The following is a 56,717-nucleotide window of genomic DNA, read 5'->3' as shown; positions in this document are numbered from 1 at the left end:
AGACGGCCCGACATAACCAGTACTTCGGTGTTAAGGCTGCTCAGGAGCGTATTGCTCGTCGCGAGGGTGGCATTATTTGGCACACTCAGGGGTCAGGCAAGAGCTTGACGATGGTGTGGCTGGCGAAGTGGATCCGGGAGAACCAGCGCGAAGCGCGTGTCTTGGTGATCACCGACCGGACTGAGCTCGATGAGCAGATCGAGAAGGTCTTTGCCGGTGTTGACGAGACCATCGAGCGATCGACGTCTGGCGCCGGCATGATCGGCATGCTGGGCCGGAACCAGCCATGGCTGATGTGCTCACTGGTGCACAAGTTCCGGGGCGATGACGAGAAGGATCAGGGCGACACCGAGGATTTCGTGCGTCAGCTCAAGAAACCTCTCCTTGAAGGGTTCAGCCCCAAGGGCAATCTCTTCGTCTTTGTCGATGAAGCTCACCGCACCCAGAGTGGCAAACTCCATAAGGCGATGAAGGAGCTGTTGCCGAACGCGATGTTCATCGGCTTTACCGGCACTCCGCTTCTCAAGAAGGACAAGGCCAAAAGTATCGAGACCTTCGGGTCGTACATCCACACCTACAAGTTCGATGAGGCCGTTGATGACGGCGTGGTGCTGGATCTGCGTTATGAGGCTCGGGATATTGACCAGCGGCTTATGAGCCCGGAGCGGGTCGATGAGTGGTTCAAGATCCACACCCAGGGCATGACCGACCTAACGAAGCACCAGCTGAAGAAGCGCTGGGCGACGATCAAGGAAGTTGAGTCGGCTGAGCCGCGAGCTCGGCAGATCGCCGCTGACATCCTGATGGATATGGCTAGAATGCCTCGCCTGATGGATGGTCGAGGTAATGCCATGTTGGTGTGTTCGAGTGTCTACCAGGCCTGCAAGTTCTATGACATCTTCAGCCGTAGTGAATTGGCCGGTAAGGTCGCGATCATCACGAGCTATGAGCCGAACGCATCCCAGATCTCGAAGGAAGACTCTGGGGCTGGCAAGAACGAGGAGATCGTCAAGTACGACGTCTACCGTCGGATGCTCGCTGACTACTTCCAGACCAATGCTGATGATGCCGTTAAGCGGATTGACGAGTTCGAGAAGGACGTCAAGGAGAAGTTCATCAATCATCCGGGTCAGATGAGGCTGATGATCGTGGTCGACAAACTGCTGACCGGCTTTGATGCTCCGAGTGCGACTTATCTTTACATCGATAAGAACATGCAAGATCATGGTCTTTTCCAGGCTATTTGTCGCGTGAACCGGCTTGACGGTGATGACAAGAAATACGGCTACATCGTCGACTACCGCGACCTGTTCAAATCTCTGGAGGATGCGGTTTCTGACTACACCTCCGAAGCTTTCGCCGACTACGACGAGGAAGATGTGGAAGGCCTACTCAAGGATCGTATTGAGCAGGAGCGTCAAGACCTGGACGAGGCTCTTGAAATGGTGCGTGCTCTGTGTGAGCCGGTGGCTCCCCCTAAGGGCACGTTGCAGTACCAGCACTATTTCTGCGCGATGGAAAGCGGCAGCGCAGAGCAACTCAAGGCTAACGAACCTAAGAGAGGGGATCTGTACAAGGGCGTGACAAGTCTGGTACACGCCTATGCCAACTTGGCCAACCGTATGAGTGAGGCTGGATACTCGGAAAGTGAAGCTGCATCAATCAAGTCTCAAGTGAAACACTTTGTTGATGTGCGCGACGAGGTGAAGCTTGGAGCCGGTGAGAATGTTGACCTCAAGCAGTTTGAGGCCGGCATGCGTTCTCTACTGGATACTTATATCCAGGCAGACGCATCGCGAAACCTTGCGACTTTTGACCAAGGGCTCGTGCAGCTCATTGTCGAACATGGAGTTGGGGCTTTAGAGAAACTTCCGGAGAACATCCGAAAGACCCCGGAGGCTGCGGCTGAAACCATCGTCAATAACGTCCGTAAGACAATCGTTGACGAGCAGGCCATGAACCCGAAGTATTACGAATCTATGTCTACTTTGCTCGATGCACTGATTGAGCAGCGTCGTGAGGCTGTGATCGACTACGAGGAGTATCTGCTTAAGCTGGTTGAGTTAACCCAGCGTCTCGCCAAGGGCGAATCTGATAGGAAATTCCCTGACTGGGCCAAGACGCCTGCTCGACGGGCCCTGATCGACTTCGCGTGGCCGAAGAATATCGAGGTCGACGTCGAGCGGATTTACGCCACGATTCAGCGCAACAAGGAGCATGGCTGGTCTGGAGACAAGAAAAAGCAGAAGTCTTTGATGCGTACTCTTGCACTCAACTTCCCTGGGCTCTTAGATAAAACGCAGATGGAAAGTCTGCTCGATCAACTGAAAAAGCATGATGAATTCCGCTAGTTCTTACCTCACTGTTTCCGGCTTTGATGTTGAGCTGGTCTACAAAGACATCAAGAACATGCATTTGTCGGTGTATCCGCCGATGGGTCGTGTTCGGGTAGCTGCGCCCGCTCGGTTAGATGAGGACACCATTCGTCGGGCTATCATACAACGCCTGCCATGGATTCGGCGGGAACGAAATCGTCTCCAGAACGCTAACCGGCAATCCAAGCGACAGATGGTCTCCGGGGAGAGCCACTATGTCTGGGGTAAGCGATATCGTCTGGATGTTTCGAGGCACAGCGGGAACCCAAAGGTTGTTCTCTCAGGAGATATTCTCTGGCTCTATTCCCCGGAAGGGTCGACGCCAGAGGATAGGTTTGGCATTCTTGATCGCTGGTACCGCCGGGAACTTAAGGCAGTACTGCCGGCTCTGGTCGAGAAGTGGGAGTCTGTCATGGGTGTGAAAGCTAATCGGGTCACAGTTAAGCGGATGAAGACTAAGTGGGGTTCATGTAACCCTGATAGCCGGAACATCTGGATCAACCCGGAGCTAGCAAAAAAAAATCCTCGGAGTCTGGAGTACTTAGTGGTTCATGAGCTGGCGCACCTGGTAGAGCGGAGTCACAACTCGAGATTTGTGGGGGTGATGGATCGACACCTCCCGGACTGGCCTACGCGGCGAGACGAACTCAATGGGGCACCCCTAGCCGCAGAAGAATGGTCGGAATGAACCCTCGTCAATTTCGACAAATCAAGAGAGGAGAAAGCAAATGAGGGGCGATGCCATCTTGAATGTTATAGGTCCAACATTAAAACAGAACACTAGGTTTTCCGACCTCTTTTATGATTCGGTCGACATCGATATCAACCCTAGAACTGAATGCAAACTATCCGTTTTACGGATAGAAAGTGGCGAATTTATCCTAGACGAAATGTTCGACTATCTGTCGAAGGCTAGCATTGGCTACGTCCTATCAAGGAGAGAATACGAAAGGTATCTTGCTGATTTGGCCATCGATCCGAATAACGCCATGGCCTGGGCGGAGGATATTAAAGCAAAGTTTCAAGAGCCGAACGCTACAAATGGCGAAGGCGGCGAAATGATCCTGTATGCACTACTTGAAGAGGTTGTCGGTGCTCCAAAGATTCTAAGTAAAATGGAAATCAAAACCAATAACAAAATGCCAGTATTTGGCGCGGATGGATTACACCTACTCAGAGTGAGAGATGATGAATACCAACTAGTGTTTGGCGAGTCAAAAATGCATGGAGATCTTGGTGGTGCAATTTCGAAAGCCTTTGAATCAATGAGTAGTGTGAAGGATACTTCATTTAGAGACGATACGTCACTGGTATCCAGTCAACTAATGAAAGAGGCTGTTAATGATGAACAGCTCAAAGCGCTAGAAGCTATTCTTATTCCAGAACCGGGTGCGACTCAGCGTATTAAGCTCGTCAATTCTTTTGGTGTTCTAGTGACCTTTGATCTTGACGTCGACGACTTCGATCTTTCTCTACATGACGATGACCAAATCGAGACCGAATTTAGAATCCGGGCGCAAAATGCGGTACAGGCAAAAACCAATGATATTCAGAAGCAGATTCGGAAGTATCAGCTTGGTGCAACAAATTTCCATATATTTGCTATGCCCTTCTTGAAAAGAACAGTCGGAGCAGAGACGCACGGTGTCGACAAGGTGCGTAAAGATCTTCAGCAACGACTTCGGTGGGGGAAGGGATGATGTCGAAAGATACTGAAACTGTCGCTACGAGACTTGGTAGAATCATTCTTGCGAGGCCCGACTACGTTGACTTGGTTCAACGAGCAGAAGCCATCGTTGCGGAGTATTTTCTTACTCATAAAATCACTGATGAGCCTTTGCATCGCCTCATTGCACCTGGTCTACGGTTCGCGGATATCCTCTCGCATTCAGACAAGGCCGAGCATCGTGAACGTGCATACGCCTTAATTGCAATGTTTCAAGAACTTAAAGAACAGCAACAACTAGATGCTGAATCACTCCAACGGCTAGAAGCATTTTCCATTGCTGTGTTCTCGGTTCTGGGAAATTTTCCAGGACTTCGCAAGCTAGAGGAGTCTGATGAGAGCGACGGTTACCAAGTTCCAGCTGAGCGGCTATTTGCTCGAGGCTTCAAAGAATTTCACCAAAGAACTTCTGACAGGTCGAGCGTACTAACGGATGCTCAATACGAAATTGCAACCGCTATGGAGTGTGTGGATTTCTACAGTTTCTCTGGGCCAACGTCGCTTGGAAAATCATTTGTAATCAAGAATTTCTTGAAAGCAGAGGTGCAAAAACCACAGCTCGCAGATGCTTGTGTGATCTTCTTGGTCCCCACAAATGCGCTTGTCGCCCAAACGGCAAACGACTTGAGAAAACTACTGGAGGCTCTTCCTACGGTAAACGTAGCCATATATCCAGATCAGCCAGAGATAATGAAAAGGCTTTTTGCGACCACCGTATTTGTGTTTACTCCAGAACGGCTGATTCGCTTCCTCAATGCGCCGAATCGCTCCATCAAGCTACTTATTGTTGACGAGGCCCATAAAATCGTAGCGGAGAATGACTCGCGCAGCCCCCTCTTCTACTATGCAATCGATGAAACCGTTCGAAGCTTTGCGACTAAACTAATCTTCTCTTCGCCGAGCTTGAGCAACCCAGAGCTCTTTCTTGAGCTTTTCGGAAAATCTACTGGCGGAAGCATGGTTGTGCGAGAGCGGACAGTCACCCAGCAAAGATTCTATGTAGATTTCATTGATAGAGAGGCGTCGTATTTCTCGTCGGACTTAGAATCTGAACGGATACTCGTTGAGTCAGTAGATCAAATGTCTTGGGCTCCTGACGAGGCAGTAAAGTTTTGGGCGAATGGGGCTAAGTCACTCGTTTACGCAAATACTCCCTCTAAAGTGGTCAATCATGCCCTCTCATTCGCTGGGGAAGAGAATGTAGAAATCTCTCAACAGGTCCATCGACTTATTGAACGGATTGGTAGAGAGATTCATCCACAATACTACCTCATTGATGTACTTAAGCGAGGCGTTGCTTTTCATCATGGGAAAATGCCGGTTGCGATCCGAGAGGACATTGAAAGCGTATTTAAGAGTGAAACATCTGGGATCGACTTTCTATTCTGCACGTCGACGCTCCTTGAAGGAGTGAACCTTCCTGCAAAGAACATATTTATCCTCACTGATAAATACGGGGGAGGTCGTAGTTCTTTCGGAAAGCTAGACTTCGAGAACTTGGCAGGCCGTGCAGGTAGGTTAACTGAAGACTTTCAAGGCAATGTCATTTGCATCAGGGCAGATGACGCGACATGGAAGGATCCCGACCTGCAGATTCCGATAACATCCCCGATCGAGGTAACGAGCTTTATGGTACCTCCCCCGGAGTCGAAGGGAAGAAAAAATTATACCGATATCGCTAAAGTCCTTCAGGGGAGATCGGTCAGTGGGACCAGGAGCGATCGGCAATCCGCCGAGAAATATGCAACGATTTTACTGGCTCAAACTCAAAAGAGTCATGCCTCGCTTCTTTCGCAGAACTTCAATGAAAAGGTGAAAGATGGGTCTAAACTTCTCAAAGAGGTCAACGATTCACTTGAAGTGAGTGTAGATACTGTACGACGTTCTCCCGAAATTGAACCTCTAACTCAGGACCGCGTATATCGACTTTTAAAGAATTCTGGGGATCCGTACGTTATAAGTTCTGTTGAGGAAATATCTTTTGATAGCATCTTAAGGATGCTTGACACTCTGAATAGAGTGTACGACTGGAAAGACAAAGAGTCTTCAGGTAGTCGCGACCTATTTCGGAAGAATGCAGATGACGCAGAACGTGTCAGGCGGCTTAAGTACTGGGCAAGCTTAACTCACCATTGGATAAAAGGTCTTCCGGTAAGCGCATTGATTTCTCGGTCAATTGCTTACGCAGAGAAGTCAGGCGTAATTTATGGCGCGGGAGGTGGGAATCCCTACCAAAGATCTGTTTTTGATCCGAATTCTAAAATTCATATCAATCACATTATTGACGAAACCCTCAGCAATCTTGAGTATGGTGTAGGATTTCGAATTCCTATATATTTGAAGAATTACTACGACATTTGTGTCAGTCTATTGGGCGAGGAGAATGCCGGACTTGATCTTTCTGTCTTGATTGAGTTTGGCACCACTAGCCCGGTAGGGATAGAGCTTCAGCAAATCGGATACACGAGAGACTCTGCATCTGAACTTTGGAGGAAAGGACCTCAACACCTTCAGTTGTCTGTAGAGGGAAAAATTGCGCATCTAAATGTGGAGGCGATCACTCTCGATCAGAATCTAAGTGACGAGCTCCGAGAGGAGACGATTCACTTACTGGGGACAAGGGTGTCTTAGGACTGGTCTCTTCCGGATTGATAGCGATTCTGTCGAACTATAGTGATCGGGTCCGGAGCCTCTCCCTCGCTTGTTCCAGCACGCGACTCGATCGACCAACTGCTAAAGTCCCATCTGAGACCTGTGCGACCCGTCTCGTCGTGTAAATAGCGCCCGCTTTGCTCGCTTCACGATGGAGCTGTCTCCAAAGTGGAGTAATCTCCCCTCGGACACCGCCTGGATTTTCGACTTAGATTTTATCTCATTAACCCTGGTAGATTAGTAGTTTTGAAGTGTTCGACGGCGCTTGGCAGTACCTCGTATATGTTGCGTGATGATTGGTGTCATATGCGAGTTTTGGTACCGGTGTTCTGGGAACTCGGTACTGTCGTGTTCCGGGTAGTTGGACCTGCTGTCAAACCCCACATCGCTCACGCAGAGGTCTTCGTGTCCACTAATGATGTCCTGGTGGACCCTTCCCTCACGCAGCAGCTTGCCGACGCCCTCTCGGCCGCGCCCATCACCATCCACGGCGCTGGACATTTCCTTGAGAGTGACGGCTATACCGAGTTTCCACAGCTGGGGGATCGCATAGCGCAATGGCTGCGCAGCCTATAGGCCCTCAGTCATGGCTTTGAGCGCCTTCACGTGCTGCACGTAAGCTTGTGCGCCTGCCTCAGTAAGCGTGACCCACACGGTGTCCTTGGCGCGGGTAGAACCGTACTCTCGGGCGCGGCTAATATAGCCGCAGCCTTCGAGGTGCTTTAGCTGCTTGGAAAGCGTATCGGCGGGGAGCTCGGTCAACTCGGCGAGCGTACTGTACTTCATTTGCCGGTCTCCGGTGGCGCCAGCGGAGTAGAGTGTAGCGCAGATCTTGAGTCGTTTAATCGGGTGGATAACTGGATCCAGCTCAGGGGATTGGTTGGGTGCGTCCTTAGGCATTTGATCCCTTTATGGCCGCGTTGCGGTTCTCGTAGAGCATCCAAGCCATCGCTGCGGAAACGACGACCCCGCTGGTGATCATCCATGGCCATGTATCAGGTGTCGGCGTGGTGGAGAAAATCATTGCGGCGGGAAGCAGTACGCGTGACCACGTGGCGCGATCGTTCCTTGGCCCCATGTTGGGATTGGGGCGAACAAAAGGGTTCGCGAGTTTGTCCTTGAGGAGGTAGCCGAGAATGAAGGTCGGTAGGAGGATTGCGAGGGTGTACCACCACGACAGCTTAGAGAATGCGAGGCTACTGCCGATGCCGAGCGCTACAAGTGCTACCGCCCACCCGCTCTGCTTCCAAGCTGTGCGCTGTTGAACCTCTCCAATGACTTTAAGGTCGCTGTTCATGATGTGCCTCCTTTACTTGCATCTAGTGCAAGTGTAACGCTTGCACTAGATGCAAGTAAAGGGGCGTGGCTTCTCGTGACATCTGAGTGGTCTGGTTTTACCCCATACCGGTGTGCATCTTCGGCGAGGTGGACGGGAGGGGCGGTGGAGTACCAGGGGGTGGACCAGTGGCCAATTGGTCTAAGTCCTACCGGTATGCCTTTTCTGGCCATACACTGCAGGTACGACGCATTCCCGACAGAAAGGAGAGCGGATGGCGGAAGTTGAAAATCATCACTATCGCCGACGCGACTCTAGCAGATAATACAAGGCGGCATCGCCATAATCCACAACTTCTTAAAGCCAACACTCGAGCGAAGTAGGAGCCTTGCATCGCATGCTGTTAGCGCACGTGTCCTCCCGAACCTCCAGCGATGACTAACTAGTGCTCCGGCCCCAGCAGCCAACGGCACGCCAGCGGAATAACCACTGATTCGATCCGCACCTAGGCCTTGAGAGTCGAAGTTTACATCGCAGCCATAAGTGGCAACGAGGTTCGGGATTTTATCTGTGTAAAAAGGGTCCGTTACCTGCCGATTTGTGCAATCTTTCGGGGATCCTATAGTGTTTAGCAAGTCCGAAACGGACAGCTAAGCGAGCCCCGTTCGTCTAGCGGCCTAGGACGCCGGCCTCTCACGCCGGTAACACGGGTTCAAATCCCGTACGGGGTACAAATAAAGAGGGCGACAAGCTATATAGCTGTCGCCCTCTTTCCTGATCGGGTTATGGGTTAGCGGTCTGGAGTCTAGACAATGAGGACTTCAGCGCTATTACCGCCCGTGCAGCGAATCACCTCGTGCTCATCAATGTTGCACGTCAATGAGTAGTTCTGCTGTGTGACCGAGCTGTTGACGGTTACCTGTGCGGGGATATAGGCGCGGAGGTCATCCTGGGAGCTTGGGGCTAAGGTCATCAAGCGGCCGGCTGTGGAGCGCGCAAAATCGCAACTAGTGTTTGCGCCGGCCATGACGAAGGCGATGTTATAGCCATCGCCCATCTGGCACACCGTGGCGGGTGTGCCGTGAACGTTGACTGCTGCGCCGTTGGCTTCGCCTTGGGGAAGCTGTCCGGAGAGGCTATTGTAGGTGGACATCTTTGCAGCCTGAGCGGTCTGGTGCTGGCCTGCGCCTGGTTGGGCCCCTTGCACACTCTGCGCTTGAGTATCCGGCTGTTGAGGCTGGCCCCCAGGCTGATCGGCTGCGGTGCCGGGCAATGTCGGTTCGGGGCCGGATGGGGCTCCTTCGTCGGCGGAGTTGGGAACGTGAAGTTCAGCGTCATCATTGAGCGGCTGAAAGGCTGGGTATGTGTTCTCGAAAGTTGGCTCACCCGATACTTCGCCCGGGCCTGACGATGCTGCCATGTCGGATGACGTGGAGCATCCAACCGTTAAAACACCGGCGGTGGCTATGGCTGCAAAAGCTGCGACGGGTCGGAGGGTGCGCGTGGAAGTCATAAGTTCCACCCTAACGGGATGCGCCGAGATGCGCTGGAGAAAACGGGGAGAGCTGCCCAAGCCCGGCATCGTGGGCGCGGGCTAGGCAGCTCAGAAAAACGGAATCCGGAGTGCTCTTAGTGGCAATCCCAGTGGCCATCATGCGCTGCGTGGCGGTGGCCATCGTGCAGGTAGTCCACGTGATCGCCGTGCGGGACGGCTACGTGGCCGCAGCCTTCGCCGTGCTCGTGGTCGTGGCCCTCGTGAACGGTGTGCTCGGATGTCTCGCACTCGTCCCAGTGGCCTTCATGCTCGCGGTGGATGTGGCCATCGTGGACGTAGTCAGTGTGATCGCCGTGCGGGAATGCGACGTGGCCACAGCCTTCGCCGTGGGTGTGCGTGTGCTCGTCGTGAATGGTGTGGGTCATGACTCCTCCTTGAAAGGCTGGGGATTTTCAATCAGTTTTCAGTAGCTGCCACTGTCAGTAAAGCGTGTTTTCAACTCAGTTTCATTAGTGGGGGGTGCTAGGGGGTGTTAGTAGAGTGACGTGCGGGGCGTGAGGTGTATGTGGGGTGAAACAGGCTAGAGTGAAAGTATGATGAATAAGTCTCCTCAGCGTCGCCTTTCGCTTTTTGCTTCCGGCCTTGGTTCTGTGGTTGGTGCATGCTCGCTAGCCATTGCTCTTGCTACCCCCGCAACGGCTGCCGAGGGTGTGCCGGTGAGGCAGGGGCAAAAGGTTGCTGCTGCTGATGGCACCTTGTGTAGTGTCGGTTATGTTGAGGCTAGCCGGGCGTGGACCTCGGCCCACTGCGGTCTCAACGGGGAGCAGATGTATAACGAAGCGGGCCAGCACGTAGGAACCTTGCGTTGGTTCAAGCCTTCTGGGGCGGCAGGGCATGACTTGGCCTATATTCAGTTCGCCGGCGGAACGTACTCGGCCGGAAACCCCCTGACAGGGGATGGCATGGCACCGGTCCCAGGCGAAGGAGCAGCTGTGTGCTTCGACGGGCAGGCCACGTCGCGTCAATGCGGTACTGCGGTGCGGGGGCCAGGCCTCTTTCCTGGAATGAACTATGCGGTCGACGTGTCGCTGGCACCAGGGGATAGCGGTGGAGCAGTCTCCGTTCCAGGGCAGCCAGGTGTGGTGGGTATTTACCAGGGGATTACCCAGACCAATCGAGAAGGCCGGACGGTAATTTTCTCAAACTATGCACGGATGCCACACGCGGATGAACTGGCGCGCTTGCCGCACCAAGGTTGGGTACCGCGACGTCCCAACCGGGAACCAGGAAATCCAATCCGGGTGGCGCAGGAAAAGGGTGAGGCGTTGTCCTCGACAAGCAGCGCGGGCCCAGAAGGACTGCGTGGCCTCGCAATGTATTTTGGTTTGAGTATTTAGAGGTATCTGGGGGCGGAGTTTGCAGGCCTAGCCGTCGGCGGTCTTAGCGGTTGCCATTGTTCGGTGCGCTGTTGGAAAGGGCGGCGCTCAGCCGGTTGGAAGCGCTGACCAGTACATCCGCAAATTTCTCCGCTGGGGAGGGACGGAAGCGCTCGGCCGAACCAGAAATGGAGAGCGCGGCGATGAAGTTTCCGGCGCCGTCGAAAACTGGTGCGGAGATGGAGGCGAGGTTGGACTCGCGTTCCTCGATGGATTCGGAATAACCGTTGGTGCGTGCGAGCTCGACATCGTGCTCGCTGAAAATGGCATCTTCAACGTGTACATCGGCAAAAGCTGCGAAGATTCTAGCGGCGGAGCCAGAGGTGAGCGGGAGCTGGCGGCCTACAGGGACCACGTTGTGTAGTCCAATTTCTGGCTCGCGCGTGGCAATGCAGGTGCGGGTGGTTCCCGAGAGTTCGTATAGCTGGACGGATTCGCCAGTGGCGTCGAGAAGCTCCTCCATGATGGGGCCGGCGGTCTCGATGATTCGATCCCGGTTGCCGGGAAGGGCGGGACCCGCACCCCACTTACCGTCGGGCGTGCGGGTAAGGATGCGGTGTGCCTCGAGCGCTGTGGCGAGACGGTGTGCGGTTGCCCGGGGTAGGCCGGTGGTCTCACACAGCTCATTGAGTGTGGAGGGGCGGTTGGTCGCGGCCATCATGATGGCTACTGCGCGATCCAATACCTTAATTCCTGATACTGCGCTATACTCTCCCATATAATGAAATCTACGTCCCATTAATTGAGATTTCAAGTGGAGAGATACATGACTGAGAAACTGACACTCGCAGAGAAGGTATGGCGCGACCACGTTGTGCGCAAGGGCGAGGGCGGCGAGCCCGATCTTATCTATATTGACTTTCAGCTCCTGCACGAAGTTACCAGCCCCCAGGCTTTCGATGGTCTTCGCCTGGCCGGTCGCAGGATGCGTCATCCAGAGCTGCACTTGGCCACTGAAGACCATAACGTGCCCACCGTCGGAATTAAGACCGGCAACCTTTTAGAAATTAAAGATGAGGTCTCCCGCACGCAGGTATCTACCCTGCGCAAGAACTGTGAAGAGTTCGGTGTGCGCTTGCATTCGATGGGTGATGCTCAGCAAGGCATCGTTCACACCGTAGGCCCGCAGCTAGGAATTACCCAGCCTGGCATGACCATTGTGTGTGGTGACTCGCACACCTCGACGCATGGCGCCTTCGGCTCCATCGCCATGGGCATCGGTACCTCCGAGGTTGAGCACGTCATGGCCACCCAGACGCTTTCGCTCAAGCCTTTCAAGACCATGGCTATCGAGGTTAGCGGAGAGCTGGCGGAAGGTGTTTCGGCCAAGGACTTGATTCTGGCTATCATCGCCAAGATTGGCACTGGCGGCGGCCAGGGCCACATTATCGAGTACCGCGGCGAGGCCATTCGCAAAATGTCGATGGAAGCGCGCATGACGATCTGTAACATGTCCATCGAGGCTGGTGCCCGCGCGGGTATGGTGGCTCCGGATGAAACCACCTTTGAGTACGTCAAGGGCCGCGAGTTCGCCCCGCAGGGCGAAGACTGGGACGCAGCGGTTGACTACTGGAAGACGCTGCCGACTGACGAAGGCGCCGAGTTCGATACCGTCGTGGAGATCGACGGCTCCGCCCTCACCCCGTTTGTCACTTGGGGCACGAACCCGGGACAGGGCCTGCCGCTGAGCGCTGTGGTGCCCGACCCGGAGGAGTGCGGTGACGACGGTGAGAAGGCTGCAGTCGAGAAGGCCTTGGCGTACATGGACCTGGAGCCTGGCACGCCGCTTCGCGATATCCAGATCGACACTGTCTTCCTGGGATCCTGCACGAACGCTCGCATCGAAGACCTGCGCGCAGCCGCTGAGGTAGTCAAAGGGCGCAGTATCGCGGCTGATACCCGCATGATGGTGGTTCCCTCTTCCGCCGTGGTGAAGGCGCAGGCCGAAGAAGAAGGCCTGGATAAGATTTTCACTGATTTTGGCGCTGAATGGCGCACCGCTGGTTGCTCGATGTGCCTGGGTATGAACCCAGACCAGCTGAAGCCGGGGGAGCGCTCGGCGTCGACAAGCAACCGCAACTTTGAGGGCCGCCAGGGCCCCGGTGGCCGTACCCACCTAGTGTCCCCGGCCGTTGCCGCGGCGACAGCAGTCTTGGGTCACCTGGCCGCACCAGCAGATATCGACGATGCCGCCGTGGCCGGCGCTTAAGGAAAGGGAGAAGACAATGGAGAAATTCGTTACTCATACTGGCATCGGCGTTCCGCTGCGAGTATCCAATGTGGACACTGACCAGATTATTCCGGCGCGCTACCTGAAGTCCGTTAAACGCACCGGCTTTGCCGACGGTCTGTTTTCTAACTGGCGCAGCGACGAGCACTTCATTCTCAACGAGGAACCGTTCAGGGAAGGCTCTGTGCTTTTCGCGGGGCCGGACTTTGGTACCGGGTCCTCCCGTGAGCACGCAGTATGGGCGCTTGCCGAGTATGGATTCAAGGCGGTGTTTTCTTCACGCTTCGCCGATATTTTCCGCGGCAATTCCGGAAAGGCTGGCCTGCTGACGGGGCTCATGGAACAAGAAGACATCGAGCTCATCTGGAAACAGTTGGAGGCCGGCGAGACCGAGACCACCGTGGATCTGGAAGCGCGCACGGTTAGCGTCGGCGGCAACAGCTACACCTTTGAGATCGATGATTACACTCGCTGGCGCCTTATGGAGGGGCTCGATGATATTGGCCTGACCCTGCGCAATGAGGCCGATATCGAGGCTTTCGAATCCGCGCGCCCCGCGTTCAAGCCCCGCGTCGTAGCATCTTAACGTGAGCAATGGAGGCGTGGGAGCATTCCCCGCCTCCTGTGGCGCCGGACACATATCGGCGTTAACATCCTCGGCATGAGCAATCCTTATCAAAGCTCTAGCGGGGACAGCGGCAATCAGTTCGGCGGCGCCGGCGGGTATGGCAGCTATGACAATCACGACACCGCGGGGTATGGCTATCAGGGGTATGGCTATCAACAGCCAGGGAACTACGGTTACCAGCAGTCCGGCAGCTACGGGGCGCGCCAGCCTGGTGCCTGGGCTGGAAATCCACCAGGCGGGGCTCCCGCCCAACCCATCGACGCCATGGATATTGTGGGCCAATCATTCAAGGGCTACCTGAAGCAGCCTGTGCCAGGGATGTTGGCCATGCTGGTGCATTTGATCATCACTTTTGCTCTTCTTCTTGTTCCGAGTACCGCTGTAGGCGGTATCTTCGCAGCAATGGAAGAAAGCGGCACGGACATTGAGCCTTTGGTACCTACCGTGGGGATCCCGCTCATGGTTGTCATGGGGCTAGTGGCCTTCGCTTATCTTTTCTGGCTGATGGCGAACCTCTTTAATGGTTCCCGGAAGATCGCAGATGGGGAGAAGGTCACCTTCCGCGACTACTTCAGGTTTGCCCAGCTGAGTGGTTGCGCCGGCGTCTATGCCTGCTTCTTTATTTTGGTAATGCTCGGATCTATTGCGGGCGGCTTCCCTGGTCTGATTCTCTTTGCGCTTCTGTGGCCTGCGCCCGTGATTAAGGCGGATAACCCTGATAAGCCTCTCATGGACTGCTTCCGAGAGGCCCTCAACCTGGTCATGGAGAATCTAGGGCAGTCGCTGCTCTTTATCTTGGTCTGCTCCCTCATCGCGAGCTTGCTTGTCTTTATTCCCATAGTCGGCTTCCTTGCCGCCTATCCGATCTGGGCGCTCGGGATGGTCCTTTTCACTCGCGCTATGCAGCGCCGCCCTGCAGCGCGGTGGGAATAAGACAGCAGGGCAGCACTGAAGTTCCTGAGAGACGGCGGCGATGCCGTACTTAGCGCACAGGAAGCGGGCTAGCCAAGTAGTCCGCCCCGGTAAGCTCACCGTCGTTGAAGGAAAGAACCCATACCGAAGCCTTCTTGAACTTGAGCTCATCGATCGACTTTTTAAGGAACTTCGGCGCGTAGGACTCGATGATGCCGGGGATGGTCAGCCCTTGGCTGACGATAACCGGAACACCGCCGCCGTCGACCACGCGCTGGAAGGCGGCGCGTGCGTCGTCGGGCGATTCAGCAAAGACATCATCGCCGAATGCTTTATTCACGGCGATGTCCATGCCGAGTTCATCGGCCAGCCGGGCAGCGGTGTGCTGGCAACGCTGCGGCGGAGCGCTATAAATGGCGGTCGGATGAAATGGCGTGAGCATCGGCACGAGCATCTCCGCTTGGCGGCGCCCCTTTTTATCCAGCGGGCGCAGGTCATCATCGCCTTCCCACGAGCGGCGCTGGTGTGCGCGTGCATGGCGCACATAAAGAACGCGGGTCGTAGGCGCAAGGCGCAGACGCTTGTGTGCCTTGCCTAGCACCTGGGCATCAACGTCGTAGGAGAGTAATGAGCTGGCCTCGGCGATCTTCATCCAACGCAGCTCATCGGTCTCTTCATTCGGGGTGTACTCACCGTCGAGTACACGGGCCAGCCAGTAGTAGACCACCTTCGTGCGGCCTTGCACCGGGTAGGCCACCTTGCCGATGAGCTTGCCTAGGCGCACGGAGTAACCGGTTTCCTCGAAGATCTCGCGCGCGGCGGTCGCGGGGAGCGATTCGCCCGGATCGACCTTGCCCTTGGGCAGCGACCAATCGTCATAGTGGGGGCGGTGGATAAGTGCAACCTCCGGATCGTGCGGGTCGCCACGCCAGAGAACCGCGCCGGCGGCAAGCGTCGTGCGCTTGAATTCTTCTGCCGGATCGACGGGGATCTCCTGGTGGCGTCCGGAAATGAAGACTTCCGAGCGAATGTCTTTGTCCGTCTCGTGCATGTTCTTTGCCTTGGGCATGCTGCTCCTTTTGCGCCGGTAGCTTTCAACCTTCTCTATCTTCCTCCACTCGCCGTCGCGATGCAGCCTTACGCGCCGAGCGTGCAGGAATGCCAGGCGTGCTTTAATGGGAAAAGCCAATGCAGAGGAATCTAGAGTGAGGTGGCACATGGCAAACGTGGCAGTAATGGGGGCAGGCTCGTGGGGAACCACGCTGGCAAAAGTCTTTGCTGACGCCGGCAACGACGTCCGCTTGTGGGCGCGCCGCGAGGAATTGGCGAATGCCATCAACACGCGCCACGAGAATCCGGATTACCTCCCAGAACTCCCGCTTCCTGAGTCGATTAAGGCCTCCACAGAGCCGGCAACAACGCTGCAGGCCGCGGATATTGTGATCTTCGGCGTTCCCTCCCAGACGCTGCGCGGAAACCTGGAAAAGTGGGCGCCACTCTTGCCTGAGGACGCGACCTTGGTGTCGATCTCTAAAGGCGTGGAGAAGGCCACACTCAACCTAATGAGCGAAGTTATCGCAGACGCCGCCGGTGTCTCCTCCGACCGTATCGCGGTCCTCTCTGGGCCCAACCTAGCCAAGGAGGTGGCCCAGGAGCAACCAGCAGCCACGGTGATTGCCTGCAGCGATGCTGCCCGTGCCGAGGCCGTGCAACATGCCGCCGCAGCACCGTATTTTCGGCCCTATACCAACACCGATGTCATCGGCGCGGAGATCGGCGGCGCCTGCAAAAACGTGATTGCACTTGCCTGCGGCATGGCGGCGGGTAAGGGGTTAGGCAACAACACCATGGCCACCATCATCACGCGCGGGCTCGCGGAGATTACTCGCCTAGGAGTGAAGCTGGGAGCGGACCCGTTCACCTTCTCTGGTCTAGCAGGCATGGGAGACCTCGTGGCGACGTGCAGTTCGACACTGTCGCGTAACCGCACCTTTGGGTATCGCCTCGGCCAGGGTGGCACGCTGGAGGAAGCAACTGCCGCCACCAACGGGCAGGTTGCGGAAGGCGTTATCTCATCTGATTCCATCTTTCGGTTGGCGCAGCGCGCAGACGTAGAGATGCCGATTACCCAAGCGGTCTACGGTGTGTGCCACCGCGGGGTGACTGTCGACGACATGATTGTTGCTCTGATGGGTCGCACCAAGAAAGCTGAGTAAAGCCGAGTAAAGTTGCTCGGTATGACTGAAGCGAAACCTGTGCGCGTTGCCGTTGTGTACGGCGGTCGCAGCTCCGAGCATTCGGTGTCGTGCATTTCCGCCGGCGCAATCATGGAGCACCTTGATCCGGAAAAGTATGAAGTCGTGCCCATTGGCATCACGCGGGAAGGCACCTGGACGCAGGGCAACCGCGCGGGACTCGACATTGTTGACGGGCGGCTGCCCGAAGTAGAACTGCACGATGAGCTGGCGTTATCCCTCAACCCTGCCACGCGTGGGCGCATCCACAATGTCACCCGCCACGAGCACTACACAGAGGTCGATGTCATCGTCCCAGTTCTGCACGGCCCCTATGGGGAAGACGGCACAGTGCAGGGCCTCTTTGAACTTTCCGGGATTCCCTACGTCGGCGCAGGCGTATTGGCTTCGGCTGTGGGAATGGACAAGGAGTTCACCAAGAAGCTTCTGGTCGCGGAAGGCCTTCCGGTAGCGCCGCAAGAAGTACTCACAGGGGAAGCCACGCTTAATGACGCCCAAAAGGAACGCCTTGGCCTGCCCGTCTTTGTGAAGCCGGCGCGGGGCGGATCCTCCATCGGTGTGTCCAAGGTCTCCGCATGGGAAGACCTTGAAGCAGCACTAACCCTGGCCTATGAATCCGATGACAAGGTCCTCATCGAACCAGAAATCAGCGGCGCCGAGGTGGAGGTGGGAGTTCTTGAACGCCCCGACGGCAGCCTCCAGGCCTCTGTCCCCGCCAAGCTCTTGGGCACCACGGAGTCTGAGGAAGGCTTTTATGATTTCGATGCCAAGTACATCGACGAGGGCGTCTCGGCAGCAATTCCTGCTCCGTTGAGTGAGGAGCTGACCGCCGAACTTCGACAGCGCGCTATTGAGGCTTTCCGGGCGCTGGGTGCCTCGGGCCTATCGCGCGTGGATTTCTTCGTCAGTGATGATTCCTACTGCATCAACGAAGTGAATACCTTCCCCGGCTTCACCCCGATTTCTATGTACCCGCAGGTCTTTGCTGCGGAAGGGGTAGGTTATGCCGAGCTGCTCGACACCCTTATTCAGACGGCCCTCGCGCGTTCCTAGGGTGACGATGTAGGCCGCGCCTCTCACACCTACTGGGAGGGAGTGGCTGCCACGAGGGCGTCGCTAAGCCGCACCAGCGCGGAATTCGCAGCATCCTGTGGGGCAGACAACGCGAGGTCCTCCGCCCGGCCGAGCGCGAACCATGTGCCGGCCGTGGTGCCCTCCGCCAGCGTGGTGTCTTCGAACCACGGGACGTCGTTGACCTGCTGGAGCTGAACACCTGCTCGGTAGTTCTCCGGAGAGGCCACGCCGCAGCGCACGACAATCTCTTCCTGACCCGGTGCGCTATAAACCCAGGTGTTCTTATCTCCCACATCCGCGCGGCGCGTATAGCCCTCTGCAAGTGTTTCCGGCAGGGCCTCTTCTAGAGCGGGACACATGGAATCCGGTCCAGCCTTGAGCTGCGATAGCGGCGCTGGGTTGGCCTTCTGTGCCTTCTTTTCTAGTTGCTGGAAGGCTGCTTCTAGCCCCTCTGGAGCGTCATCATGGGCCTCCTCCGAGGAGGTTGTCACCGCGATGGCGGGGGTGTGCTTGGTGCTGTACCACGTCGAGAGGGTGGAGCCGGGGGTGGCGTCGAGGACCTGTAGCCACGATTCGCCGTCGGACTCGACGGTGTGGGAGTAGTCGGTAAACTGCTGCGGCAGGTCAACACCACAGCGCAGCGTTACTTTGTCCTCCGAGTTCTTTGCCCACGCGGCGGCGCCCGCCGGGGCAGGATCGACCAAGTCGACGCGCGGGTAACCCATGAGCTTGTCCGGCAGCGCATCGACGACAGCGGCACACTCGGGGGAGTCCGCTGCCTCAGAGGGAGTGGGAGGCAGCGCCACTGGCTGTTGCGCGGCGCTGGTGAATACGTATTTGGCACCAAAAATCACCGCGAAGACCATCGCGATGGAGATCCCGAGTGAGATGTAAATAGCGGTGCGGTTAAATTGGGTATCCATAGGGGCTTATCCTATCGCTGATAGCCCGAGAAGAACGAACGCGGACGGCGCGCACGAGTGGCGTGTAGCCCGCGCAAGGAAAAGGAGTCCGTGACGGTGGGTTTGTCCCATACCCTCGATCAAGCCGGTGAACGGCACGTTATCCATGAGATTGTCACTGCAGCCCCGAGCGCGCTCAACGGCGACGATGCGGCAGTGCTGTACCCGGCGGCACCCAATTCGCGCACGGTGGCCGCGACAGACATGATGGTGGAAGGTCGGCACTTCCGGCGGGACTGGTCCACCGCCGCGGAGATCGGACAGAAAGCCATTGTGCGCAACTTCGCGGATATTGAGGCAATGGGCGCGCGCCCTACAGCGGCATTGCTGGCGATTGCCGCCCCGGGAGATACCTCGGTGGACTTCGTGCGGGGGATTGCGCAGGGTATCGCTGAGCGCTGCGCGGTATATAACGCGGAGCTCGTAGGCGGAGATCTGACCCGCAGTGAGAGCTTGGTCATCAACGTCACGGCGTTAGGCTCCCTGGGTGGAAGTGGTGCAGCGCTGACTCTGGATGGTGCCCGGGCGGGCCAGAAGTTGGTAGCACACGGCAAGATTGGGTATTCCGGGGCGGGCCTGGCACTGTTGCAACGCTATGGCCGCGCATTGCCGCCGGAGTTAGAAGAATTCTGGCCTTTGGTCGACGCCCACTGCGCTCCCTCCCTCACCCCGGGGCGTGGTGTCATCGCGCGGGCAACCGGTTCGACCTCGATGACGGATAACTCGGATGGCCTCGTGCGCGATATAGGACACTTAGCTGGGCGTTCCGGGGTGCACATCGACCTTGACCGTGGAGCGATTGCCCCTGACCCGCTGCTGGCTGCCGCCGGCGCGGTGCTCGATATCGATCCTTGGGAATGGGTCTTAACCGGCGGCGAGGACCACACGCTGTTGGCTACCACGTACAAGGCCCCTCCCTCCGGTTTCCGGGAAATTGGTCGGGTGATGCGCGGTAGCGGCGTGACCATTGACGGAGAGGAGCCGCGCTATAGCGAGGGCTGGGAGGGATTCGCGTGAGCCACATTGATACCTCTCACATTCACTACTCGTGGATGCCTTACATCCGGCAGGCACTGGAGGAAAACCTTCCACGCATTGAGCGCGAGATTGGCGCAGAGTTCCTGCCGCCCGCCGAGAATGTATTCGCCGCCCTGTCTATGCCGCTCGAGGACGTGCGGGTGCTCATCGTGGGCCAGGACCCCTATCCCACGCCGGGGCATGCCATGGGTTTGTCCTTCTCCACGCGATCGGGCGTGCCGGCCCCGCGTTCGTTGAAGAATATCTACGCCGAGCTTGGCGACGACCTCGGCATCCCCGGCCGCGCTGATGGTGATCTACGGGCCTGGTTTGAGCAAGGAGTGCTGCTGCTCAACCGAGTGCTTACCGTGGCCCCGGGCCAGGCCGGTTCACACCGCAGGCTCGGGTGGGAAGCGATTACCGAGGCCGCCATCAGAGCACTGGCGGGGCGCGATATCGTGGCCATTCTATGGGGCCGCGATGCCCAAGCCTGCCAAGCTTTCCTGCCCGGTACAGAGTGCATTACCTCCCCGCATCCTTCGCCGCTGTCAGCGCGGCGTGGATTCTTCGGGTCGCGTCCCTTTTCCCGGGCCAATGCGGCTTTAGAGGCCCGTGGCGTCCCCGCGGTGGACTGGCGCTTGTAGACTAGCCAGCATGTCATATCCCGCTGAGTTGGATGCTCGTGGCCTCCACGAGTGGGCCGCCCGAACCGTGGAGGAGCTGCAGCGCCGCCGCGCCGAGATCAATGCCCTCAACGTTTTCCCAGTGCCCGATTCCGACACGGGATCCAACATGGCGCACACCATGGAGTCCGCATTGGCGGAGGCCAATAAGGGCGAGGTGGACGTGGCCGAAGCCCTGGCCATCGGCTCAGTGCGCGGCGCCCGCGGCAATTCGGGGATGGTGCTCTCCCAAGTGCTGCGGGGGGTTGCCGATGCCACGACGGATTCGCGCGTGGACGGTGCGGTACTCGCCGATGCTTTGACCTTGGCTGTCACTTTGGTGGACCGCGCGCTTGCCGCACCGGTGGAAGGAACGATTATTACCGTGTTGCGAGCCGCGGCCATCGCCGCCAATCAGGCTGCCGAGCAGCCTGGGGCCGAGCTTCACGGCATCTTGCTCGCAGCGGTCGAGGCCGCACGGAAGGCCCTTGCTGAGACCCCCTCGCAGCTATCGGCCCTGCGCGAAGCCGGCGTTGTGGATGCCGGTGGAACCGGCTTCGTAATTTTGCTCGAGTGCTTGCTCACTCAGGTCACAGGGCACGATCCCGCCAGCCAACCCCTGACGGAGTCGGTGCTACTTCACTCCGAGGAGCCTGCCGTGCGGGAGCCACAGGCAGGAGAAGAGCTCGCAGAGATCGAAACCATCTTCTTCTTTGAGGGAAACCTGGGCGACATCGAAGAGACCTTGGCTCCGCTGGGCAATAGTCTCGTCATTGCACGGGCGACGGAAACCTCCGCCAGCGTGCACATCCATAGCGCTGAGGCGGGGACCGTGATCGAAAAGGCCTATTCCCTGGGAAAGGTCAGCAACCTGCGGCTCGAAGCGCTACCGCAGACGGGTCAGGCGGCCAGCTGCCAAGATTCTGGTGGTGGTGGGGGAGCACAGCGGCGTATCTTTGCCGCGGTGCCTGAAGAGGCAGCGCGGGAGCTTTTTGAGAAGGCGGGGGCGGACGTCGTCAAGCCCGGCGAAGAACTGCAAAGCGCCGGGGAGGGAGATCTTTTCTTGCCCAATGGCTGCGGTGGTGACCCGGGCAAGGCTACTGTCATTCCGACCGATTCCCTGGTAGCCGGGCTGGCGGCGCTCTCGGTTTATGCGCCGAGTTCCGCGCACACCGACGACGTGCTCGCCGCGATGAAGGACGCTGCCCGTTCCATGCGGGTAGCCTACCCAGATAGAGAAAACGTGGCTGGGATTCTAGCGGCATGTCGTACTCAACTGGGCTATGGCGGCGAGCAGATCACGGTGCTGACTGGCCTTGAGCTAGAGGAAGACGAGTTAGCCCGAGAGTTGGGGGTTGATGTCGTGGTTCTGCACGTGCCTGGACTGCGCACTGAGATTGGGGTGGAGTAGACCATGCTGGGCTGGCAGGATGACCGCGCACTGACGGATATCTTGGCAAAGAAGGATGCCGCGGCTTTCAAGCGCGCCTTCGGATACACCACGTGCGGGGAGCTGCTCAGCCACTATCCGCGCGACTACATCCGCCACAATAAGGACGTGGGCCTCGGCGGTGCTGAGGATGGTGATCACGTCACCATCACTGGCGTTATCGAAGAACTCCGCGTTAAACACACATCTAAAGCCGTGGTGTTTATCCTCTACATGGATAGCGGAGTCCAGGCCTCCTTTTTCAATGCGCACTACGTGCAGCGCGTGCTGGGGCGCGGCATGCGCGTCATGCTCTCCGGCAAGCTGAAATACTTCCGGGGATACCCCAGCTTGCAGCACCCCGATTTTCTCATCCTCGACCCCGGCCGCTATCAGGAGTCCCTGCTGGATAGCACTACTGGGCAGGGGACAGGTTCGCTGAAGAAGCTCTCCCAGTTCGGCTCGCTGGAGACCTTCCTGCAGCGCGAATGGATTCCCGTGTACCCGGCTAGCGGAAAGGTGACGTCGTGGTACATCATGGGCGCTATCCATAAAGTGCTCGAGCACACCCCACCGATCCCGGAGCCGCTGGACTATCGGATGATGGTGACGCTGGATCAAGCCGTGCGCGAGATCCACGAACCGGGTGATAATGGCCCGGAGCGCGCTATCCAGCGCCTCAAGTACAACGAGGCCCTATCGGTGGGCCTAGTTATGGCCTTGCGTCAGCGCGATGTCAAGGCGCGCACGGCAACCCCGATGCCGGCAATTCTGGAAGGTTACCGCGATGAGCTGCTCAGCGAGCTACCCTTCGCGCTGACTGACGGTCAACGACGTGTCATCGGCGAGATCGACGCAGATCTGTGTGGCACCGCGCCCATGATGCGGCTGTTGCAAGGTGAGGTCGGTTCAGGCAAAACGCTCGTTGCCACCTGTGCCATGCTGCAGGCGGTTGATGCTGGAAAACAAGCTGCACTGCTTGCCCCGACGGAGGTACTGGCGGCGCAGCATGGGGCGTCGATTAGCGCCAGCGTTCCCGAAGGTGTCACCGTCACGGTCCTAACGGGTTCGATGAAGACGGCGGAGAAACGCAAAGCTTTGTTGGAGATTGTCTCTGGCGAGGCCGATATCGTGATTGGCACCCACGCCATCATCCAGGACAGCGTTGAATTCTTCGATTTGGGCCTCGTCATCGTGGATGAGCAGCACCGCTTTGGCGTCGAACAGCGCGATAGCCTGCGCACCAAAACTCGGAAGGGAACCAGCCCGCACCTGTTAGTGATGACTGCGACACCTATCCCGCGCACGATTGCCATGACGGTGTTCGGTGATCTAGCGGTATCGACGCTCAAGGAGCTGCCCGGTGGACGCAAACCTATCTTGTCCGCGGTGGTTCCCGAATGGAAGCCGGAGTGGGTACGCCGCGCCATCGAGCGCATCCGTGAAGAGGTAGGCAAGGGTCACCAGGCTTATATCGTCTGCCCGCGGATTGAAGGAGAGGGCGGTGTGGAAACCATGTCGGTCCAACTGCGCAACCTTCCCTTGCGCGGATTGCGAGTGGAGATGCTCCACGGCAAAATGCCCGATAAGGACCAAGTAATGGAGAGCTTCGCGCGCGGGGAGATTGATGTCCTCGTGGCCACCACGGTCATTGAAGTCGGCGTCGATGTTCCCAATGCCACCGTCATGCTGATCCGGGAATCGGAGAACTTTGGAGTCTCGCAGCTGCACCAGTTGCGCGGGCGCGTGGGACGCGGCGGCAATGAATCGGTGTGCCTGCTGCACACGACGGCTGAGCCTAATAGCAAGTCTTTCCGGCGTATCAAAGCTATCGCGGATACGCCATCTGGTTTTGACCTAGCTGAGCTCGACCTACAGCAACGCCACGAAGGCGATATCTTGGGAACACTGCAATCCGGTACGAAGCGCACGCTGAAGTTGCTGGACCTCATCAATGACCGGGACATCGTCGAGCGCACGCATGCTGATGCCGCCGCGTTGGTCGAGCGCAACCCTGAATTAGCGGAGGAACTGACGCACAACCTAAGTGCAGATGAACAGGGATTTTTGGAGAAGAACTAGGCTTGTCACCGCGGGAAACTGAGGGGAGATAGGGTAGAAGCCATGACCAGAATCATCGCCGGAGAAGCCCGCGGGCGCACCATCAAGGTGCCCGTAGCTGGGACGAGGCCCACGTCCGACCGTGCCCGCGAGGGCCTTTTCTCATCGTTGAATGTGCGCTGGGGGTTTATTGATTCCCGCGTGTTGGATCTCTTTGCTGGTTCCGGCGCCTTAGGCCTTGAGGCAGCTAGCCGTGGCGCTGAGGAAGTCGTCCTCGTGGAGAATAATGCCGCGGCCGTGAAAGTCATTCGCCACAATATTGGGGTGGTGAAGCACCCGCGCGTGGAAGTACGAGAAATGAAAGCCTCGTCATACCTTGCCACCGCACCGCGCGGCTACTTCGACATGGTGCTCGCGGATCCGCCCTATGAGTTCGATGATGTTGATGGTCTTCTCGCCGCCATCGAGCCGGTGCTGGATGATGCCGCGATAGTTGTCATCGAGCGCCACGTGGACTCGCCGCACACACAGTGGCCAGATGGCTTTGAGCCCACCGGTCAGAAGCTTAAGAAGCGGACCTTTGGCATCGCGCGTTTTGATATGGCGATCTATCACCGCAGTGCGGATAGCTCGAAGATCGATACCACCGGAACCCAGGAGGACTAGCCATGCCGACTCACGCCGTATGCCCCGGTTCTTTCGATCCCATCACGCTGGGGCACGTCGACGTTTTTAATCGTGCCAGCGAGCTTTTTGACAAGGTCACGGTGCTGGTGACGGGAAACCCCGACAAGCCTTCTGGGCTGTTTAGCGTGGAGGAGCGCGTGGACCTTATTCGCCGTACCGTTTCCCCGGAGATCGAGGTGGACTGGTGGGGCGGATTGTTGGTGGATTACACCAGCGCCCATGGCATAGACACGATTGTGAAGGGCTTGCGTTCCTCCTTGGATTATGAGTATGAGCTGCCGATGGCGCAGATGAACCGGCGCCTTTCCGGAATCGATACCGTCTTTTTGCTCACGGATGAGAAATACGGATATATCTCTTCTTCGCTGTGCAAGCAGGTGGCGCAGTACGGCGGTGATGTTACGGGTATGTTCCCGGATCATGTGGCTGCCGCAGTGATGGAACGCTACCGAGGCTAAAGGGATATGTCTGTACTGGCAATACCCCTCGTTGTCCTCCTTACCGTCATCGCTGGCTCGTGCTTGCAGCGAGTCTCCGGCATGGGCCTGGGCCTCATTGGTGGGCCCATCCTGACGCTTTTCCTCGGCCCCGTCGAAGGCATCATGGTCATCAACGTCTTGGCCTGCCTCAATGCCATCCTCACGACCTATTCGATGCGTGAGAATGTGGACTGGGGAAAGTGGCTGCGCATCGGTCCTTTCATGGTCCTCGGCTCAATTCCGGCGGCGCTGCTCATCGCCCGTATTGATACTGCGGCGTTGTTGGTTCTGGTTGGTGCCGCCTTATTGATTGCGCTGGCCGTGGTGGTCTTTGGGCGCAAGTTCGTCCCGGAGATGAGTGGCACGGGCCCGGCCATCTCCGCGGGTATTTTGGGCGGGTTCACCAATACCCTGGCCGGCGTGGCCGGCCCGGTCATCACGGTCTATGCCCAGGCCGCGCGGTGGCCCAAGGAGGTTCTCGCGCCGACCCTGCAGCCCTGCTTTGTCATCGGTGGATTGTCTTCGGTTCTCACGAAGTACTTCCTGGGCTCCGGCGGCTTTGACGGTTTGCACTGGCTGGTGTGGCCCTGCGGGGTGATTGGAATGTGCGTTGGCATTCTCTTAGGAAAGAAGATTGCTGGGCGCGTCTCTCGGGACAAGGCCCATAAGCTATCACTGTGGCTGGCCAGCCTAGGAGCGCTCAGCGCATTGCTGCGAGGCCTTTTTACCCTGGGTGCTTAAACAGCATCTCGGTATGGTGGAGTCCATGGCGAAATTCAAGATTGAGGACGCGCTCTCCCTGCGTGCTGGCAAAAATTTTCAGATTGACTCGGTTGATGCCTCGGCAACGCCAGGCTTTGACGGTGACAAAGACGAGCTTGATGCGCGCTTTTCCAAGTACGATGACGAGCTCTATGAGCTGCAAGAGCGGCTGTTTGCCAACGGTCGCAGCTATGGTGAGGACGCCCCAGCGGTTCTTATCGTCCTGCAGGGCATGGATACCTCGGGCAAGGGCGGTGCTATCCGCCACGTGTTGAGCACCTTCGACCCGCAAGGAACCACGACCGTCGGCTTCGGTAAACCCACCGAAGAGGAGCTAGAGCATGACTTCCTGTGGCGCATCCGCAAACATGACCCGCAGCCGGGACAAATCGTGGCCTTTGACCGCTCCCACTACGAGGATGTCCTCATTCAGCGCGTGCACGAGTGGGTGGATGAAGAAGAGGTGGATCGGCGCATCGAGGCCATCCGTGACTATGAGCTGGAATTAACGGCCAGGGGAGTCAAGGTCATTAAAATCTTCCTTCACTTGTCCAAGGAAGCCCAGAAGGAAAATCTGCTGGAGCGCACGGAGCGGGAAGATAAGTTCTGGAAATACGACCCGGCTGATGTGGAGGAGCGCGCCTATTGGGATGAGTACATGTCGGCCTACGAGGATGCTATTCAGCGCACGGATGAAAACTACGCGCCCTGGTACGTCATTCCTACCGATAACAAGAAGTATGCCCGGATGGCGCTGAAGTTTCTCATCGTGGATCTCCTGCGCCACCTAGATCTGGAATGGCCGGCGCCCGACTTTGATCCGGAAGTCGAGCGCCAGCGTATTAAGGACGCTGACTAGACGCTGACTAAGAGCTAGTCGCTCTCTGTGCCATCGACGTCGCTGGCCAGCTCGCGGGCGGCGGCGTTAAACGCATCCAGAACAGACAGCAGCGCTTCTTGCGCGTTGATGATACCGAGGTTGAGCGCGTGAAAGAGCTGGTCCTCGTTCAGACCAGCGGTGGTGACGAAGCACGCATCACCGCGCAGCTCAACCTCATCCTCAGCTAAACCAACGAGCGCGCGCCCATCGAAAGCACCGGAATTGAACTCGTTGCAGAGCACATGGAAGATGGGGAGCATCTCCGCATTGAGCTGTGTGGACAGCACGCTCTCGATGCGCACGAGGCCCTCTTCCACGGTGATGACCCAGTCAAGGTCGTTGAGGCGGGCAACTGCGGTTGTCGCATCTTCTGGGTGCGCGGTGGCTGCCATATCCAGCTCGGCGCCGTTGAGCACGCTCAACACGCGGTCCCGGCCGACGGCGGCCAGCGGTGACCCGGAGAGAATGTCGAAAGGATCGGAACTGCCGGATGCATTCTGGTTCTGATGTGGGTCCTGGCTCATGCTTGCTCCTCCTTATCCCAGGTGACAGCCTGCGGGAAGCGCTGTGCCACGACGTCGAAGATCTCAGCGAAGCTGGCCAGTGAACTCAGCAGGAAATGGCCGAGCTGAGCCAAGGAGAGGCCTTCGCCCACGCCCATGGCGCGGTTGGCGCCTAGGTGGATCTCCGCGTTACCCTTCGCATCCTCTTCTACGAGGAAGTTCAGGGTGGGCGCAACGCTGGCCCAGTTCAGCTCCGCCACCACGGCGGCTACCTCCGGTTCGAGGTGTGCTGGAAGAGTGCCCTCCCACGAGGCGAAGGCACTGAGTACCTCGCCTTCAGCGTCGAGCTCACAGTGCACTGCGATATGGGGGACACCGGTCTGCAGCACGCGGCGCGCGGAATCGGCACTGTCGGCGCCAGTGTCAGCGTCGTCTTCTGGCTCTGGGGTTGCCTCGATGAGTGCATAGTCGGCGGCGATAAGCTCGCACAACTGCGCCAACCGGTCGATGGTGACCGGCTCAACCACGTGGAGATCGGTCACTGCTGCTCACCCTGAGCACCCTCGGCCCCCTCGCCCGCCTGCGCGGCTGACTCGGAACCGAGCTTGGCCATTTCTTCGGCAGCGGAGACCATGGCGTTCTGGGCGTTGATGACGCCGTCCACAGAGGCGCGCAGTGCGGCCGCGAGTTGTTCATCGGTCATTCCGGCCGCGCAAGGAATGTCAGCCTCGGTGCGTACGAGCAGCATGCCATCGAAGTCAGCAATGACGGCGCGTGCCCCCATAGCCACGGAGTTGATCTGGTTAGCGGCCAAGAAAAGACCTGCGTCTGCCTTGGCATAGTTGACGTCCGTCGGAACATCGCAGCGCACGATAGCAACGCTCTCCAGGACGGCGAACATGCACGGCAGACCGTTGAGATTAGCGGTCGCGGCGTCGTCGCGACCGGTGACCGGCTCGAGTTCGATGTCGAAGGTCTTCATCGCCTCGATGATGCGGTCGAGGGTGACCTCCGGCAGTGCGTGCGGATCCTCGGCGGTAGGCGTTGTCGGATTAGTCATGGTTGTGCTCCTTCCAGGTGACAAGCTGCGGGTACTGCTGTTCCATCCACTCGAAGGATTGCAACACAGCATCCAGGGTGGACATGACGAACGCGCCGAGCTGGTTGCGGGATGCACCATGGGTCACGTCCAGATCGCGTGCACCGGAGACCGCCAAAGCGTTGTCTGGCGCTTCGAAGAAGCGGAACGTCGGCGTGAAGTGGTCCTGGTTCCATGCGTTGATGTGCATGAGCAACGCAGGGCCTTCGGAGGCGGGGACAGAGCCGCGCCATACGGAATCGACGATGAGGGAGGAACCCACGAGCTGGAAGGCGATGGCGGCGTTGGAGAAGCCGGTGCGCAAGAGGTTGACCGTTTGGCCGTCTTGAGTCTTCTGCTCTTCGATGCGGTATTCCAAGCCTTCTGACTCAAAGATTTCCGCTATGCGCTCGAGGCTGACTTCTTCGATGGGTGTGTCAGGCTGCAGCTGGCGCTGCTGCGCGTGGTCATGGTTAGTGGTGTCCGTCAATTCTTCTACTCACTTCGCTACATTTTTCTTAATCATTTCCGGCCCCGACACTACCGGAGCCGTCTTCCCCGGGTGCGCAGGTGGGGGCCTCGACGAGTTTTTCGCCACCGAGCTCGTGGGCGAGCGCTGGAGCGATGTCGGGGTAGCGGAAGGTGTGGCCCAGCGCTTCCGCGCGCGTGGGTAGGACCTTTTGGTTGGCCAGTGCCAGCTCCCGCGCACCTTCCTTACCCAGCAGTAGCGTCGGACCGAGGCTGGGAATGGGGATGACGGTCGGCCGGTGAAGGAGTGAGCCGAGGGCATCTACATAGTCGCGATTGAGCACCGGGGTGGGGGAGACTGCGTTGATGGCACCGCTCCAGGCAGGGTCGAGGGCGGCGCGGACAAACATATCTGAGAGATCATCCTGCGCAACCCAGCTATTCCACATGCTGCCCTTGCCAAATGAGCCGCCCAGTCCAGTAGAAAACAGCGCCCGCAGCAGCGGCAGGATTCCCGCGTTGGCAGATTGCACGATGCCGGTGCGCAGGTTCACCACTCGTTTCCCGGCCTCACGTGCCGGCGCGCAAGCATCCTCCCACGCCGTCACGACATCGGCCAAAAAGCCCTCACCGCGCTCCGAGCCTTCGGTCAGTTCTTCATCGCCCCGGTCCGGGCCGTAGATACCGATAGCGGAAGAACAGACCATCGCAGTCACGGAGGGAGTCTCGGCCGCCAGCTGCGCCAGCAGGTGAGTAGGGCCTACACGTGAATCCCGAATAGCTTCCTTGTGCGCGGTATTAAAGCGCCCGAAAATCGGCTCGCCGGCCAGGTGGATGAGGATATCAACGCCGTCCAGCAAATCTTTGGCGGGCACAGTAGGCCGCCACAGGCGCTCGCCGGCACCTGGTTTAGAGCGCACGAGCGGAATGACGGTGTGGCCCAAGGTGCCGAGCTGTGCGGCCACAGCAGTGCCTACCGTGCCGTGCGTACCAGTTATTGCTATTGTGCGGGGCTCGGCGTTGAGAGCACCCAGCCGCTGAGCAAAGCGAAAGTCCTCAATGAGCTGCTGCTGCCGGTAGGCAAAAATCGATTCCACTGCCCCCGTGGGGATGCGGGTGTCCACCTTGTCGGTGATGAGCGTGCCCTCTGGGTGGTCTTCAAAGACGTGTTCGTGGCGCCAATTGGCCAGCGAACGGAAGGGGGCGTTGATGCAGACATCAGCGAAAGAACGCCGCGGCTGGTACCTACTCAAATCATGCCGGGCGACCCATTTCAAACCACCAGGAAACCCCAAGATAGAAGTCCCATCAGCTAATGACTCGGCCTGCTGCAGGGGAGTCATGAAACCGAAAGGCGCGGTGAGGCGCGCGAGCGCTCCCGGGCGGGTGTGCCATTGCCAAACCTCTTCGCGCGGGGCTGGAACAACGTGCTGGGTAGTAAAACTCACTGTCTAGGGACCTGCCTCAAAAGATTCGGGGTGCGAGGGCGTACACAGCACGCCTGAAGAGTGCTATGGTTAGTGCTGGCTTTCAAGCATAGACAAGTCCTTTTAACCATTGTCCGACATCCTTTAAAGACCGCACCGTGAGGCGGGGAAGGAGGTCACGATGAGTGAAACCGGCACCCACGCGGAGTCCAACGAGCTGTTGAGCTCGAAAGACGTCGCGCGCACTGTCGCACGCATCGCGCACCAGATCATTGAAAAGACGGCGCTAGATTCGAGTGATTCCCCTCGAGTCCTGCTCTTAGGCATTCCCTCTGGTGGCGTGCCTTTGGCACAGCGCCTTGCCGAAAAAATTGAGGAATTCTCCGGGGTGGAGGTTCCTTGGGGCTCCCTAGACATCACGTTGTACCGCGATGATCTCTATGCCCGCCCGCACCGTGCATTGCAGCCTACGACGGTGCCTGACGGCGGCATTAACGGCGCCACCGTGATTCTTGTCGACGACGTCTTATACTCCGGCCGCACCATCCGCGCCGCACTCGATGCCCTCGCGGACATCGGCCGTCCCGACATCATCCAACTCGCAGTCCTCGTGGACCGTGGGCACCGCCAGGTCCCCATCCGTGCTGATTACGTGGGCAAGAATATCCCCACCGCGCGCGACGAGGACGTCACCGTGTACAACGCTGACATCGATGGCCGGGATGCCGTCGTTCTTACCCGCTTCACTGCACAGCCCGGCAAGGAGGCATAAATGAAGCACCTCATTAATATCGCCGACCATAGCGCCGAGGAGATCCTTGGGCTGATGGATGAGGCCGACCGTTTCCGGGAAGCCCTCGAAGGCCGCGAAGTCAAGAAGCTGCCCACGCTGCGCGGGCGCACCGTTTTCACCTTGTTCTATGAGAACTCCACCCGCACCCGTTCTTCTTTCGAAACGGCGGGTAAGTGGATGTCGGCTGATGTCATTAACTTGTCTGCGTCTACGTCTTCGGTCAAGAAGGGTGAGTCCCTCAAGGACACCGGGTTGACTTTGACGTCGATCGGCGCAGATGCCATCATCATGCGCCACCCTTCCTCGGGTGCTGCGCAGCAGCTCGCCGGCTGGGTGGCACCTGAAGGGCAGGGGCCGAGCGTCATCAACGCCGGCGATGGCTCTCACCAGCACCCCACGCAGGCGCTTCTCGACGCCGTCACGATGCGCCAGCGCCTGCACCTAGGAGCGGATCGCTCCGCTGCAGGCACCGGCTTTGAGGGACTGAAAGTCACCATCGTTGGTGATTGCCTGCACTCCCGCGTCGTGCGCTCCAACGTGGACCTGTTGTCCACCCTGGGAGCCGAGGTCACGCTCGTCGCTCCGCCGACACTGTTGCCCTTCGGCGTGGACACTTGGCCGGTACGGGTTTCCCATGACTTCGACGCCGAGGTGCCGGAGGCGGACGTCGTCATGATGCTGCGCGTTCAGGCAGAGCGCATGAATGGTGGCTTTTTCCCCTCGCACCGCGAATACGCCTCCCTCTACGGGCTGTCCAAGGACCGCGCCGCGGCCATGAAGAAGGATGCCATCATCATGCACCCGGGCCCCATGGTTCGTGGCATGGAGATCAACTATGCCGTGGCCGACTTTGACGACACCGCAGTGCTCCAGCAGGTCAACAACGGTGTCCATGTGCGCATGGCCACCCTCTTTACGCTGCTGACGAACGGCGAGAACGCCGGTATCTAAATCGAGTTATCTCACATACCAACGAGGAGAGCTTTTCAGAAACCATGACTATTTATCCAGACACCGGCGTGCTCTCGGCTCCTGCGGCGGGCACCTTGCTCATCACCAACGTCCGCCCTTATGGCGAGGGCGAACCCACCAGCATCCTGATCAAGGATGGCGTTATCGAGGCCATCGGCACCGCCGCCGATGCCGGGGACGCCAGGGACGCCGGGGCCGTGACCCCGGCAGTTGAGGTGGACCGCACTATCGACGGTGGCGGCAACGTGCTGCTGCCAGGGCTGGTGGACATGCACGTTCACCTGCGTGAGCCGGGCCGCGAGGACACCGAGACCATCGAAACCGGCTCGCGCGCTGCCGCCAAGGGCGGCTTTACCGCCGTGTTCACCATGGCCAACACCTCACCGGTGACGGACCAGCCCATCATCGCCGAGTCCGTCTGGGCCAAGGGCCAGGCACGTGGCCTGTGCGACGTCCATCCGGTCGGCTCCATCACGAAGGGCCTCGAGGGCAAGACCCTGACCGAGTTTGGCATGATGGCCCGCTCGGACGCCAAGGTGCGCATGTTCTCTGATGACGGCAAGTGCGTCCAAGACCCGCAGCTCATGCGCCGTGCCTTGGAGTACGCCAAGGGCCTTGACGTCCTGCTGGCCCAGCACGCAGAGGACCACCGCATGACCGAAGGCGCTAGCGCCCACGAGGGCGAGGTTGCGGCCCGCCTGGGCTTGCGCGGCTGGCCGCGCGTCGCTGAGGAATCCATCGTCGCCCGCGACGCCCTACTCGCGCGTGATTACGGCAACCGCATGCACATCTGCCACGCTTCGACGAAGGGCACCGTGGAGCTGCTCAAGTGGGCCAAGGAACAGGGCATTCCGCTGACCGCCGAGGTGACCCCGCACCACCTGCTGCTGACCGATGACAAGCTGGTGACCTACGACGGCGTCTACCGCGTCAACCCACCGTTGCGCGAGGAATCCGACGCCCTGGCCCTGCGCCAGGCCTTGCTTGACGGGCTTATCGACGTCGTGGCCACAGACCACGCTCCGCACGGCAGCGAAGACAAGTGTGTCGAGTTCGAGCACGCTAAGCCAGGCATGCTGGGACTGGAATCCTCCCTGGCGGTCATCGCCAAGCTCTTCGTCGCCACCGGCCTGGCCGACTGGCGCTTCGTCGCCCGCGTCATGTCGGAGCGTCCGGCAGAGATTACTCGCCTGCCTGGTCATGGCCGCCCGATTGCGGTGGGCGAGCCAGCCAACCTCACCATCGTCGATCCCAAGCACAAGTGGGTATCGGATTCCACGCGTCTGGCTTCGAAGTCGGAGAACAACCCCTATGAGGGGGAGGAATTCGGTGCACGCGTGGCCTACACCATCCTGCGTGGCGCGGTGACCTACGACCTAGCGGCTGAAAGCGCCAGCGAGGCGGCCAAGTAATCGGGATAATCGACAATCAGAGTTGCTCGACACTTAAGTAACCAACGCACGTCCCCAACACAACCAACCCTTCACCGAGAAAATTCACTGAAAGGTTCAACACACAGTGACTTCCACTACCACCACCCCCGCCATCCTGGTCCTCGCTGATGGCCGCACCTTCCGAGGCTTCGGCTTCGGCGCCACCGGTACGACTCTGGGCGAGGCCGTCTTCACCACCGCCATGACGGGCTACCAGGAGACCATGACGGACCCGTCTTACCACCGCCAGATCGTCGTCGCCTCTGCGCCGCAGATTGGCAATACGGGCTGGAACGATGAGGACAACGAGTCCCATGACGACAAGATCTGGGTTGCCGGCCTAGTTATCCGTGATCTGGCCCGCCGCGTTTCCAACTGGCGTGCCGCCCGCTCCCTGCCGGAGGAGATGGAGAAGCAGGGAATCATCGGTATTGGGGGAATCGATACCCGCACTTTGGTGCGCCACCTGCGCAATCATGGCTCCATCAAGGCCGGTATTTTTTCGGGCGAGGCGGCTGAGCGGGACGTCGAGGAGCTCGTCTCTGAGGTCAAGAACCAACCTTCCATGGCCGGCCTTGACCTGTCCGAAGAAGTCTCGACCGATGAGGTCTATACCTTCCCAGCCGTAGGGGAGAAGCGCTTTACCGTCGTGGCCTATGACATGGGAGTCAAGACCGCCACCCCGAAGCACTTTGCCGAGCGCGGCATCGAGACCATCGTGGTTCCCGCCAACACCCCGTTCGAGACGATCAAGCAGTACAACCCAGACGGCGTGTTTGTCTCCAACGGTCCGGGCGACCCGGCTACCGCTGACACCATGGTCGGCATCGTGCGCGACATCCTTGCTGCTAAGTACCCCTTCTTCGGCATCTGCTTTGGCAACCAGATCCTCGGCCGTGCGCTGGGTATGGACACCTACAAGCTGAAGTTCGGCCACCGCGGCATCAACGTTCCGGTGCGCAACCAGCTGACCGGAAAGATCGATATCACCTCCCAGAACCACGGCTTTGCTTTGGCCAGCCCCTCGGGCAAGGAAGACCCGGCCGGCGAGGAATTCGATACCGACTTCGGCCCGGCAGTGGTCTCCCACACCTGCCTCAACGACAACACCATCGAAGGTGTTGCGCTCAAGGATGGCATGGCGTACTCCGTGCAGTACCACCCTGAGTCCGCCGCCGGCCCACACGATGCCAACCCGCTCTTTGACCAGTTCATCGAGCTCATGACTGAAAAGTCCCCGAACAAGTAGAACGCAACCAGGAAAAGGAAGAAGAAACACATGCCAAAGCGCAACGACATCAATCACGTCCTGGTTATCGGCTCCGGTCCGATTGTTATTGGTCAGGCCTGCGAGTTCGACTACTCCGGCACCCAAGCCTGCCGCGTGCTCAAGGAGGAAGGCCTGCGCGTCACGCTGGTTAACTCCAACCCGGCAACGATCATGACGGACCCGGAGTTCGCCGACCACACCTATGTGGAGCCCATCGAGCCCGAGTTCATCGAGAAGATCTTCCAGAAGGAAAAGGAAGAGGGCAACCCCATCGACGCCGTGCTGGCAACCCTGGGCGGCCAGACCGCTCTGAACGCCGCGGTACAGTTGGACCGCCTGGGCATCCTCAAGAAGTACGATATCGAGCTCATCGGTGCTGATATCGACGCCATTGAGCGCGGCGAGGATCGTCAGAAATTCAAGGACATCGTGGCCTCCATCGGTGGCGAATCCGCGCGCTCCCGTGTTTGCCACACGATGGAGGAGGTCCACGAGACCGTTTCCGAGCTTGGCCTCCCGGTCGTTGTACGCCCATCGTTTACCATGGGCGGCCTGGGCTCCGGCTTGGCCTTTAACGAAGAGGACCTTGAGCGCATTGCCGGCGGTGGCTTGGCTGCCTCGCCCGAGGCGAACGTCCTCATCGAGGAGTCCATCCTGGGCTGGAAGGAGTTCGAGCTCGAGCTCATGCGTGACGGCGATGATAACGTTGTGGTCATCGCTTCCATCGAGAACGTCGACGCCCTCGGCGTCCACACCGGTGACTCCGTGACCGTGGCCCCGGCATTGACCCTCACTGACCGCGAGTACCAGAAGATGCGCGACCAGGGTATCGCCATCATCCGCGAGGTCGGCGTCGACACCGGCGGCTGCAATATCCAGTTCGCTGTAAACCCGGATGACGGCCGCATCATCACCATTGAGATGAACCCGCGCGTGTCCCGCTCCTCCGCGCTGGCCTCTAAGGCCACCGGTTTCCCGATTGCCAAGCTGGCAGCCAAGCTGGCGATTGGCTACACCCTGGATGAGGTACGCAACGACATCACTGGCGTGACCCCGGCGGCCTTCGAGCCGACTCTGGACTACGTCATCGTCAAGGCCCCGCGCTTTGCTTTTGAGAAGTTCCCGGGCGCCGATGACACTCTGACCACCACGATGAAGTCTGTGGGCGAGGCCATGGGTATCGGCCGCAACTATATTTCCGGCCTGAACAAGGTCATGCGCTCGCTGGAGGGCAAGCCTTCTGGTTTCTGGACCAAGCCGGATGAGTACTTCGCTGGGGAGCGCGTAACGGACGTGGAGGCCGTTCTCAAGGACCTGGAGCGTCCGACCGAGGGCCGCATCTACGATGTCGAGCTGGCTCTGCGTCTCGGTGCCACGGTGGAGCAGTTGCACGAGCACTCGCACATCGACCCGTGGTTCCTCGCCGAGCTTGAGGCGCTTGTTGAGTTCCGCGAGGAGCTCGTGAGCGCGCCAGTCCTGGACGCTGAATTACTGCGCCGCGCTAAGGTCTTTGGCCTGTCCGACGCCCAGATCGCGGCTCTTCGCCCAGAGTTCGCCGGTGAGGATGGCGTGCGCTCCCTGCGCTGGTCTTTGGGCATTCGCCCGGTGTACAAGACCGTTGATACTTGTGCGGGCGAGTTTGAAGCCCAGACCCCGTACCACTACAGCGCTTATGAAATGGACCCGAACGCTGAGTCCGAGGTGCGCGAGAGCAGCGAGAAGACCAAGGGCAAGGTCATCATCTTAGGCTCCGGCCCGAACCGTATTGGCCAGGGCATCGAGTTTGATTACTCCTGCGTGCACGCCGCCCTCGAGCTTTCCCGTGAGGGCTACGAGACGGTCATGGTTAACTGCAACCCGGAGACGGTGTCGACTGACTATGACACCGCCGATCGTCTCTACTTCGAGCCGCTGACCTTCGAGGATGTCATGGAGGTTTACCACGCGGAGGCCGCTTGTGGTGAAGTTGCCGGCGTCATCGTTCAGCTGGGTGGCCAAACCCCGCTGGGCCTGGCTGAGCGCCTAACGGCTGCCGGCGTTCCGGTCGTGGGAACCTCGGCCGCTGCCATCGACTTGGCCGAGGACCGCGGTGAATTCGGCAAGGTGCTTGCCGAAGCCGAGCTGCCTGCACCGGCCTTCGGCACCGCTACCTCCTTTGAGGAGGCCCGCCAGGTCGCTTCGAATATCGGCTATCCGGTGCTGGTCCGCCCGTCCTACGTGCTGGGTGGCCGCGGCATGGAGATCGTCTACGACGAGGATTCGCTGCGCGATTACATCGAGCGCGCTACCGAGATCACCTCGGATCACCCAGTCTTGGTCGACCGTTTCCTAGATAACGCCATTGAGATCGACGTCGACGCGCTGTGTGACGGCGAGGAGGTCTACCTCGGCGGAGTCATGGAGCACATCGAGGAAGCAGGTATCCACTCCGGTGACTCCTCCTGTGCGCTGCCGCCGATGACGCTGGGGCCGGAGGATATTGAGAAGGTGCGGGAGTCGACGCGTCGCCTAGCGCACGGCATCGGCGTCAAGGGCCTGATGAACGTTCAGTACGCCCTGAAGGATGACACTCTCTATGTCATCGAGGCCAACCCGCGTGCCTCCCGTACCGTGCCCTTCGTCTCCAAGGCCACCGGCGTGCCGCTGGCTAAGGCTGCCGCACGCGTCATGCTGGGTGCATCCATTGCGGAGCTGCGCGAGGAAGGCATCATTCCGTCCACTTACGACGGTGGTTCCCTGCCGCTGGAGCACCCGATTGCGGTCAAGGAAGCCGTGCTGCCGTTTAACCGCTTCCGTCGCCCCGACGGCCAGCTGCTGGATACCTTGCTTTCTCCAGAGATGAAGTCCACCGGCGAGGTGATGGGCTTGGCTGATAACTTCGGTGCCGCCTATGCCAAGGGTGAGATGGCCGCCTTCGGTGAGCTGCCCACCGAGGGCACCGTGTTCGTCTCCGTGGCCAACCGCGATAAGCGCACCCTTATCTTCCCGATTCAGCGCCTGGCCTACATGGGCTACACCATCGTGGCCACTGCCGGTACCGCGCAGATGTTGCGCCGCAACGGCGTCGAGTGCGAGGTGGCCCGGAAGGTCTCGGAAGCTGGGGGGGGTGAGGAGTCCATCGTGGACCAGATCCTCGGCGGCAAGGTCGACCTCATCCTCAACACCCCGGCAGGCTCCGCCGGCGCCCGTCACGATGGCTATGACATCCGCGCCGCTGCGGTATCCGTGGGTGTTCCACTGGTGACCACCGTCCAAGGCGTGACCGCAGCCGTGCAGGGCATCGAAGCCCTGCGCCGCGGAGACCTCAAGGTACGCGCGCTGCAGGAGCTTAAGCATGACCCAGCCAACTAGGACGACGCCGTCTTTCGGCGAGCGCCTCGTGGCAGCCGGTGCGGAGCGCGGGCGCCTGTGCGTGGGCATCGACCCCCACCCGCACTTGCTGGAAGCCTGGGGCCTGTCGGTTGATGTGGATGGTCTGCGCACGTTTACGCTGCGCTGTGTAGAGGCTTTCGCGGAGACCGCGGCGGTGGTGAAGCCGCAGGTGGCCTTCTTTGAGCGTTTCGGTTCGCGCGGCTTCGCAGTACTCGAGGAGGCCCTCGCGGGGCTCCGCGAGCAGGGCTGTCTGAGCCTAGCGGACGCGAAGCGCGGAGACATCGGTTCCACCATGGCGGGCTACGCGCAAGCCTGGCTAGGGGAGGACTCGCCGCTGCGTTCTGATGCTGTGACGGTCTCGCCCTACCTTGGTGTGGGCGCTTTGAGTCCAGTCTTCGACCTAGCGGAGGACACTGGAGGAGGGGTCTTTGTCCTTGCGGCGACCTCCAACCCGGAGGCCGTGGCGTTGCAGTCGTTGAGTGTCGACGGCCGCAGCCTGGCGCAACGAGTCGTCGATGAGCTTGCGCAGCGCAATGCGTCTGCGGCTGGGCCAGACAACACCGTGGGTGCTCTCGGCGTGGTCGTGGGCGCGACGTTGGAGGCTCCGCCTGCATTAGACCAATTAAACGGTCCAGTGCTGCTGCCGGGAGTCGGCGCCCAGGGCGCGACGCCGGCAGATGTTAGGCAACTTACCGCAGCGGCGCCTGAACTGGGCTTTGCTAACGTCTCCAGGGCCATTCTTTCGCAGGGGCCTAATGTCTCTGACCTGCGGAAAGCCGTAGTGGATACGGCGGCGGAGTTCCGGGACTAATACTCAGACCAGGTAGCGGCGTGCTGGATTAACAGGAGCGCTGTTTACCTGGTATTTTGTTTAAGGCATGTGCGTTGACGTGCAGGAACCTTTAAATGAAAGGGGCCGCGTTGCGTCACCGCGTACAGACCAGTGCTAGGATTGCCAGAAGTCGGTTCGTGGAGGTAGCAAAAGCTATCCCGCGCTGGGGAAATCTTCCCACCGTGAGCCGAGATTCTGGTGCTAGCCATCAGATGACAATGTTCGTACTAATGAAATCGGAGGAAACCCGTGGCCCTTCCCAAGTTGACAGATGAGCAGCGCAAAGAAGCTCTCGCAAAGGCCGCTGAGGCCCGCAAGGCTCGCGCTGAGCTCAAGGCTGCGTTGAAGCGCGGCGAGACCAACCTGCAGGAAGTTCTGGAGAAGGCCGAGACCGACGAGATCATCGGCAAGACCAAGGTCTCCGCTCTCCTCGAGGCTCTGCCGAAGGTTGGCAAGGTCAAGGCCAAGGAAATCATGGAGGACCTGGAGATTGCTCAGACCCGTCGCCTGCGCGGCCTGGGTGACCGTCAGCGCCGCGCCCTGCTCGAGCGTTTCGGCTACGGCGAGTAATTAACACAATGGCTGACGAAACTGCACGCGGGCGCCTGGTCGTTCTGGCCGGGCCGTCCGCTGTGGGTAAGTCCACTGTGGTTTCGCGCCTGCGTGATGATGTTGACAACCTCTACTTCAGCGTCTCAATGACGACGCGCCAACCCCGCCCCGGCGAGACTGATGGGGTGGATTACTTCTTTGTCTCCCCGGAGGCTTTCCAAGAACACATTGACGCCGGTGACATGCTCGAATGGGCTGAGATCCACGGTGGTTTGCAGCGCTCCGGGACGCCGGCTCAGCCGGTGCAGGAAGCGATGGTGGCCGGCCGTCCGGTGTTGGTGGAGGTTGATCTTGCAGGCGCCCGCAACGTGAAGGCGGCGATGCCGGAGGCGGAAACCGTGTTTCTCGCCCCACCATCCTGGGAAGTTCTGGTTGAGCGCCTAACTGGGCGCGGGACCGAACCGCAGGATGTCATTGACCGCAGACTGCATACTGCAGAGACGGAACTTGCCGCGCAAAAGGAATTCGACCACATCGTTGTGAATGAAGATCTCGATGAGGCCGTTGCTGCAATTAGTGCTATCCTGCGTGGATAGACCACGATTTTGACCATCTACCAACAGTAAAGGTGCATGTGACCAACGTGACCACACCTGCCAATTCTGAGGCCGTGAAGCCGGAGCCAGTATTCGATCCGCCGACGGGTATTACCGATCCGCCGATTGATGAACTGCTGGGCAAGGTCTCGTCCAAGTACGCTCTGGTGATTTTCGCTGCGAAGCGCGCACGCCAGATCAACAGCTACTACCAGGAACAGGATGAAGGCGTCTTCGAGTTCGTCGGACCACTGGTAACCCCGGAACCGGGTGAGAAGCCGCTGTCCATCGCCCTCCGCGAGATTGACGCGGGCCTGCTGGACCACGAGGAAGGCAACTAGCCTGCTCATCGTGAAGGCAACAAGGCAGCTTCTTAAAGTGCCTTAGCGCCATTCTGAATCTAAACCCACCCAAGTGTCTCTCTAGGCGCTTCGGTGGGTTTGCTGTGTCTTGGGTACTATCGGCCGAGTGAAGGACGTACAGAAAACCCCAGATAGTTCAGAGTTGAGACCTGCGTCGACCAAGCCCGCAGGGGGCCGCCGAATCCTTATCGGCGTGGCAGGCGGCATTGCTGCCTATAAGGCGTGTCACCTTATTCGGGATTTTAAAGAACAGGGCGATGATGTCCGCGTCGTTCCCACGGAGGCCGCATTGAACTTCGTTGGGGCGGCCACCTTCGAAGCTTTGTCAGGACACCCGGTCTCCACAACCGTCTTTGATGCCGTGGATGAGGTCCAACACGTTTCCTTGGGGCAGCAGGCTGATGCAGTCGTCATCGCTCCTGCCACCGCGGATCTTATCGCCCGGTTGGCCTGTGGCCGCGCTGATGATCTTTTGAGCGCTTCCGTGCTGGTTGCTACGTGCCCCGTCATCATTGCCCCCGCCATGCACACGGAGATGTGGCTGAACCCGGCAACCCAGGACAATGTGGCAACGCTCCGCCGGCGCGGTATCACCGTGATGGAGCCGGCGCATGGCCGACTCACCGGCACCGATACGGGTGCCGGCCGCCTGCCGGATCCAGAGCAGATAGCGGAGTTTGCTCGTACGATTATCGCGGGGCATCGCGTGGAGCATGATTGGCAGGGCCGGAAGGTTGTGATCTCTGCCGGAGGTACCCAAGAGAACCTCGATCCAGTGCGGTACCTTGGCAACCGTTCTTCTGGACGCCAGGGTTTTGCCTTGGCGGAGATCGCTGCGCAACGCGGGGCGGATGTCACTATTGTTGCTGGAAACACTGAAGCGCTTCCCATCCCTGCAGGCGCTTCCGTGGTGCGCGTGACATCGACGCGGGATATGCAGGAGGCGATGAATAGCGAAGCTGCCGATGCCGACATCATTATCATGGCCGCGGCTGTTGCCGACTACCGTCCCGCGTCCGTGGCGGATTCGAAGATGAAGAAGGGCGCAGCAGACGAGGACTTGGCCAGCCTTGAGCTCGTGGAGAACCCGGATATACTCAAGGGTCTGGTGCAGCGGCGTGAGAATGGTGAAGTTAAGCGCGAGGCAATCATCGTTGGCTTTGCTGCGGAGACTGGTGATGAGACTACTAGCGTGCTCGAGTATGCCCAGCAGAAGTTTGTGAAGAAGGGCTGCGATGTGCTCATGGCTAATGAGGTCGGAGAGGGCAAGGTCTTTGGCCAAGCCACGAGTGCCGGGTGGATCCTTCGTCGCTCTTCCGACCCAGTGGTGGTTGCCCCGGGCTCAAAGCAAGTTGTGGCCGCACAGATTCTTGATGCGGTGAATGAATTGTTGGAAAAGTAGCGCTCGTTCTTGCAGTTATAGACCGCTTGGTCTACGATGGGGCGGTGTTAACAGCCGAGGCGTGGGTGAGGCGAAGTCCTGCCCACGGCGCGCGGAATTAGTTTAAGGAAGATTTGTGACTGATAAAGCTGCTCAGGCGGTGCGCCTTTTTACTAGCGAATCCGTGACAGAAGGTCATCCGGATAAGATTTGTGACGCGATCTCAGACGCCATTCTTGACGCCCTCCTGGAGGAAGATCCTGACGCCCACGTCGCTGTGGAGACTCTCGTGACGACGGGCCAAGTCCACGTCGTGGGCGAGGTGCGCACCTCCGGTTATGTTGAAATCCCACAGATCGTCCGCAAGACCCTTGTAGAGATCGGTTTTACCTCTTCCGATGTGGGCTTTGATGGCCACACCTGTGGCGTCAACGTGGCCATTGGTGAACAGTCCCAGGAGATCGGGGCCGGCGTCGACGCCTCCACAGAGGTACGTTCGGGGACGTTTGAGGATGATGACCAGTATGGCGCTGGTGATCAGGGCCTCATGTTTGGCTACGCAACGAATGAAACTCCAGAGTTTATGCCGCTGCCGATTTCGACGGCCCACCACCTTTCGCGCCGTCTTACCCACGTCCGCAAGGAAGGTATCGTGCCTTCGCTCCGTCCCGACGGAAAGACTCAGGTCACCTTCGCTTACGACGAAAATGATGTGCCGACGCGCTTGGAGACGATCGTGATCTCCACGCAGCATGATCCGGATGTGACCCAGGAGTGGTTGGCCGAGCAACTTCGCACCCATGTCGTCGAGTGGGTCGTGAACGATGCTGAATTGGGCCAGTACTACACCGAAGATACTGAGCTTCTCATCAACCCATCCGGCTCCTTCATTCTGGGCGGGCCCATGGGTGATGCGGGCTTGACCGGCCGCAAGATCATCGTGGATACCTACGGTGGCATGGCCCGCCACGGTGGCGGTGCGTTCTCCGGTAAAGACCCAAGCAAGGTGGACCGTTCCGCGGCTTATGCTATGCGCTGGGTGGCTAAGAATATCGTGGCCGCTGGCCTGGCTGACCGTGCCGAGGTGCAGGTTGCCTACGCCATTGGACGTGCAAAGCCGGTCGGCCTGTATGTGGAGACCTTCGGCACTGCCCACGAGGGCTTGAGCGACGCTGACATTCAGGCAGCGGTGAATAAGGTCTTCGACCTGCGCCCGGCCGCGATTATTCGCGAGCTCGACCTGCAGCGTCCAATCTATCGTCAGACTGCAGCCTATGGACACTTCGGGCGTACCGATGTCGATCTGCCGTGGGAGGACACCTCGCGAGCCGACAGCCTGCGTCGCGCCGCCGGCCTGTAGAATCGGGCCCTATGCCCAAGAAGACACCCGCCGCCCAGCAACCGGTCGCGCGGGTGTTGCCTTTGTTAGGGGTGGCCCACTTGGACCGAGAATTCGACTACCTCATTGATGAATCGGATTCACAGGCTGCGCAGCCCGGAGTGCGGGTGCGCATCCGCTTCAATGGTCGTCTGGTTGACGCCATCTTGTTGTCGCGGGCTAGCGATTCCGACTATGCGGGTTCGCTTCGTTATATTGATCGCGTCATTTCTCCTTATGCGGTGTACACCCCGACAATGTCAGCGCTCATCGAATCCCTCGCGGCTCGTTATGGCGGCGTGCGCTCCGACATCATTCGCACCGCGATCCCGGCGCGCCACGCCAAGGCCGAAGAAGCAGACGTGGATACGCCGTGGGAGGAACTTGGCACTGCCGAGTATCCGGATCTTTCCGCGTGGTCGGGCTACCAGCACGGGGAGTCCTTCGTAGATTCGATCTTGTCCGGGCACATTGCCCGGGCAGCCTGGCAGATAGCACCCGGGGAAGACTGGGCCGGTGCTTTGGCAGCCCTTGGAACCAGCGTGGCCCTGCAGGGCGGGGGCGTGCTCATGGTCGTCCCCGATCAGCGTGACTTGGATTGCCTAGAGGCGGCGTTTCGCCGTCACGTTTCTGCCAAACAAATCACTGTCCTCGCGCACAGTACTGGGCCCCAGGCCCGTTATCGTCGCTATCTTTCCGCCTTAACTGGTCAAGCACGGATCGTCATCGGTACTCGCTCCGCAGCCTTTGCCCCAGTCAAGGGCCTCAAGCTGGCCGTTGTCCTCAATGACGGCGACGATAATTTGGTGGATAACCTCAAGCCCTATGCCCATTCGAGGGAGGTGCTTAGCACCCGCTCGGCACAGGAAGGCTGCAGCCTTGTCCTCGCCGGCCATGCGCGCACCGCAGAAGCCCAGTTGCTTGTTGAATCGGGGTGGGCCCACGATCTTTTACCTAGCGACACAGCGCTGGAGAAGAGACGCCCCAACATCCTTGCGGTGGGTGCGTACGGGATTAATCTGGCCCGCCACATGCAGGGCGGGACGACGGCTGTCAGCGGCCCGGCATTTCAGGCCACACGTGCGGCGCTCGACCGCGGTGAGCCCGTTCTCGTACAGGTCCCGCGTAAGGGTTATGCGCCGATTTTGGCTTGTGGGCACTGCGCGTCCCCGGCGCGTTGCCGTCATTGCAATGGCCCCTTGGGTCTGCCTTCCGCTGGTGCTTCGAGGGATGAATCGACAGATTCGGCTGCGCTGCCGACGTGCCGGTGGTGTGGGCGCGTTAACGCTCATTATCGGTGCTCCGAATGCGGCTCGCCGCGGCTGCGCGCCATCGTGCTGGGTTCCGAACGCACGGCGGAGGAGATGGGCCGCGCATTTCCCAACACCCGAGTGATTCAGTCGGGCGGATCCACCATCCTCGATGAGATCCCTACCGGTCCCGCGCTGGTTATCGCTACACCGGGCGCGGAACCGCGCATCGCGGAGGGTGGGCACTACGGCGCCGCCCTTTTGGTGGAAACCGGGGCGCTGCTGGGCCGCCAGGATCTGCGAGCCACGGAGGACACTTTGGCCAAGTGGGCGGCTGCTGCGACTCTCGTCGCGCCGGCACGCGACGGCGGTGCGGTGATCGTTGCTGCCGATGAGCAACTGCCACTCGTGGGCTTCTTGAGCCGCTGGGACATGGTGGGAGCTGCAGCAGCGGAATTGCAGGCACGCCGCGAGGTACGCTTTCCACCTGCTGTGCATATGGCGGCCGTCGATGGCGCCGATGCTTCCCTCGATGCGTTTTTGGAGTTGGCGGAACTGCCGGAACATGCGGAGCTTCTCGGGCCCGTCCCGTTGCCGCCGGGAGTGAGCCTGCCAGGTGACTATGATCATGAGCGCGGCGGTGAGCCGCAGCGGCTATTGATTCGTACCCCACTAGGTCCGCGTTCAGAGCTCGGTCAGGCTTTGAGAAGGGCTAATTCCGTGCGCAGTGCACGCAAGGATGTGTTGCCGCTGCGCATCACCGTGGACCCAATCAACATCGGTTAAGGGCTGCGTTCTTTTCACCCCTGGCGGGCGCGCGCTGCTGGAGGTGAACTATTCTCGGTAGCCGACACACTGTTTAGCCCTCGAGGAGTACCACTATGACTGTGCGCGAGGTTCGCCTTTATGGCGATCCGGTCCTGACCACCCGTGCCGAGGAAATCACCGAGTTCGGGCCGTCACTGGAACGCTTGGCCCAGGACATGCTGGAAACCATGGAAGATGCTGGGGGAGTCGGATTAGCCGCCAACCAGATTGGTGTGACCAAGCGCATCTTCGTCTTCGATTGCTCACACTTTCAAAGCGGCCTGCGCGGTGCGGTAATCAACCCAGAGTGGGAAGCGGTTGGGGAGGACATGCAGTTAGGAACTGAGGGCTGCCTGTCCATCCCAGGTATTTCGCAGCCCACCGAAAGATTCTCCACGGTGCGTCTGCGCGGCTACGACCCGCAGGGCCGACCTGTATCGATGTTGGCTTCGGGGCTTATGGCGCGTTGCATACAGCACGAAACAGATCACCTGGATGGTGTCTTGTTCCTCCAGCGCCTGAGCGACGAACTGCGCAAGGAATCTATGAAGACCATCCGCCAAGCGGAGTGGTTTAACTCATAGCCGCGCGCACGCTCTGACGCCAGCGCGGCCCCACATCGATTAAAAATTAGAACCCCAACAACGTGAACTAAGAAAGGCCTGCCTTCACAGTGCGCATTATTTTCGCCGGAACCCCCGAGCCCGCTGTTGTGGCTTTGCAGAAGCTTATCGAGTCCCATCATGAGGTAGCTGCAGTCATCACTCGGCCCGACGCCCGCCGTGGTCGCGGACGCAGCGTGCATCCGAGCCCCGTGAAAGTCCTAGCTGAGGAACACGGCATCGAGGTGCTCACGCCGACCACCCTCAAGCAGGGCACCGTGGACGGCGATGCATTGCGTGCACGGCTAGCAGAGATCGCCCCCGAGGCCATTCCAGTGGTCGCCTACGGAAACCTGATCACCGAGGACCTCTTGAGCCTTCCCAAGCACGGCTGGGTCAACCTGCACTTTTCCCTTCTCCCAGCATGGCGTGGCGCTGCCCCAGTGCAGGCTGCTATTGCTGCGGGAGATGAGCGAACGGGTGCTACAACCTTCCGGATTGATCGAGGCCTGGACACCGGGGATATCTTGGCCACCATGGAAGAGACAATCCGGCCCACTGATACCGCGGATGACCTGCTGACGCGCTTGGCGTATGCCGGCGGTGATCTTCTCGTCGAGACGATGAATGGTTTGGAAGATGGCAGCATCACCCCGCAGCCGCAGGCGGGTGAGGTCACCTACGCGCACAAGATTTCCACGGAAGACGCCCGAATCGATTGGACCGCGCAGGCCGATGTTGTCGATCGCCATATCCGTGCGCATACTCCAGGGCCGGGCGCGTGGACCCTATTGGGGGAGTCGCGCTTAAAGGTAGGCCCGGTCAGCGTCGTGGAGCCAGCAGAACTAGAGGAGCTGCCAGACACTACCGCGTTGACTTCGCTGCAACCGGGCGAAGTACACGTGGCGAAGAAGGAGGTAATGGTCAGTACCGGAAGCGCCCCGGTGCGCCTAGGCCAGATCCAACCGCCCGGCAAAAAGATGATGAATGCCGCCGACTGGGGCCGCGGGCTTTCTAGCCGGGCTTCCCAAGCAGCAGAGGGCGGCCAGGATGAGGTGAAGTTTTCATGAGTGGAGGTTTCCGATCCCGCAGCAAGTCCGGTGATCCGGCAGCTCGCACCGAGCGCGCCGAACAGCAACGCAGCGGTGGACGCAGAACCGCACGTGGCGGTACTAACCGCCAGACTAAAGGAAAGCGAGAGAATCGAGGCGGACAGCGCCAGCACAGCCGCCGGGACCGACAGCCAGCGTCCTTCATGTCCGCAGCGCGGCGCTGCGGAGTCGATGTCCCACGCGCGGTGGCTTTCGAGGTGTTGCAGCGTGTAGAGGCCGATGATGCTTTTGCCAACCTCACGCTGCCAAAGGTAGTAAGTGCGAACAACCTTAGCGGCCGTGATGCAGCCTTCTCGACGGAACTCACCTACGGCACGCTGCGCAGCGAAGGCGTGCTTGATGCGGTTATCGCCGAGTGCGCTTCGCGCGGCCTAGAGGCCATTGCACCTGACGTTCTCATCGCCTTGCGAATGGGCACCTACCAAGTGCTGTACACCCGCGTTGAAGCGCATGCTGCGGTCGATACCACCGTCCGCCTCGTGGAGGCAGCTGGCCACGAAAAGGCCAAGGGCTTTGCCAACGGCATTATGCGCACCATCACCCGCACACCTGCGCAAGGGTGGCTAGACAAGCTTGCTCCAAAGGAAGAGGTCGCGGCTGTGGCCTTCCGCCATGCCCACCCGGAGTGGATTGCCCGCTCTTTCGGACGCGCCTTGGGCCTGCTGGACGCCGCTGGTGAGAGCAAGCTCAACGCCGAACAGACAGCGGAGTTGGAACGCGCACTCGAAGCGGATTCTGAGCGGCCTCTGGTGCATTTGGTAGCGCGGCCCGGCGAAATCTCTGCGGAAGAGCTTGCGCTCATTACCGGTTGTGAGGAAGGGCGTTATTCGCCTTATGCGGTGTATCTTGAGCAGGGTGACCCGGGCTCGCTAGAGCCCGTCCGTCAGAAGTTGGCAGCGGTCCAGGACGAAGGATCACAGCTGATCGCACGCGCAGTGACGGAAGCTGAACTCATCGGCGACGACACCGGACGCTGGTTGGACCTGTGTGCGGGCCCCGGTGGCAAGGCTGCCTTGATGGGTGCCATCGCCCGCATTGAGGGGGCGGAAGTCGATGCCGTAGAAGTCTCTCCGCACCGCGCTACCTTGGTGGAAAAGACCGTGGGAGACCTACCTGTCCGCGTGCATCGGGCGGATGGTCGTGCGCCGGGTCTCGGTGCAGGCTTCGACCGCGTGCTTGTCGACGCCCCCTGTTCCGGCCTGGGTGCGCTCCGTCGCCGCCCAGAGGCTCGCTGGCGCAAGGCCGAGTCCGATATTGCGGAGCTCAACAAACTCCAGAGCGAGCTCCTCGAATCCGCATTAGAGCTCGTTCGTCCCGGTGGTGTTGTGGTGTACTCCACCTGCTCGCCCGATCTGCGAGAGACCCGAGGCATTGTGGATGCGGCCTTGGAGCGCCATGGAGCTGGGACAGAGGCGCGTATCGAGGAGCTGGATGCGCGGGAGGTGCTGCCGGAAATGGGAGACCTCGGCAGCGAGCTCTCCGCCCAAATGTGGCCGCACCGCCACGGAACAGATGCAATGTTTTTCGCCGTCCTCCGCCGAGTAGCGGACTAGCGCCCCGTGAGGGACTAGGCTGAGTGTCATGTCTGCACACTCGTCTGGTCCCATCATTTCCCCATCCATTCTGGCCGCTGATTTCACCCGCTTGGGTGAGGAGGTTCAGGCCGTGGCCAACGCGGATTGGATCCACGTTGACATCATGGATGGTCACTTTGTGCCCAACTTGTCCTTCGGCCCGGATATTACGGCGACGGTGGACGGGATTACCTCGCAGACCCTCGACGTTCACCTCATGATCGAGGAGCCGGAGAAGTGGGTGGAAACCTACGCCAAGGCCGGGGCTGATTGCATCATCTTCCACGTCGAGGCCGTGGCCGATAAGGAAGCGGCCATCGCCTTGGCCCGCAAGATCCGTGACCTAGGGGTGCGCGCGGGCTTCTCCATCAAGCCAGGCACCCCGATTGAGCCCTGGCTGGATGCCTTGGAGCACTTCGACGAGGTTCTCGTCATGTCTGTTGAGCCTGGCTTTGGTGGTCAGAGCTTCATGCCGGATCAGTTGGACAAGGTTCGCACCTTGCGTGCGGCCATTGACGAGCGCGGCCTCGACGTCCTCATCGAAATCGATGGCGGCATTTCTGCCGAGACGATCCGCTCCGCCGCCGAGGCGGGCTGCGATGCCTTCGTGGCGGGATCAGCCATTTACAAGCAGGCGGATAAGGCGGCGGCCATCGAGGAGCTGCGCCGATTGGCTACGCTGTGAACCCACGCCACGATTCTGCTGTCCTTGCGCAAGCGTTACGCCTAGCCATGGAGGCCGGCGAGCAGGTGCGCGGTACAACGAGCCCAAACCCACCGGTGGGAGCAGTCATCCTTGATTCCGCTGGGCAGGTGGTTGGCGTCGGCGCAACCCAGCCCCCGGGCGGACCGCATGCTGAAGTCATGGCGCTGCGCGATGCGGGGGACAAGGCACGCGGTGGAACCGCGGTGGTCACCTTGGAGCCCTGCAATCACACGGGCCGTACTGGTCCCTGCGCGCAGGCGCTTATCGATGCGTCCGTATCCGCTGTCTACTACTTCCACCCGGACCCCACCCCGCAAGCTGGGGGAGGGTCAACCACTCTGCGTCGCGCCGGCATCACCGTGGGACAGCTCTCGGAACCGGCAGAAGGAGCAGATGCGCTGGAGCCGTGGCTGTGCGCCGTTGCACTCGGTCGCCCGCACGTCACGTTGAAGTTCGCACAGAGCCTGGATGGTTTCACCGCCGCAGTGGATGGCAGCAGCCAGTGGATCACGGGGGAGCAGGCCCGCGAGCATGTGCACCGTGACCGAGCTCAGCGCGATGCCATCCTTATCGGAACTGGCACAGCCTTAGCGGATAACCCGTCTTTGACGGCGCGCTGTGCGGATGGTTCCTTGCGCCCGCAGCAACCGCGGCGTGTTGTCATCGGCTCCCGGGATGTGTCTCAAGGAGGACAAACCAACCTTGAGAGACTAGGTTTTGAGCACTATGCCTCTCCACAGGAGGCCCTAGATGAGCTATATGCCACGGGTGCCCGAGATATTCTCGTCGAAGGCGGCGCGGGGCTCGCAACAAGCTTCATGGAGCTAGGTTGTGTCGACCGGATCCAGGCTTATATAGGAAATGTCATCCTCGGTGAAGGCAGGGGTGTTCTCACCAGTGCTGTGTCGTCGAACTTGGCCTGCGCCCAAAGATGGCGGCGTTGCGCGGTTACCGAGCTCGGCGAGGACCTGCTTGTGGAATATCGCAAGGATGAAAAGCTTTGAAAGCTGGGAAACATTGAAAGCTGGCAAGCTTTCAATGGGTAGAAGATTCAAGGGCTAGAAGATTTAGAGTGTTAAAAAGAAAGGGAAGTGCGGTCTATGTTTACCGGACTCGTTGAGGAGATCGGTCACGTCGATAGCGTCGAACCGCAGGGTGATGCGGTGCGCTTGGGTATTGCGGCATCTACAGTATTGAGTGACGCGCAGCTAGGTGATTCCATCGCGGTCAACGGCGTGTGCCTGACCGTGGCTGAGTTAGGAGAAGGGACCTTCATCGCCGATGTCATGAAGGAATCCTTAAACCGTAGCTCTCTCGGCGAGCTCGCGGAGGGCTCGCCGGTTAACCTCGAGCGTGCGGTGCTCCCGACGACGCGTTTGGGCGGCCATATTGTGCAGGGCCACGTCGATGGCACCGGGACCTTGCTGTCCCGCACGCCTTCAGAGCACTGGGAGGTATTGCGCTTTAGTCTGCCGGCTGAGCTGGCGCGCTACGTGGTGGAAAAGGGCTCCATCGCGGTGCAGGGGACCTCCCTGACGGTATCGGCTTTGTCAGTTGGACAGGAAGAGCCCGGTGCGGAAGCCTTCTTTGAAGTCTCACTCATTCCCACCACCCTGCGCGATACCGTCTTTGGTTCCATGAAGCCAGGCGCCCGAGTAAATCTCGAGGTAGACGTGGTTGCCAAGTATGTGGAGAAAATGGTTCACCCTAACGCCCACGGCGCGGGAACAGAGGGATAGAGTTAGTCCTTATGAGCGCTGCAGATTCAGCTTTTAGTTTAGATAGCGTCGACCAAGCCATCGCCGACATCGCGGCCGGCAAGGCAGTCGTCGTCATAGATAATGAGGACCGCGAGAACGAAGGCGACCTCATCTTCGCCGCTGAGCTCGCCACCCCGGAGCTTGTGGCCTTTATGGTGCGCTATAGCTCCGGCTACATTTGCGCGCCGCTGCTCCCGGAAGACTGTGAGCGGTTGAACCTACCTCCAATGCTGGCGGTTAACCAGGACGTGCGCCAGACCGCCTACACCGTGACCGTGGACTTGGCTAATGGCTCGACGGGTATCTCCGCCACCTCGCGCTGCGACACCATTCGGCGCTTGGCTGATCCTTCCTCTGAACCGTCGGAGTTCACACGCCCTGGCCACGTGGTCCCGCTCGCTGCCCGCCCGAATGGTGTGCTCGAACGCGATGGGCATACGGAAGCTGCCATCGACCTGGCCCGGCTGGCCGGTCTGCGCCCTGCCGGCGTGCTGTGTGAAATCGTCTCCGAAGAGGACCCCACGGACATGGCCCGCTCGCCGGAGCTGCGTCGCTTTGCCGACGCTCACGGGCTGACGATGATTTCCATCGAGCAGCTCATCGAGTGGCGTCGTCACAACGAACAACAGGTCCGCCGCGAGGTAGAAACCCGCCTGCCCACCGAGTACGGCGAGTTCCGCGCGGTGGGCTATTCGAGTGACGTCGATAAGCGCGAGCACATCGCCCTCTTCGTCGGTGACGTGGAGAGTTATAGCGGTGCGGAGGATGTGCCCGTTCGTGTCCACTCTGAGTGCCTTACAGGGGACGTCTTTGCCTCTCAGCGCTGTGACTGTGGGCCGCAGCTGCAGGAATCCCTTCGTGCGGTGCAGGAAGCAGGACGCGGGATCGTCATCTACCTGCGCGGACAGGAAGGCCGCGGCATCGGTTTAGTGAATAAACTCAAAGCCTATCGCCTGCAGGACAAGGGAATGGACACCGTTGATGCCAACGTGGAGCAGGGCCTGCCCGAAGATGCCCGCGAGTATTCCGTGGCCGGCCAAATCCTGCGGGATGTAGGCGTGAAGTCCGTGAACCTCTTGACCAATAACCCGCACAAGGGCGAGGGTCTACAGGGCTTTGGCATTGATGCCACCGCACGCACCGCGTTGGCTACCCCCGCGACGGCGGAGAACATCAGCTATCTGCGCACGAAGCGCGACCGGATGGGGCATGATCTGCCACAGGTCGCTGAATGGGACCAGAAGCACTCGTAAGGCATTAAGCCGGAAAATCGAGCTGAAAACTAAAACAAAGGAGCACCCAATGAGCAAGGAAGGCTTGCCAACCCCGAAGAATGTCTCGGGTGAAGGACTCCGCGTCGCGGTTGTCACCGCCACGTGGAACGCCGAGATTTGTGATCAGCTGCATCGTCGAGCACTGGAGACCGCTGAAGCAGCCGGTGCCGTTGTGACCCCGCTGCGCGTTGTGGGCGCTTTGGAGCTCCCCGTAGTGGTCCAGGCCGCGGCGCGCACGCATGACGCCGTGGTGGCACTGGGCTGTGTTGTCCGTGGCGGTACTCCGCACTTTGATTATGTGTGTGATTCCGTCACCCAGGGGCTGACCCGCATCGCGCTCGATGAATCCACTCCGGTGGCTAATGGTGTGCTCACCGTCAACGACTATGATCAAGCAGTTGATCGCGCTGGCTTTGCAGACTCCGCGGAAGATAAAGGTGCAGAGGCCATGCAGGCAGCTTTAGAAACCGTGCACACCTTGCGTACACTGGACGAGTCAAACCTAAAGTAGGCTGCCACGCGCAACCACGGCGCCCTGCATATCAGCACAGAGCCGTGGCCTGCCTCAGCGGAGTGATGAGGAGATGGAAACTCGATGACGGACCCACAGGTGCCCTTGGGCCATGAAGAGCGGGAACAGTCAGCTCACGCCAATTCGTCCTCGCAATCCTTGCGGCCAGCCGCATCGAGCTCTGCGGGGGGCGCACCGCGCATGAGCGAGGAGCAGTTGTTGGCCTATACCAGCGCTGATCCTTTTGCCCAGACCTCATCCAAGCCTTGGGAATATGAAGCGACGTCGCCTTACCTGCGCAAGGTGGCGATCATCTGGATCATCCTCGTCATGGCAGCGCACTTATTTATGGGCTTCACTGTGGGCTTGTCTTTTACCGGCGCAACGGTGACGACTATTGATAAGTTCGCTTTCCCCGGGGTGGGCGTGGTGATTTCGATCCTGTCGTGGTTGGCATTGACTCGGCCGCGACTCCGCGCGAACTCTGATGGGGTAGAGATCCGCAACATTCTAGGAACCCGCTTCTACCCGTGGCAGGTCATCTACGGCCTATCTTTCCCTGAGGGATCACGCATGGCGCGTATTGAGCTGCCTGACTTCGAATACGTGCCGGTTTGGGCCCTGCAGTCAGGTGATAAGCAGAACGTCATCACCAAGGTCCGCTCTTTCCGTGACCTGGAAGCCCGCTACATGCCGCAGGATGACTAGTGGCTGATCCCTCTGAGTACCGCCCCGCGCCCGGAAGCATCCCCACGGATCCGGGCGTTTATAAGTTCCGCGATGAGAACCGCCGCGTCATCTATGTGGGCAAGGCGAAGAACCTGCGCGCGCGGCTATCAAACTACTTCCAGGACATCACCCAACTGCACCCGCGAACCCGCCAGATGGTTCTGACTGCGGCCTCAGTCGAATGGACTGTGGTGGCCAGCGAGGTGGAAGCACTGCAGTTGGAGTACACGTGGATCAAGCGCTTCGATCCACGTTTCAACGTCATGTACCGCGACGATAAAACCTACCCTATGCTCGCGGTATCTGTGGGGGAGACCGTCCCGCGTGCGTTCTTCTATCGCGGCCCACGCCGCAAAGGAGTGCGTTATTTCGGCCCTTATTCCCATGCCTGGGCGGTGCGCGAATCCCTCGATCTTCTGACTCGAATCTTTCCCATGCGCACGTGCGCCAAGGGTGTGTATAACCGTCACGAGCGCTTAGGACGGCCGTGTCTTTTGGGCTACATCGGCAAGTGCGATGCTCCCTGCATTGGCCGCGTCAGCCCCGAGGAACACCGCGAGACGGTCAACCAGCTCATCAGCTTCATGAATGGCAATACCGCCCCGGTGCGCAAGAGGATAACTCAGCGCATGGAGGAGGCGGCGGAGAACCTAGAGTTCGAGTTGGCAGCACGCCTGCGCGATGACCTCGGCGCGATAGACAAATTGATGGAGCAGCAAGCCGTGGTTCTGTCCGATGGGACGGATGCAGACCTCATCGCGTTTAGCTCCGATGAACTTGAAGCGGCGGTGCAGATTTTCCACGTACGTTCGGGCCGCATCCGCGGTCAGCGTGGTTGGGTGGTCGAGCGCTCTGGTGATCAGGCAACGACAGACGTGGTGGAGGAGGGCCAAGCAGATCCGGGTCTGCCGGCACTGATCCAGAACTTCCTCATCCAGTTCTATTCGGATGCCGTCGAGCGTCAGCGCCAAGAGGCTGCCGAGGACGCCAAGTTGGAGCGCAGGGGAGTGGACCAAGAATCCCATGCTGACACACGGCAGGGTAACGCCATTCCTCGCGAGATTCTGGTCCAGGCCCTTCCAGATGAAGCTGACGAAGTCAAGATTGTTCTCGAGGAGTTGCGAGGCGCCCAGATTGACTTGCGCGTCCCGCAGCGCGGCGACAAGCGCGCACTGATGGAGACCGTCGAGAGGAATGCCAAGGAGCAGCTGAAACAGCACAAGCTCAAGCGCGTGGGCGATCTGACTGCCCGGTCCGCAGCACTTCAGGAGCTGCAGGAGGCGCTAGGCATGGATTCCGCGCCGCTGCGCATTGAGTGTACGGATATCTCGCACATTCAAGGTACCGATGTCGTGGCTTCCTTGGTGGTCTTCGAAGATGGCCTGCCACGCAAGTCTGATTACCGCCGCTACCGCATCAAGGAGGCTGCGGGTGATGGACGCTCCAACGATGTCGGTTCCATCGCTGAGGTGACTCGCCGCCGCTTCAAGCATCACCACGATGACAAGCGAGCGGTTCCGGACGAGGAGCTGGAGAACACTACCTTCGCCGAGGAGATGGTGCGCGAAGAGGCGGCGAGCCAGACCAAACGTAGCTCCTACCCACCGCAGCTTTTCATTGTGGATGGAGGCGCACCGCAGGTGGCTGCGGCGCAGGCGGTTTTCGACGAACTCGGCATCGTGGACGTAACCCTCATCGGTCTGGCGAAGCGCCTAGAAGAAGTGTGGGTTCCGGGTGATGATGAACCGGTGATTTTGCCGCGCAATTCGCAAGCGCTCTTTTTGCTCCAGCACCTCCGTGATGAAGCCCACCGTGTCGCCATTTCCTATCACCGCCAGCAGCGCTCGAAGCGTATGCGCTCATCGGTTCTTGATGCCGTTCCGGGCTTGGGGCCCCAGCGTCGTACTGACCTGGTCAAGCACTTCGGTTCGGTGAAGAAGCTCAAAGAAGCCAGCGTGGAAGAGATTGCTGAGGTCAAGGGTTTCGGGCCGAAGTTAGCGCAAACAGTATTTGATCATCTTCACGCTTCCTAAGAAGGCTTGGCTGTCGAGATAATTCCCACCGAGGACTCTGAATAGGTGGTAAGAATGGAAGCCATGACGCTGTTTGATTCCCCACCCATTTTGATCACCGGCATGTCAGGCGGTGGCCTGACGTCGGCGGCTAAAGTGCTGGAGGATAAAGGCTATTACGTAGCCCACAACATTCCCCCCAAGGCAATCGTTGACCTACTCAAGTTGTGCGCGAGCCCGGAATCCCCGGTTTCTAAAATTGCCGCGGTGACCGATGTGCGCTCCCGCTTGTTCCCGGGTTCCTTGGCAGAAACTCTTGATGAACTCGAGCAGTTAGACATGAAACCGACACTGCTTTTCCTCGACGCGCGGGATGATGTGCTCATTCGCCGCTTCGATTCAGTTCGTCGTACGCACCCGCTGCAGGACGGGGAAACCCTCAAGGCGGGCATTCAGCGCGAGCGCGCAGCAGTACAGTCCATCCGTGACCGCGCGGATATCATCATTGATACGACCAATCTGTCTGTCCACGACCTGCGCCGCGCGATCGAGGCCTCTTTCGGCGAGATGGGTCATGAGCTACAGCACGTCACGTTAGAGTCCTTCGGCTTCAAGCATGGCTCCCCGCGTGACGCAGATCTTGTCGTCGATGTCCGCTTCCTTCCCAATCCTTATTGGGTGCCTGAATTGCGGGGATACCGCGGTACTGATGAACCGGTCGCAGACTACGTCCTCTCCCAGGACGCCGCTGAACCCTTCATTGATCACTTCATCACCATGCTTGACTCGATGCTTTCCGGCTACCGGCACGAGGGCAAGAACTTCATTACCGTAGGCATCGGGTGCACCGGTGGGCATCACCGATCTGTGGCCGTTACGGAGGAGATTGCTCGCCGTCTCAGGGAGCGCGGGGATCTGGATGTGAGCACACTGCACCGTGACATCGCCCGGGATTAGGTGCGATA

Annotated in this window: 54 protein-coding genes and 1 tRNA gene (1 of these 55 cut by a window edge); 43 read left to right on the top strand and 12 right to left on the bottom strand. The window is 59.4% G+C overall.

Annotation, left to right across the window (positions count from 1 at the left end; translation table 11 throughout):
• The 5 genes from HMPREF2996_RS04645 to HMPREF2996_RS04625 form a co-directional block, all read left to right on the top strand.
• Positions 1 to 2,351, top strand: the 3' portion of a protein-coding gene (locus HMPREF2996_RS04645) for a type I restriction endonuclease subunit R (protein ID WP_070730329.1). The gene continues 736 nt to the left of window position 1, outside the view; 2,351 of the gene's 3,087 nt are visible here — the last part of the coding sequence; its start codon lies beyond the left edge, outside the window; it ends in the stop codon at positions 2,349 to 2,351.
• The gene (locus HMPREF2996_RS04640; RefSeq protein WP_083313781.1) at positions 2,335 to 3,063 is read left to right on the top strand and encodes a M48 family metallopeptidase; all 729 of its coding nucleotides are present in this window, start codon (positions 2,335 to 2,337) and stop codon (positions 3,061 to 3,063) included. Before HMPREF2996_RS04645 ends, HMPREF2996_RS04640 begins: the two co-directional genes overlap by 17 nt.
• A 40-nt stretch (positions 3,064 to 3,103) precedes the next feature.
• A complete protein-coding gene (locus HMPREF2996_RS04635) occupies positions 3,104 to 4,075 on the top strand; it encodes a HamA C-terminal domain-containing protein (protein ID WP_070730327.1) in 972 nt (323 codons plus the stop codon).
• A complete protein-coding gene (locus tag HMPREF2996_RS04630; RefSeq protein WP_168166677.1) occupies positions 4,075 to 6,732 on the top strand; it encodes a DEAD/DEAH box helicase in 2,658 nt (885 codons plus the stop codon). The genes HMPREF2996_RS04635 and HMPREF2996_RS04630 overlap by 1 nt, the downstream gene beginning before the upstream one ends.
• Positions 6,733 to 7,059: 327 nt before the next feature.
• Positions 7,060 to 7,329 (top strand): alpha/beta hydrolase, encoded by a 270-nt coding sequence (locus HMPREF2996_RS04625; RefSeq protein WP_070730322.1) that lies wholly within the window; start codon positions 7,060 to 7,062, stop codon positions 7,327 to 7,329.
• Here HMPREF2996_RS04625 and HMPREF2996_RS04620 read toward each other — a convergent pair.
• Both HMPREF2996_RS04620 and HMPREF2996_RS04615 read right to left on the bottom strand, forming a co-directional pair.
• Positions 7,324 to 7,653 (bottom strand): transcriptional regulator, encoded by a 330-nt coding sequence (locus tag HMPREF2996_RS04620; protein WP_070730320.1) that lies wholly within the window; start codon positions 7,651 to 7,653, stop codon positions 7,324 to 7,326. The genes HMPREF2996_RS04625 and HMPREF2996_RS04620 overlap by 6 nt on opposite strands.
• The gene (locus HMPREF2996_RS04615) at positions 7,646 to 8,050 is read right to left on the bottom strand and encodes a hypothetical protein (RefSeq protein WP_070730319.1); all 405 of its coding nucleotides are present in this window, start codon (positions 8,048 to 8,050) and stop codon (positions 7,646 to 7,648) included. The genes HMPREF2996_RS04620 and HMPREF2996_RS04615 overlap by 8 nt, the downstream gene beginning before the upstream one ends.
• A gap of 637 nt (positions 8,051 to 8,687) precedes the next feature.
• Between HMPREF2996_RS04615 and HMPREF2996_RS04610 the strand changes: the two genes are divergently transcribed.
• Positions 8,688 to 8,760: transfer RNA gene (locus tag HMPREF2996_RS04610), tRNA-Glu, on the top strand.
• Between the two features lie 74 nt (positions 8,761 to 8,834).
• On the opposite strand, the gene HMPREF2996_RS04605 is transcribed toward HMPREF2996_RS04610, so the two are convergent.
• Together HMPREF2996_RS04605 and HMPREF2996_RS12435 are read right to left on the bottom strand one after the other, a co-directional pair.
• A complete protein-coding gene (locus HMPREF2996_RS04605) occupies positions 8,835 to 9,542 on the bottom strand; it encodes a hypothetical protein (RefSeq protein ID WP_236659275.1) in 708 nt (235 codons plus the stop codon).
• Between the two features lie 116 nt (positions 9,543 to 9,658).
• Positions 9,659 to 9,949, bottom strand: coding sequence for a hypothetical protein (locus HMPREF2996_RS12435; protein ID WP_083313780.1), 291 nt, complete (start codon positions 9,947 to 9,949; stop codon positions 9,659 to 9,661).
• 168 nt (positions 9,950 to 10,117) lie between these two features.
• Between HMPREF2996_RS12435 and HMPREF2996_RS12430 the strand changes: the two genes are divergently transcribed.
• Positions 10,118 to 10,921, top strand: a complete 804-nt coding sequence (locus HMPREF2996_RS12430; protein WP_083276436.1) for a chymotrypsin family serine protease — start codon at positions 10,118 to 10,120, stop codon at positions 10,919 to 10,921.
• Positions 10,922 to 10,964: 43 nt separating this feature from the next.
• Here the strand turns inward: HMPREF2996_RS12430 and HMPREF2996_RS04595 are convergent, their stop codons facing one another.
• Positions 10,965 to 11,678, bottom strand: a complete 714-nt coding sequence (locus HMPREF2996_RS04595; RefSeq protein ID WP_070445015.1) for an IclR family transcriptional regulator — start codon at positions 11,676 to 11,678, stop codon at positions 10,965 to 10,967.
• A 48-nt stretch (positions 11,679 to 11,726) separates the two neighbouring features.
• Here HMPREF2996_RS04595 and leuC point away from each other — a divergent pair, with 48 nt between their 5' ends.
• The 3 genes from leuC (at position 11,727) to HMPREF2996_RS04580 (ending at position 14,751) form a co-directional block, all read left to right on the top strand.
• The gene (gene leuC, locus HMPREF2996_RS04590; protein WP_070730316.1) at positions 11,727 to 13,169 is read left to right on the top strand and encodes a 3-isopropylmalate dehydratase large subunit; all 1,443 of its coding nucleotides are present in this window, start codon (positions 11,727 to 11,729) and stop codon (positions 13,167 to 13,169) included.
• A gap of 16 nt (positions 13,170 to 13,185) precedes the next feature.
• Positions 13,186 to 13,776: a 3-isopropylmalate dehydratase small subunit gene (leuD, locus tag HMPREF2996_RS04585; RefSeq protein ID WP_070710587.1), complete on the top strand. Its 591-nt coding sequence runs from the start codon at positions 13,186 to 13,188 to the stop codon at positions 13,774 to 13,776.
• A gap of 75 nt (positions 13,777 to 13,851) precedes the next feature.
• A complete protein-coding gene (locus tag HMPREF2996_RS04580; protein ID WP_070730314.1) occupies positions 13,852 to 14,751 on the top strand; it encodes an EI24 domain-containing protein in 900 nt (299 codons plus the stop codon).
• A 49-nt stretch (positions 14,752 to 14,800) separates the two neighbouring features.
• On the opposite strand, the gene HMPREF2996_RS04575 is transcribed toward HMPREF2996_RS04580, so the two are convergent.
• Positions 14,801 to 15,799 carry an NUDIX hydrolase gene (locus tag HMPREF2996_RS04575; protein WP_070730312.1) on the bottom strand — a complete coding sequence of 333 codons (999 nt, stop codon included), beginning with the start codon at positions 15,797 to 15,799 and terminating at the stop codon, positions 14,801 to 14,803.
• A 148-nt stretch (positions 15,800 to 15,947) separates the two neighbouring features.
• Here HMPREF2996_RS04575 and HMPREF2996_RS04570 point away from each other — a divergent pair, with 148 nt between their 5' ends.
• Together HMPREF2996_RS04570 and HMPREF2996_RS04565 are read left to right on the top strand one after the other, a co-directional pair.
• Entirely contained in the window at positions 15,948 to 16,946 is a 999-nt protein-coding gene (locus HMPREF2996_RS04570; protein ID WP_070643396.1) for an NAD(P)H-dependent glycerol-3-phosphate dehydrogenase, read from the top strand.
• A gap of 21 nt (positions 16,947 to 16,967) precedes the next feature.
• Positions 16,968 to 18,038 carry a D-alanine--D-alanine ligase family protein gene (locus HMPREF2996_RS04565; protein WP_070718575.1) on the top strand — a complete coding sequence of 357 codons (1,071 nt, stop codon included), beginning with the start codon at positions 16,968 to 16,970 and terminating at the stop codon, positions 18,036 to 18,038.
• Between the two features lie 29 nt (positions 18,039 to 18,067).
• On the opposite strand, the gene HMPREF2996_RS04560 is transcribed toward HMPREF2996_RS04565, so the two are convergent.
• Complete coding sequence (locus HMPREF2996_RS04560; protein WP_070718572.1) at positions 18,068 to 18,982, bottom strand: DUF3515 domain-containing protein; 915 nt, start codon at positions 18,980 to 18,982, stop codon at positions 18,068 to 18,070.
• Between the two features lie 90 nt (positions 18,983 to 19,072).
• Between HMPREF2996_RS04560 and HMPREF2996_RS04555 the strand changes: the two genes are divergently transcribed.
• Genes HMPREF2996_RS04555 through HMPREF2996_RS04520 form a run of 8 tightly spaced genes read left to right on the top strand, consistent with a single transcriptional unit; the run spans position 19,073 to position 26,977 of the window.
• Positions 19,073 to 20,038 carry a thiamine-phosphate kinase gene (locus HMPREF2996_RS04555; protein ID WP_141754766.1) on the top strand — a complete coding sequence of 322 codons (966 nt, stop codon included), beginning with the start codon at positions 19,073 to 19,075 and terminating at the stop codon, positions 20,036 to 20,038.
• 35 nt (positions 20,039 to 20,073) lie between these two features.
• Positions 20,074 to 20,682: a uracil-DNA glycosylase gene (locus HMPREF2996_RS04550; protein WP_201829587.1), complete on the top strand. Its 609-nt coding sequence runs from the start codon at positions 20,074 to 20,076 to the stop codon at positions 20,680 to 20,682.
• Between the two features lie 10 nt (positions 20,683 to 20,692).
• The gene (locus HMPREF2996_RS04545) at positions 20,693 to 22,111 is read left to right on the top strand and encodes a DAK2 domain-containing protein (protein ID WP_070710592.1); all 1,419 of its coding nucleotides are present in this window, start codon (positions 20,693 to 20,695) and stop codon (positions 22,109 to 22,111) included.
• Positions 22,112 to 22,114: 3 nt separating this feature from the next.
• Positions 22,115 to 24,211 carry an ATP-dependent DNA helicase RecG gene (locus HMPREF2996_RS04540; RefSeq protein ID WP_070718563.1) on the top strand — a complete coding sequence of 699 codons (2,097 nt, stop codon included), beginning with the start codon at positions 22,115 to 22,117 and terminating at the stop codon, positions 24,209 to 24,211.
• Between the two features lie 42 nt (positions 24,212 to 24,253).
• The gene (gene rsmD, locus HMPREF2996_RS04535; protein ID WP_070730310.1) at positions 24,254 to 24,856 is read left to right on the top strand and encodes a 16S rRNA (guanine(966)-N(2))-methyltransferase RsmD; all 603 of its coding nucleotides are present in this window, start codon (positions 24,254 to 24,256) and stop codon (positions 24,854 to 24,856) included.
• A gap of 2 nt (positions 24,857 to 24,858) precedes the next feature.
• The gene (gene coaD / locus HMPREF2996_RS04530) at positions 24,859 to 25,335 is read left to right on the top strand and encodes a pantetheine-phosphate adenylyltransferase (protein WP_070444976.1); all 477 of its coding nucleotides are present in this window, start codon (positions 24,859 to 24,861) and stop codon (positions 25,333 to 25,335) included.
• 6 nt (positions 25,336 to 25,341) lie between these two features.
• The gene (locus HMPREF2996_RS04525; protein ID WP_070444973.1) at positions 25,342 to 26,097 is read left to right on the top strand and encodes a sulfite exporter TauE/SafE family protein; all 756 of its coding nucleotides are present in this window, start codon (positions 25,342 to 25,344) and stop codon (positions 26,095 to 26,097) included.
• A 25-nt stretch (positions 26,098 to 26,122) separates the two neighbouring features.
• A complete protein-coding gene (locus HMPREF2996_RS04520; protein WP_210398896.1) occupies positions 26,123 to 26,977 on the top strand; it encodes a PPK2 family polyphosphate kinase in 855 nt (284 codons plus the stop codon).
• Between the two features lie 14 nt (positions 26,978 to 26,991).
• Here HMPREF2996_RS04520 and HMPREF2996_RS04515 read toward each other — a convergent pair whose 3' ends face one another.
• The 5 genes from HMPREF2996_RS04515 to HMPREF2996_RS04495 are packed head-to-tail and all read right to left on the bottom strand — an operon-like array spanning position 26,992 to position 30,495.
• Positions 26,992 to 27,522, bottom strand: coding sequence for a hypothetical protein (locus HMPREF2996_RS04515; RefSeq protein ID WP_070444967.1), 531 nt, complete (start codon positions 27,520 to 27,522; stop codon positions 26,992 to 26,994).
• Positions 27,519 to 28,043, bottom strand: coding sequence for a hypothetical protein (locus tag HMPREF2996_RS04510; protein WP_070444964.1), 525 nt, complete (start codon positions 28,041 to 28,043; stop codon positions 27,519 to 27,521). Before HMPREF2996_RS04510 ends, HMPREF2996_RS04515 begins: the two co-directional genes overlap by 4 nt.
• Complete coding sequence (locus tag HMPREF2996_RS04505) at positions 28,040 to 28,561, bottom strand: YbjN domain-containing protein (protein WP_070730305.1); 522 nt, start codon at positions 28,559 to 28,561, stop codon at positions 28,040 to 28,042. The genes HMPREF2996_RS04510 and HMPREF2996_RS04505 overlap by 4 nt, the downstream gene beginning before the upstream one ends.
• Complete coding sequence (locus HMPREF2996_RS04500) at positions 28,554 to 29,069, bottom strand: YbjN domain-containing protein (RefSeq protein ID WP_070444958.1); 516 nt, start codon at positions 29,067 to 29,069, stop codon at positions 28,554 to 28,556. The genes HMPREF2996_RS04505 and HMPREF2996_RS04500 overlap by 8 nt, the downstream gene beginning before the upstream one ends.
• Before the next feature lie 28 nt (positions 29,070 to 29,097).
• Positions 29,098 to 30,495, bottom strand: coding sequence for a TIGR01777 family oxidoreductase (locus tag HMPREF2996_RS04495; protein WP_070730303.1), 1,398 nt, complete (start codon positions 30,493 to 30,495; stop codon positions 29,098 to 29,100).
• Positions 30,496 to 30,655: 160 nt separating this feature from the next.
• On the opposite strand from HMPREF2996_RS04495, the gene pyrR reads away from it, so the two are divergent.
• From pyrR to rapZ, 23 genes are all read left to right on the top strand, one after another.
• Positions 30,656 to 31,246: a bifunctional pyr operon transcriptional regulator/uracil phosphoribosyltransferase PyrR gene (gene pyrR, locus HMPREF2996_RS04490; protein ID WP_010186814.1), complete on the top strand. Its 591-nt coding sequence runs from the start codon at positions 30,656 to 30,658 to the stop codon at positions 31,244 to 31,246.
• On the top strand, positions 31,247 to 32,218 hold the full coding sequence (locus tag HMPREF2996_RS04485; RefSeq protein ID WP_070730301.1) for an aspartate carbamoyltransferase catalytic subunit: 972 nt from the start codon (positions 31,247 to 31,249) through the stop codon (positions 32,216 to 32,218).
• A 44-nt stretch (positions 32,219 to 32,262) separates the two neighbouring features.
• Entirely contained in the window at positions 32,263 to 33,651 is a 1,389-nt protein-coding gene (locus tag HMPREF2996_RS04480) for a dihydroorotase (RefSeq protein ID WP_070730299.1), read from the top strand.
• A gap of 106 nt (positions 33,652 to 33,757) precedes the next feature.
• Complete coding sequence (gene carA / locus HMPREF2996_RS04475; protein ID WP_070643431.1) at positions 33,758 to 34,921, top strand: glutamine-hydrolyzing carbamoyl-phosphate synthase small subunit; 1,164 nt, start codon at positions 33,758 to 33,760, stop codon at positions 34,919 to 34,921.
• A 30-nt stretch (positions 34,922 to 34,951) separates the two neighbouring features.
• On the top strand, positions 34,952 to 38,293 hold the full coding sequence (gene carB / locus HMPREF2996_RS04470) for a carbamoyl-phosphate synthase large subunit (RefSeq protein WP_070730298.1): 3,342 nt from the start codon (positions 34,952 to 34,954) through the stop codon (positions 38,291 to 38,293).
• The gene (gene pyrF / locus HMPREF2996_RS04465) at positions 38,277 to 39,125 is read left to right on the top strand and encodes an orotidine-5'-phosphate decarboxylase (RefSeq protein ID WP_070730295.1); all 849 of its coding nucleotides are present in this window, start codon (positions 38,277 to 38,279) and stop codon (positions 39,123 to 39,125) included. The genes carB and pyrF overlap by 17 nt, the downstream gene beginning before the upstream one ends.
• Positions 39,126 to 39,395: 270 nt before the next feature.
• Positions 39,396 to 39,716, top strand: a complete 321-nt coding sequence (mihF, locus tag HMPREF2996_RS04460) for an integration host factor, actinobacterial type (RefSeq protein WP_010186801.1) — start codon at positions 39,396 to 39,398, stop codon at positions 39,714 to 39,716.
• Between the two features lie 8 nt (positions 39,717 to 39,724).
• Positions 39,725 to 40,294, top strand: a complete 570-nt coding sequence (gene gmk / locus HMPREF2996_RS04455; RefSeq protein ID WP_070444933.1) for a guanylate kinase — start codon at positions 39,725 to 39,727, stop codon at positions 40,292 to 40,294.
• 38 nt (positions 40,295 to 40,332) lie between these two features.
• A complete protein-coding gene (gene rpoZ, locus HMPREF2996_RS04450) occupies positions 40,333 to 40,635 on the top strand; it encodes a DNA-directed RNA polymerase subunit omega (RefSeq protein ID WP_010186799.1) in 303 nt (100 codons plus the stop codon).
• 163 nt (positions 40,636 to 40,798) lie between these two features.
• Positions 40,799 to 42,058: a bifunctional phosphopantothenoylcysteine decarboxylase/phosphopantothenate--cysteine ligase CoaBC gene (gene coaBC, locus HMPREF2996_RS04445; RefSeq protein WP_070730293.1), complete on the top strand. Its 1,260-nt coding sequence runs from the start codon at positions 40,799 to 40,801 to the stop codon at positions 42,056 to 42,058.
• A gap of 115 nt (positions 42,059 to 42,173) precedes the next feature.
• Positions 42,174 to 43,397 carry a methionine adenosyltransferase gene (gene metK, locus HMPREF2996_RS04440; protein WP_070444927.1) on the top strand — a complete coding sequence of 408 codons (1,224 nt, stop codon included), beginning with the start codon at positions 42,174 to 42,176 and terminating at the stop codon, positions 43,395 to 43,397.
• Positions 43,398 to 43,408: 11 nt separating this feature from the next.
• A complete protein-coding gene (locus tag HMPREF2996_RS04435) occupies positions 43,409 to 45,451 on the top strand; it encodes a primosomal protein N' (RefSeq protein WP_070730291.1) in 2,043 nt (680 codons plus the stop codon).
• A gap of 95 nt (positions 45,452 to 45,546) precedes the next feature.
• Positions 45,547 to 46,056 carry a peptide deformylase gene (def, locus tag HMPREF2996_RS04430; RefSeq protein WP_070643449.1) on the top strand — a complete coding sequence of 170 codons (510 nt, stop codon included), beginning with the start codon at positions 45,547 to 45,549 and terminating at the stop codon, positions 46,054 to 46,056.
• Positions 46,057 to 46,145: 89 nt separating this feature from the next.
• Positions 46,146 to 47,144, top strand: coding sequence for a methionyl-tRNA formyltransferase (fmt, locus tag HMPREF2996_RS04425; RefSeq protein WP_070730289.1), 999 nt, complete (start codon positions 46,146 to 46,148; stop codon positions 47,142 to 47,144).
• Positions 47,141 to 48,739 carry an RsmB/NOP family class I SAM-dependent RNA methyltransferase gene (locus HMPREF2996_RS04420; RefSeq protein WP_070444916.1) on the top strand — a complete coding sequence of 533 codons (1,599 nt, stop codon included), beginning with the start codon at positions 47,141 to 47,143 and terminating at the stop codon, positions 48,737 to 48,739. Before fmt ends, HMPREF2996_RS04420 begins: the two co-directional genes overlap by 4 nt.
• Before the next feature lie 28 nt (positions 48,740 to 48,767).
• Positions 48,768 to 49,445, top strand: a complete 678-nt coding sequence (gene rpe, locus HMPREF2996_RS04415; protein WP_070444913.1) for a ribulose-phosphate 3-epimerase — start codon at positions 48,768 to 48,770, stop codon at positions 49,443 to 49,445.
• Positions 49,442 to 50,470, top strand: a complete 1,029-nt coding sequence (gene ribD / locus HMPREF2996_RS04410; protein ID WP_083313779.1) for a bifunctional diaminohydroxyphosphoribosylaminopyrimidine deaminase/5-amino-6-(5-phosphoribosylamino)uracil reductase RibD — start codon at positions 49,442 to 49,444, stop codon at positions 50,468 to 50,470. Before rpe ends, ribD begins: the two co-directional genes overlap by 4 nt.
• 96 nt (positions 50,471 to 50,566) lie before the next feature.
• Positions 50,567 to 51,205: a riboflavin synthase gene (locus HMPREF2996_RS04405; protein ID WP_070710604.1), complete on the top strand. Its 639-nt coding sequence runs from the start codon at positions 50,567 to 50,569 to the stop codon at positions 51,203 to 51,205.
• Between the two features lie 11 nt (positions 51,206 to 51,216).
• Entirely contained in the window at positions 51,217 to 52,479 is a 1,263-nt protein-coding gene (locus HMPREF2996_RS04400) for a bifunctional 3,4-dihydroxy-2-butanone-4-phosphate synthase/GTP cyclohydrolase II (protein ID WP_070444907.1), read from the top strand.
• A gap of 49 nt (positions 52,480 to 52,528) precedes the next feature.
• On the top strand, positions 52,529 to 53,011 hold the full coding sequence (gene ribH / locus HMPREF2996_RS04395; RefSeq protein WP_070444904.1) for a 6,7-dimethyl-8-ribityllumazine synthase: 483 nt from the start codon (positions 52,529 to 52,531) through the stop codon (positions 53,009 to 53,011).
• A gap of 201 nt (positions 53,012 to 53,212) precedes the next feature.
• Entirely contained in the window at positions 53,213 to 53,719 is a 507-nt protein-coding gene (locus HMPREF2996_RS04390; RefSeq protein ID WP_236659274.1) for a PH domain-containing protein, read from the top strand.
• Positions 53,719 to 55,773, top strand: coding sequence for an excinuclease ABC subunit UvrC (uvrC, locus tag HMPREF2996_RS04385; RefSeq protein WP_070710605.1), 2,055 nt, complete (start codon positions 53,719 to 53,721; stop codon positions 55,771 to 55,773). The genes HMPREF2996_RS04390 and uvrC overlap by 1 nt, the downstream gene beginning before the upstream one ends.
• 54 nt (positions 55,774 to 55,827) lie before the next feature.
• Positions 55,828 to 56,709, top strand: coding sequence for an RNase adapter RapZ (gene rapZ / locus HMPREF2996_RS04380; protein WP_070643459.1), 882 nt, complete (start codon positions 55,828 to 55,830; stop codon positions 56,707 to 56,709).
• Positions 56,710 to 56,717: the final 8 nt, after the last annotated feature.

The organism is Corynebacterium sp. HMSC066C02 (assembly GCF_001814945.1).
Classification (GTDB): domain Bacteria; phylum Actinomycetota; class Actinomycetes; order Mycobacteriales; family Mycobacteriaceae; genus Corynebacterium; species Corynebacterium aurimucosum.
The sequence above is the reverse complement of the archived record's forward strand: the minus strand, read 5'-3'. Positions and strand labels throughout refer to the sequence as shown.

Coding starts and splice junctions, on each gene's coding strand:
- HMPREF2996_RS04485 (WP_070730301.1), top strand. CDS start 31,247: ATGAAGCACCTCATTAATATCGCCGACCATAGCGCCGAGGAGATCCTT.
- rapZ (WP_070643459.1), top strand. CDS start 55,828: ATGGAAGCCATGACGCTGTTTGATTCCCCACCCATTTTGATCACCGGC.
- HMPREF2996_RS04400 (WP_070444907.1), top strand. CDS start 51,217: ATGAGCGCTGCAGATTCAGCTTTTAGTTTAGATAGCGTCGACCAAGCC.
- leuD (WP_070710587.1), top strand. CDS start 13,186: ATGGAGAAATTCGTTACTCATACTGGCATCGGCGTTCCGCTGCGAGTA.
- HMPREF2996_RS04615 (WP_070730319.1), bottom strand. CDS start 8,050: ATGAACAGCGACCTTAAAGTCATTGGAGAGGTTCAACAGCGCACAGCT.
- HMPREF2996_RS04605 (WP_236659275.1), bottom strand. CDS start 9,542: ATGACTTCCACGCGCACCCTCCGACCCGTCGCAGCTTTTGCAGCCATA.
- HMPREF2996_RS04635 (WP_070730327.1), top strand. CDS start 3,104: ATGAGGGGCGATGCCATCTTGAATGTTATAGGTCCAACATTAAAACAG.
- ribH (WP_070444904.1), top strand. CDS start 52,529: ATGAGCAAGGAAGGCTTGCCAACCCCGAAGAATGTCTCGGGTGAAGGA.
- coaD (WP_070444976.1), top strand. CDS start 24,859: ATGCCGACTCACGCCGTATGCCCCGGTTCTTTCGATCCCATCACGCTG.
- rsmD (WP_070730310.1), top strand. CDS start 24,254: ATGACCAGAATCATCGCCGGAGAAGCCCGCGGGCGCACCATCAAGGTG.
- HMPREF2996_RS04505 (WP_070730305.1), bottom strand. CDS start 28,561: ATGACTAATCCGACAACGCCTACCGCCGAGGATCCGCACGCACTGCCG.
- pyrR (WP_010186814.1), top strand. CDS start 30,656: ATGAGTGAAACCGGCACCCACGCGGAGTCCAACGAGCTGTTGAGCTCG.
- HMPREF2996_RS04545 (WP_070710592.1), top strand. CDS start 20,693: ATGTCATATCCCGCTGAGTTGGATGCTCGTGGCCTCCACGAGTGGGCC.
- HMPREF2996_RS04630 (WP_168166677.1), top strand. CDS start 4,075: ATGTCGAAAGATACTGAAACTGTCGCTACGAGACTTGGTAGAATCATT.
- HMPREF2996_RS04420 (WP_070444916.1), top strand. CDS start 47,141: ATGAGTGGAGGTTTCCGATCCCGCAGCAAGTCCGGTGATCCGGCAGCT.
- gmk (WP_070444933.1), top strand. CDS start 39,725: ATGGCTGACGAAACTGCACGCGGGCGCCTGGTCGTTCTGGCCGGGCCG.
- pyrF (WP_070730295.1), top strand. CDS start 38,277: ATGACCCAGCCAACTAGGACGACGCCGTCTTTCGGCGAGCGCCTCGTG.
- HMPREF2996_RS04570 (WP_070643396.1), top strand. CDS start 15,948: ATGGCAAACGTGGCAGTAATGGGGGCAGGCTCGTGGGGAACCACGCTG.
- carB (WP_070730298.1), top strand. CDS start 34,952: ATGCCAAAGCGCAACGACATCAATCACGTCCTGGTTATCGGCTCCGGT.
- HMPREF2996_RS04435 (WP_070730291.1), top strand. CDS start 43,409: ATGCCCAAGAAGACACCCGCCGCCCAGCAACCGGTCGCGCGGGTGTTG.
- HMPREF2996_RS04640 (WP_083313781.1), top strand. CDS start 2,335: ATGATGAATTCCGCTAGTTCTTACCTCACTGTTTCCGGCTTTGATGTT.
- HMPREF2996_RS04565 (WP_070718575.1), top strand. CDS start 16,968: ATGACTGAAGCGAAACCTGTGCGCGTTGCCGTTGTGTACGGCGGTCGC.
- HMPREF2996_RS04525 (WP_070444973.1), top strand. CDS start 25,342: ATGTCTGTACTGGCAATACCCCTCGTTGTCCTCCTTACCGTCATCGCT.
- HMPREF2996_RS04480 (WP_070730299.1), top strand. CDS start 32,263: ATGACTATTTATCCAGACACCGGCGTGCTCTCGGCTCCTGCGGCGGGC.
- HMPREF2996_RS12430 (WP_083276436.1), top strand. CDS start 10,118: ATGATGAATAAGTCTCCTCAGCGTCGCCTTTCGCTTTTTGCTTCCGGC.
- HMPREF2996_RS04540 (WP_070718563.1), top strand. CDS start 22,115: ATGCTGGGCTGGCAGGATGACCGCGCACTGACGGATATCTTGGCAAAG.
- HMPREF2996_RS12435 (WP_083313780.1), bottom strand. CDS start 9,949: ATGACCCACACCATTCACGACGAGCACACGCACACCCACGGCGAAGGC.
- leuC (WP_070730316.1), top strand. CDS start 11,727: ATGACTGAGAAACTGACACTCGCAGAGAAGGTATGGCGCGACCACGTT.
- HMPREF2996_RS04520 (WP_210398896.1), top strand. CDS start 26,123: ATGGCGAAATTCAAGATTGAGGACGCGCTCTCCCTGCGTGCTGGCAAA.
- def (WP_070643449.1), top strand. CDS start 45,547: ATGACTGTGCGCGAGGTTCGCCTTTATGGCGATCCGGTCCTGACCACC.
- HMPREF2996_RS04550 (WP_201829587.1), top strand. CDS start 20,074: ATGCCTTACATCCGGCAGGCACTGGAGGAAAACCTTCCACGCATTGAG.
- HMPREF2996_RS04560 (WP_070718572.1), bottom strand. CDS start 18,982: ATGGATACCCAATTTAACCGCACCGCTATTTACATCTCACTCGGGATC.
- HMPREF2996_RS04625 (WP_070730322.1), top strand. CDS start 7,060: ATGCGAGTTTTGGTACCGGTGTTCTGGGAACTCGGTACTGTCGTGTTC.
- HMPREF2996_RS04620 (WP_070730320.1), bottom strand. CDS start 7,653: ATGCCTAAGGACGCACCCAACCAATCCCCTGAGCTGGATCCAGTTATC.
- HMPREF2996_RS04405 (WP_070710604.1), top strand. CDS start 50,567: ATGTTTACCGGACTCGTTGAGGAGATCGGTCACGTCGATAGCGTCGAA.
- rpe (WP_070444913.1), top strand. CDS start 48,768: ATGTCTGCACACTCGTCTGGTCCCATCATTTCCCCATCCATTCTGGCC.
- HMPREF2996_RS04390 (WP_236659274.1), top strand. CDS start 53,213: ATGAGCGAGGAGCAGTTGTTGGCCTATACCAGCGCTGATCCTTTTGCC.
- HMPREF2996_RS04515 (WP_070444967.1), bottom strand. CDS start 27,522: ATGAGCCAGGACCCACATCAGAACCAGAATGCATCCGGCAGTTCCGAT.
- HMPREF2996_RS04575 (WP_070730312.1), bottom strand. CDS start 15,799: ATGCCCAAGGCAAAGAACATGCACGAGACGGACAAAGACATTCGCTCG.
- HMPREF2996_RS04580 (WP_070730314.1), top strand. CDS start 13,852: ATGAGCAATCCTTATCAAAGCTCTAGCGGGGACAGCGGCAATCAGTTC.
- HMPREF2996_RS04595 (WP_070445015.1), bottom strand. CDS start 11,678: ATGGGAGAGTATAGCGCAGTATCAGGAATTAAGGTATTGGATCGCGCA.